This window comes from Bacillus sp. GW823-FHT06A11, from assembly GCF_058795355.1.
The window spans coordinates 1,181,257-1,238,502 of sequence record NZ_JBXAHS010000001.1 but is presented as its reverse complement, the minus strand read 5'-3'; the positions used below and the strand labels follow the sequence as shown (position 1 = coordinate 1,238,502).

Genomic DNA, 57,246 nt, shown 5'->3' with positions numbered 1-57,246 from the left:
ACTTGATTCCAGCCGGATTGCACATCCAAACTTTTGTTAACAAACTTCATTTTTTCTTTTCCACCAAAGAGCTTTTCGCCGATGCTATTTGTAATGACACCGATTAATGCTGTTATTCCGATGATGAGGGTAGCAACCGTAATAAAATCAATAAAAAACGCAATCATTTGAAAACTCCCCCTTTGCCTGTCTGTATGTTTATTGTATGAGATAAAAAATGAAAAAGAAAGAAATGTCAGAAAAATATTTAATTTACTTTAGAAATCGTGTAGACAGGAGAGAGAATGTTTGTTAGAATAAGAACAAATGTTCCTTTTTATTCTCATTTGTATAGTCTTACATTTCTTAATTGATTTATCAGGAAAAAGTAAGAAAACGTTCTCTTTTTCATAGGGAAGATTATAGATAAATAACTATATATTATATGAAGAATCTAGAGGAAGTGAGTACTAAAAGGGTTGAAAGTTATTGTTCAAGTACAGCTAAATTGAGCGTAATCATGTTACATAGCAGTGGAATACACGGAAGAGTTTTCTCAACTAGCAGGAAATTTACTGTATATTTCTTGCAAAATCTATTGTATAATGATTATAGAAGTTACTTATTAAAAGTAATTGTTGTTTATTATAAGTTGTTGCTTACATGAAATGCGATTTTTGTACTTTTCAATAAGACAAGTTATCGCGAAAAATTGCTTAAGTTAGAAATTAAAACTGTATGTAGTACAGAATTTGTACTCTTTAAGGAGAGTGAGCTTTGTATGGTAACATTATATAGTTCTCCAAGCTGTACGTCTTGTAGAAAGGCGAAATTATGGCTAGAGGAAAATCATATTCCCTATACAGAACGTAATATTTTCTCAGATCCATTAACGATTGAGGAAATTAAAGAGATTTTACGTATGACAGAAAGCGGAACGGATGAGATTATTTCTACTCGTTCGAAAGTTTTCCAAGAATTGAATGTAAACTTAGAATCTTTACCACTTCAAGATTTATATAAGATGATTCGTGACTATCCGGGGATTTTACGTCGTCCAATTATGATTGACGAGAAACGCCTTCAAGTTGGTTACAATGAAGACGAAATTCGCCGTTTCTTACCACGTACAGTAAGAACGTTCCAATTACGTGAAGCACAACGTCTTGTAAATTAATTATAATAATATGAAAACCTTCTACCTATTATATAGTAGAAGGTTTTTTTTAATGTTTCACATTGCGTAATCGAACTTGTTTTACGATAAAGCCGATGCATAAAATAGTGAAAATGAACAAATAAGGAATGCTTGCAGTGAAACTTGGGTTGTTATGAAAAAAGGTAGCAAGTCTGTCTTCATGTGTAACCATTTTCCCTGCAGTATAGGCAAGAATTGCTGCACCGCAATAAATGAGGAATGGAAATCGTTCCATAAGTATTAAAATAAGTTTACTTCCCCAAATAATAATAGGGATAGAAATGAGTAAGCCGATTATGACGAGTAAAAATCTCCCGTGAGCTGCACCTGCAATGGCAATAACATTATCAAACCCCATAACGAGATCCGCGAAAACAATTGTCCGCACTGCTTGAAATAAAGTTGTTTTTCCTTGAATGGCAGAAAGGTCGTTGCTATCATCAGTTAATAAATTGACTGCAATTAATGTAAGTAAAACCCCGCCAATCAATTGTAGGAATGGAATGTCGAGTAAATAGACAGCTAGTATAGTAAGGATAATTCTTAGTACGATTGCTAAAAGAGTACCGATCAAAATAGCTTTATTTCGTTTCGATTCAGGTAAATTTCGGCTAGCTAGTGCGATGACGATTGCATTGTCACCACCTAATACAACATCGATACCGACAATCATTAGTACGGATGTTAAAAACTCTAAGTCCATTCGTCTGCCTCCATTTATGATGTTTTAATAAGCGAACTGTATGTATGTGATGCAGAAAGTTGTTGTTAAATAATCTCTTTCAATAGAAGTTTCACTTTATTACAGTGTACGGGGGAATGTGGAAATGTATGTCCAAATTTTTTGTAAGTAAGAAATCGCTATAATAATATATTTATGTAGTTAATCGAGTAAAGATAGGCATATAACTATTTTTGTAAAATAAATCGATTTTATTTCCATTCTGGAGAATCTTATCATAAAATGAGAGTACAAGAATCTATTGATTTGTCATATGAGTGGGGAATCCCTTCATAACAATTCTAAGCAGGAAGGGAGAGTTGTATTTTGGATATTGAAAGAATTAATGATCATACGATGAAATTTTTTATTACGTACATTGATATAGAGGATAGAGGATTTAATCGTGAAGAAATTTGGTATGATCGCGAACGAAGTGAAGAGCTCTTTTGGGAGATGATGGACGAAGCTCGTGATCATGACGATTTCTTTATTGATGGGCCGTTATGGATTCAAGTGCAAGCAGTCGATAAAGGGATTGAAGTACTTGTCACGAAAGCAGAGCTTTCAAAGGACGGACAAAAGCTGGAACTACCGATAGGGGTAGACAAAATTATAGATATTCCTCTAGATGAAGGCATCGAATCATTATTCCAACAAGAGTTAGTCGAAGAGGTAGAAGAACAAACAGGAACAAACTTTAATGAAGATGGTACGTTTGGCTTTTTAATTAAATTTAATGATTTTGAAGATGTCATTTCATTAAGTCATCGTCTTATCTTTGAAGATATAAAAGATGAGCTGTATTCATTTGAGGACCGCTATTATGTATATGTGGAATTCGATGAAGTGCTACATGATGAAGAAGAAATCGATCGTATTTTAAGTATTGTTTTAGAATATGGGGAAGAATCAACTTTAACAATTCATCGTGTAAGTGAGTATGGAAAACAAATTGTGAAAGAGCATGCGCTTGAAACGATTCGCAATAATTTTCCTGCTAAAACGTAGGCCGATTTCTGTAGTATGAAATCGGCTTTTTATATGAAGAATAGGAAAGCTTTCTTAGTTAGGAGGTAAGAGATGAAAAATACGTTAAAGCTGATTTTCTTTATCCTGCTATTGTTCGCATTATTTGTTTCGTTACGTATGTTTATTGATGTAGCATTTTATTCAGATGTGATTGGGATAAAAGATGTTTCGATTTTAGGTATTATTAGTATTTTATTTACAGTATCTGCGTTTTTAATTGGTTGCGTTATTTTCTTAGAAAATCGCCATCCATCTAAAACACTTACATGGTTAATTGTGTTAGGGATTTTTCCAGTATTTGGCTTCTTTGCTTATTTATTATTTGGACAAAATTTTCGGAGAAAAAGAATGTTTCAAAAGAAAGCGTTACTTGATGAACAGGCGTTTTTACAATATAAAGGGCATGAAGATTACGAAGAACGAATTTTACGCAATCATAAGCATCAAGAATTGTTATTTCGTTTAGCGGATCGATTAGGTGCTTTAAATATTTCATTTCAAACTGAAACGAGGACATTAACAAATGGAGATGAAACGTTTCAGGCCATTTTAAATGGGTTAAAACGAGCGAAACATCACATTCATATGGAATATTACATTGTGCGTGATGATAAATTAGGAACAGAAATTAAAGATATTTTAATACAAAAATCAAAAGAGGGCGTTGTTGTTCGCTTTTTATATGATGCGGTTGGAAGTTTTAAGTTATCGAAATCGTATATTGAAGAATTAAACGATGCAGGTGTAGAAATGATTCCGTTCTTTCCTGTGCGCTTTCCGATTTTAAACGATAAGATTAATTATCGAAATCATAGGAAAATTGTTGTGATTGATGGGAACGAAGGGTTTGTAGGCGGATTAAATATCGGTGATGAGTATTTAGGAAAAAGTAAATATTTTGGCTTTTGGCGAGACACGCATTTGTATTTACGTGGTGAAGCGGTTCAAAGTTTACAGCTTATTTTCCTTCAAGATTGGTTTTATATGACTGGAGAGGCTGTGCTAGCTCCGGAATATTTACAAGCAAAAGCAGTTGAGGGTGATCATTGGGGAGGAGTACAGCTAGTCGCAGGCGGCCCCGATAATAAGTGGGAAACGATTAAGCATTTATATTTCGCAATGATCGCTTCTGCTCGGAAATCTATTTGGATTGCAACGCCGTATTTTATTCCGGATGATGATATTTTATCCGCATTAAAGGTTGCTGCACTTGCTGGTATTGATGTTCGTTTATTAATGCCGAGTAAACCTGATAAGCGTACTGTCTTTTACGCATCGAGATCGTACTTCCCGGAGCTTTTAGACGCAGGAGTAAAGATATATGAATACGAAAAAGGCTTTCTTCATAGTAAAATTGTCATCGTTGATTCTGATTTAGCTTCAATTGGGACAGCTAATATGGATATGAGAAGTTTTCATTTGAATTTTGAAGTAAATGCCTTTTTATATGATACAGATAGCATTAAAAGACTTGTTCAAGACTTTAAAGACGATTTAGAAGAATCCAGTGAAATTCACGTCGATCGTTTTCATAAAAGGCGTCTGCATAGACGAATTGTTGAATCAACGTACCGGTTATTATCGCCATTATTATAAAAAGAGATGTCCGAAATTGGGACATCTCTTTTTTAAAAGGAATTTGTAATAAATTGTAGAATATAAGGAGCTGAAAGGGTGTGATTCAGATATTTATAGCTAAAAGAGAAAACGGAGAAAAAATTCATTTACTCTATAATTGTAATGAAGAGCTTTTGCGCCGTATGCGCCAACAGGAACGATTCTTTTGTGTAGCTTGTGGAAAGGAAGTGCAAATGAAATTAGGGAAACAAAAAAGTTGGCATTTTGCTCATAAAAAAGTGGATTCATGTCTTGCCTTTTATGAAGCGGAATCAACGTATCATATGCACGGTAAAGAATTGTTATATAGATGGTTCAAACGTCAAAACTTTCAGGTGGATATTGAGTACTACCTTCCGGAAATTAAGCAACGACCAGATATTTTTGTAGAGAGGGCGGGCAAAAAAATTGCAATTGAATACCAATGTGCAAACCTTGCTATAGAGCAGCTGTACAAAAGAACCTATTCATATTGGCGAGCTGGTATACAGGTCATTTGGATCGTTGGTGGAAATCAATTGAAAAAGCAATCGGCATATTGGATGAAATTCTCCTCACTTATGGCTTTCTCCTTACAATCTTATCCTCAACCATTTCTTATTTTCTTCTGTTCGAAAGAAAAATCATTTATGAAATGTGCATTTATCACTTCATTTTCTACAAGCGTCTCTTTCTCACATATTATATATTTACCAATTGAAACGACTACTTTTGAAATGCTTTTTTCTCCTGTTCCTTTCAAAAAGGAAATATTAGAACGAGAATGGAAGAAGCGAAAGGATTATTTTCGGCAAAACGCTCTGCCTATTTGGAATTATAACTATAAGTCATTATTACGCCTCTTATATCAATTTAAATGTACCCCAGCGAGCTTTCCTTCTGAAATTGGTGTTCCACTCCCTTCTGGATTTGCTTTTCAAACAAACCCATTTATATGGCAAGCTTTTCTATATATGAAGTGTATAGGGGGGCTTGCAGTAGGAGAGTGTATTTCTCTTCAATATGTGTGTAGTTATGTAAAAAGGTATACGAAAAGGCGGATACTTCCGTACTTTTCACAGCACACATGGAAAGTGGCAGTTACTGAATATATGACATTTTTATGCTATATAGGTGTATTGCATAAAGTGGGAAGTTATACGTACCGAAAAATAAGGGATGCCGTGATGTTAAAAACAGAGGAGGAAATTATGAAACATGATGAGATTTGCTTAATACATGCGCTATCTTTATTTGAGGCAAATTTTAACATGAGAGGAGGAAAAGGGGATATAATAAAGAATGATTGTGAAGGAATTACATAAGAAAAAACGAATTGTACTTAAGTAGAGATATTTAAAGGAGGGCTTAAAGAATGTCTGAACAAAACAAAGCGAAAGCATTACCAGATCGCAACGAGATTGAAGAAGCAAGTACGTGGCGATTAGAAGATATTTTCCAAACGGATGCAGAATGGGAAAAAGAATTCCAGGCTATTAAAGAGCTATTACCGAAGTTAACTGAATTTAAAGGGAAACTTGGTGACTCTGCGGACAATTTACTTGAGGCATTGCAATATGAAGATGAAATTTCAATGCGATTAGGTAAGCTATATACATATGCTCATATGCGTTACGATCAAGATACAACAAACTCTGTATATCAAGCATTAAATGATCGCGCAACAAATTTATATTCACAAGTATCTAGTAGCACAGCGTATATTGTGCCTGAAATTTTATCGATTTCAGAAGATACACTGCAAACATTCTTGAAGGAAAATAGAGATTTAAGTGTATATGAACATGCATTAGAAGAAATTACACGTCAACGCCCGCACGTATTATCAGAAGCTGAGGAGGCTTTATTAGCGGAAGCATCTGAAGTAATGAGTTCATCAAGCAATACATTCGGTATGTTGAATAACGCAGATTTAAAATTCCCATCTATTAAAGGTGAAGACGGAGAAGAAATAGAAATTACACATGGTCGTTACATTCAGTTTTTAGAAAGTGATGATCCTCGTGTTCGCAAAGATGCATTTAAAGCTGTATATGAAACGTATGGGAAATTTAAAAATACATTCGCAAGTACGTTAAGTGGAGCAGTAAAACGTAATAATTTCAATGCGCGTGTTCGTAAATATGATTCTGCTCGCCAAGCTGCACTGAGCAATAATAATATTCCGGAAGCAGTATACGATCAACTCGTTGAAACGGTAAATGACAACTTACATTTATTACACCGTTACATCGATATTCGTAAGCGTGCATTAGGACTTGATGAGCTTCATATGTATGATTTATATACACCACTTGTACCAGAAGTGAAAATGAATGTGAAATACGAAGAAGCGCAAGACCTTTTATTAAAATCTTTAAACGTACTTGGTGATGAATATGTTGATATTTTGAAAGAGGCATATGAAAATCGCTGGGTAGATGTGTATGAGAATAAAGGAAAACGAAGCGGGGCATACTCATCTGGTGCATATGGAACAAATCCGTATATTTTAATGAACTGGCATGATAATGTAAATAATTTATTTACACTTGCTCATGAGTTTGGCCATTCGGTGCATAGTTACTATACAAGAAAAACACAACCGCACGTATATGGTGATTATTCCATCTTCGTAGCAGAAGTGGCATCAACTTGTAATGAAGCGCTTCTAAATGATTATTTATTAAAAACGACAGAAGATAAGAAAGAGCGTCTATATTTATTAAATCATTATTTAGAAGGATTCCGTGGTACTGTATTCCGTCAAACGATGTTTGCAGAGTTTGAACATATTATTCATAAGAAAGTACAAGAAGGACATGCTGTTACGCCAGATATGCTAACGGAAATCTACTATGATTTAAATAAGAAATATTTCGGTGACGCTTTAGTAATCGACGAAGAGATTGGTTTAGAATGGTCTCGTATTCCACACTTCTACTACAACTATTACGTATATCAATACGCAACAGGATTTAGTGCAGCGACAGCTCTATCTAAACAGATTTTAGAAGAAGGACAACCAGCAGTAGAACGTTATATTAACGAGTTCTTAAAAGCAGGAAGCTCTGATTACCCAATTGAAGTGCTGAAAAAAGCAGGAGTAGATATGGCATCTCCTGAACCAGTAAAAGAGGCACTACAAGTATTTGAAGAGAAATTAAATGAATTAGAAGCATTATTATTTGAAGAAAAGTAATGAAAAAAGACGAGGGATTGTATCCTCGTCTTTTTTTGAATAGATTAAATGTCGATATATGTCGAAAAAACAAGGTGAATTTCTTTGTTTTTCTAACTGAAAGGATAGTTTTATGGCTGATTTTTGAAATTAAAACCCTTTGAATCGTTTTTTATGATTGAAATAAGAGAGAGTGATAACGATGATTCCGAATAAAAGAGGTAAGGCAATAATTTTAGGAAAAGCTTGTAGTAGAGAGAGGATGTACAAGAAAAAAGAAATGATGACAGCTAGAAAGAGAAGAGCAATATAAGATTTTTTCATAAATAAACCCCCTAAATGACCTTTTTTATAGCTTATTCAAAAATGAAAACGTTTAGAATGTGACAAAAGTGTGAAATTCGACAAAAGGGGTTGTCATCTGACGTCGAATCTTGTAATATAATAAGCGTGAACGAATTCACATACAAACATATACCCCTTTGTTTGAACGTGAAAATTTCTCCCATCCCCTTTAATATTTTTATAAGCCGTAAAGAAGAAGACCTGGTGTTTACACCAGGTCTTCTTCTTTTGCTATCCATTTCCAATAACGTTCGCATTTTACTTCAATCATTTGTACTTTTCGTTTCAGTTGTAATTTTTTAAGCTCGCGCTCAATTTCTTGTTGCGGACAGTCATAAATAAATGCTACTTCTTTTGAAGATATAAATTGTGTTGCTTCTAGTAGCACTTCTAAAGGTGGTAATGGTTCTGGCTCAATTTCACATTTTACAAGTTCTTTCAATAATTGTACGTATACATCGTAGGAATAATTTCCAGCGATTTTAATACCTTCTTCATCTGAGTTCGCATGAAAAAAGACGAGGGAGGGTATTTCTGTAATATGCATTTCATTCGTGAATTTCAAGTCACATTGGAAAGCTTTTTTTGCACTAGCAGAATGTAGATCTTTTTTAAATTCTTCTACATCAATATTGCTATCTTTCGCACATGCAAGTAATAGTTCGCAGTCAGGGGTTGATACATTTTCAAGGAAAATGTATTCTTGGAGTTTTCGCAAAAACTTCGAACCTGCTTTTCGGCCCTGTAACTCCGCTGCCTTAATCGCCATCGAAACTAAATATGGTGTTGACGATGCTTCTTGCATATGTACCTTTCCATCACATGAAAAACCTTGTAAACTTGTTGTCTTTTCCCACACAAATCGAATATTAGCAGGTTTATTCCATTTGTGTGAGGAAGCGTTCGTTCCATCCACTTTTCCTGTTACGATATGACGAATAGAGAAGTATTTCCCGTATTCAAGCCATAGTTTAATAATAAAAGGCTCAATTTCCCAGCAATCTTTACAAAGTGGATCAATAAATAAATATGCTTCTACAGACTTATGCTCGCATGCGGAAGGAGATGGCATATTTATATGCTTTGCTTCCTGCTTATCCATTACACTTCACCTGTTTCGTTTGGAGTATTAACCATATGCTGAGCGGTTAATGCTAAACGTTCAAAAACAAACTCTCTTATATGACCATGCACTCCAGTATCATCCATTGCTTGCTCCATACATGATAGCCAAGCCTCTGCTCGTTTTGGAGTAATCTCAAACGGAAGATGGCGTGCTCTTAACATAGGATGACCATGTTCTTCAGTGTACAAATTAGGACCACCTAAATATTGTGTTAAAAATTGCTTCTGCTTCCTAGCGGTTTCTGTTAAATCTTCCGGGAAGATGGGAGATAAGTCAGGGTGTTTACTGACATAGGAATAAAATGTATCTACTAATATTGCAATGCATTGTTCACCGCCAATTGCTTCAAATGGTGTCATCGGTTGCTTGCTCATCCTTTATAAACTCCTTTTTCCATGAAATGTATATCTATTGTAGCAATGGAATGTTCGAGAGGGCAAATAAACAGCCTTCTCAAAGATTCTTTGCTTATTCTACGGATGTAAATTTTTTTAGTGAGGTATATCCACTAGCGAAACATATTCACTAGTGGAATTTTCACTTTAGCGTGCTTTGTTTTGTTTGGCAAGGAAAAAGCGTTTTACTTTGTTATTTGTATGACGAACAGGTATGTTATGTTGCGTTAATAAATGAATAAATGCAGCTTTTCCTGTTTCTTCATCTTGCACTTCAAATTCAATTTCATAATCATCGTGATTGTAATAGAAACTATGATCAAAGACAAGCGTTCCGCCTTTAAATAATGTTTCTGCTCTTTCTGTTGTTAAACTACCCATATATGTTAAAGCAGAAACAGGAATTTGTAATTTGTGTAATTGATCTACTACTGCTCCTTGAATGATTGTGTTTGTTTCCATCATTATTTTTGCTTCGTCTTCTGTTACGATTTGATGCGTTTCTAATAAACCGATTTCTGCAGGTTGTTTCAACGTTAACGTATAAGTTTCTCCTTTATGACGAATACGAAGTGCAGAGCCAGCTTCTTTTAACGAGAAGTCAGGTGTTTCAAAGTAGTGATTCACTTGTTTCGTAAATGCTTCAATAGAAAACGATTTGCATAATGTATCGAATTCTTCTTTTGTAACGATATTTTTGAATTCAATTTCAATTTCTTGTGTCATTGTATAATCTCCTTTTGAAAAATAATTCTTTACACATTATCGCTTTTTCATAAATTTGGTTCAATGTTTTATTTGTTTGCGTCCATGTTATGATACAATAATACTGTTAAGTAAGACAGGAAGTTGAGATGGAGGAGTTAGAGCATGCAAAATAAAATCCAAGTTAAGAGCGTAGAAAAGAGAGAGAATGCTCTTATTTTTTGTGCGGAAAATAGTGAAATAGAGGTAAAGGAGTTAAGTGCACGTAATCACGTACTTGTAGACTCAGACAATTTATCATTTTTATATATCTTAGAAAATGAATCATCTTTTATTTATGTAAGTATTCCGCACACATGCTGGGAAGCAATGCATGAAGCGATGAATAACGATGTGGTTATGTTCGTTAGCGTGAATGACATTGAAATGGAATTAGAAGGATTAAAAGAAGAAGTAGAATATTTAGTTGAAAATATTGAAGGTAATGCAAATTACGGAGAAGAATTAGTAACTGCTGTAGAAAAAGTATTTCTATAAGCAAATGGATTGATTTTGGTGGTGGTTGAAATGAATCGAAATTGGGAAGAATTTTTAGCACCTTACCACCAAGCGGTGGCAGAGCTGAAAGTGAAACTAAAAGGAATGCGTACTCAATTTGCAATGTTAACAGAGCATTCTCCAATTGAGTTTGTAACAGGAAGGGTAAAGTCGGTTGCAAGTATTATTGATAAAGCGGAGAAGAGAAATGTACCGCTAGACCGATTGAGAGAAGATATGCAGGATATTGCTGGGCTTAGAATGATGTGTCAATTTGTTGATGAGATTAAGCCTGTTGTAGAATATCTTCGAAAACGAAATGACTTTGAAATCGTGGAAGAACGTGATTATGTCACGCAAAAGAAAGATAGCGGTTATCGTTCTTATCATGTTGTCATTAGTTATCCTGTTCAAACGATTCAGGGTGAACAAAAAGTATTGGTAGAAATCCAAATACGCACGCTAGCAATGAACTTTTGGGCAACAATTGAGCATTCTTTAAATTATAAATATAGTGGACGTTTTCCTGAAGATATTAAAATACGCTTGCAACGTGCAGCTGAAGCGGCGTTTTTATTAGATGAAGAAATGTCTTCTATTCGTCTTGAGATTCAAGAAGCGCAAAAGGCTTTTTCAAGAAAGCAAGAAACGAAAGATTCCGAATCATAAACTAAAGGGTGTTGGGCGATGAAATTTACAATTATGTCAAAGGGAGATCAATCATCAGATACACTGGCAAGCACGATGAAAGAGTACTTGCTAGATTTTGGATTTATAATGGATGAAAAGGAACCCGATATTGTAATTTCTGTTGGGGGAGATGGAACGCTTTTGTATGCGTTTCATCGTTATTATAATCGATTGGATGAAACAGCATTTGTTGGTGTACATACAGGACATTTAGGTTTCTATGCAGATTGGTTACCGACAGAAGTAGAGAAATTAGTAATTGCGATTGCAAAAACACCATTCCAAGTGGTGGAATATCCGCTTTTAGAAGTTATTATTCGCTATGTGAATGGAAGTAAAGAGTCACAGTATTTAGCGATGAATGAGGCGACTGTAAAAAGTGCAGAAGGTACATTAGTAACAGAAGTAGAAATACGCGGAGAATATTTTGAAACATTCCGCGGGGACGGTCTTTGTATTTCTACTCCTTCAGGAAGTACTGCGTATAATAAAGCGCTTGGCGGAGCAATTATTCACCCATCTATTGAAGCGATTCAAATTGCAGAAATGGCGTCCATTAACAATCGTGTGTTTCGTACTGTAGGATCGCCACTCGTATTGCCGAAGCATCATACATGTGTGTTAAAGCCGGCTACAGGAATGAACTTACAAATTACAGTGGATCATTTAACAATGGTCCATCAAGATGTGAAATCAATCCAGTATCGCGTCGCAAACGAGAAAGTACGATTTGTTCGTTTCCGCCCGTTCCCGTTCTGGAAACGAGTTCGTGACTCGTTTGTTGCAGATAAATAGAAAGGGTTATATATTTGAACAGATTTACATTGAAATGGGATATAGAGCTGGCTGAAGAGGGAACTTTAGTTAGGGAATTTTTGAAAACGAAAGGTATTTCTAAAGCCGCTTTAACCGATATAAAGTTTCACGGCGGGGCAATTGAAGTAAATAGTCAACATGCGAGTGTTCGTCATCAGTTGCGCGCTGGTGAAGAATTAAGTGTCTTTTTTCCAGTCGAGGAAAGAAGTGAAGGGATGATGGCAGAAGATATCCCTTTATGCATTGTATATGAAGATGATGCGGTTCTTATCATTGATAAAGAGGCGAACATGTCAACGATTCCGTCTAGAGAACATCCGACAGGGAGTGTTGCCAATGCGATTTTATCTCATTATGATAAGCAGCATCTTGCAAGTACAGTGCACATTGTAACACGGTTAGATCGTGATACTTCAGGGCTTATGCTTATTGCAAAAAATCGTTTCGTGCATCATCTTTTATCGAAGCAGCATCAACAAAAAGCTGTGAAACGAACGTATGAAGCAATTGTTCACGGAAAGATTGTAGAACGAGAAGGAATGATTGATGCACCAATTGGTCGAAAATCTGATAGCATTATTGAGCGAACGGTTTGTGAAGATGGACAAAGGGCAGTTACTCATTTTAAAGTAATTGATAGTACATATGATAAGACACATGTAGGGCTTGAGCTTGAGACAGGAAGAACGCATCAAATTCGTGTGCATATGGCTCATATAGGACATCCATTACTTGGTGATAGCTTATATGGAGGGAGAAGGGATGAAATGAAACGGCAAGCACTTCATAGTAAATCTTTGACGTTTTATCATCCTATTTTAGAGAAAGAGATGTCTTTCACTATAAAGCTTCCAAGCGATATGCAAGAAGTGTTGCGGCATACTTAAAAAGGGAACAAAATTCTTATATTATAAAGAATTTTGTTCCCTTTTTTCTTAGCGGAATAATATTAAAATTTGGTTTTCACCCGTACGCTTTATAACGAAAAATCCACTTTCGGCTTTTGTAGCAATGCCATTGTCATTTGGACGACAATATCCATGTGCTTCGCAAGTGCCGTCATCACGTACTAACATTTGTCCAATTAATCCGACAGGAAGCCACTCGGCGCGATCTTTTCTTGCTACATATTTGCAAGCTGGATCCCATTCTGTATTTAAAAGAGGTTGTATTTCTTCTGTTTCCGTCCATACATATTGGCGTTTTCCAAAGTTATCTGTTTTATAGCGTTTTTGCCAACTTAAAGCCCCGCTATTTCCTATAAGTGCAGGGGTTGCACTAGATATTCCTAAAATGAAAGAATCGTGTGAAGTAGCTATCCGAATTTTTTCTTCGCTACTAAATGTAACGAAATAACCGACATCAATAGGTTTATGACCTTCTGTTTCAAACATTTGTGCAAAATCCGTTCCGCTTGCATTGTAAGACGCGCCCTCAATGTACATTTCTCCATTATGGGCAAGCCATTTAGCCCCGATATTATGGTCGGTGTCGTTTACACCATTTGCAATAAACCAAGAATAAGCTTCTTCTGCAGTGCCGAAGCGCCCCATAATATGGCTACCTGCAAAATGAGCTGTTGATGTATGATGACCTTCCGCATGAGAAGAGGATCCGTTAGCGATAGTTGCGGTTCCTTCTGCGTGTGCTGCTTCGCCTAAAGCAATCGTCTGTTTACCCTCCGCATGAGAATAAGCACCGCTTGCTGTCGTTTCACTTCCCTCACTATGCGAACTATGTCCGGTTGCTTTTGAGTTTGATCCTTCTGCATGAGAGAAAGAACCTTTTGCGTGTGTTAATAAGCCTTCCGCATGTGCTGCCATGCCCTCCGCATGAGAGTGAAGCCCCTCCGCATATGCATATCGGCCGCCCCTTTTAACTTTTGTATTTTCAGGTGTAGGTGTCTCAATTATGAGTGGTTTTTCAGTTTGTATATCATTCGATGAAGCCAATGCCTCTTTTATTTTTTTTACTTTGTTTATAATAGCAGCTGGAATTTCTGGTTCCACTTTTTTATTTATTGCTACAGAAATATTTTCTTCGGCCTTTTCTTCTGTTTGGTTAGAATGTAGTACCTGTTCATTTTGATTTGAGAGCTGTTTATTTTTTTGTTTCATCTTTATTTTTTTACGATCGATTATGCGGCTCATCACAGCATTTTCTAAAGAGACATATGTTGGTTTTACTTTGCTTTTTTTTGATGACTCTTGTTCTTCCAGTTCTTCTATCGCTGCAGCCCGAATACTACACCAGTTGTTAATTCCGTACATGGGCAGATATAAAGGGGGAAATTTTCTTTTTTGTTTAGAAGATTTTTTCTTCATTCTGTCACCTCCTGCGACATTATATGTAGGGTAATTAAAAAAAGATGCACTTTATTGCATCTTTTTTTAATTACTTTACCTAGTTTTATATGAAATCTGCCTAAATAATGCTAAGTAAGGTAGTTATGAAATTGGACGGAATTTCTCAGCGACAAAAGGTAACGAAGAAGGGACAGAGATAGTCTCCATTTCAGGATAACGTAATCCGGTTAATTTGCCACCAAATACAGCACCAGTATCAATATTGACTGTCTGATTGACGAATCGAGGTTCTGCTACTGGTGTATGTCCATATACAATCCAAGCTTGCCCCTTGTACTCTTGCGCCCAATCGCGACGGACAGGTGAGCCATCGGCATGCTTTTCTCCTGTAATATCGCCATATAATACAAAGGTTTGTACTTTTTTATCTCGTCTTCCTATGTAATCTTGCCGAATCCCAGCGTGACATACGATTACTCTTTTTTCATCTAGTATGTGGTAGAGCGGTGATTGTTCATAAAGAGTGATAAACTTTTCTTTTATAATGTTTTGCTTATGAGAAGGAAGTGCCTCATATTCAGCAACAGTTGTTTCAAGTCCGTGAGCGACTGTTACATTACGCCCAAGGAAAAATCGATATAGTTTATTACAGTGATTTCCAGGAGCGTAATAAGCTTCTTTTCTATGTATGACAAGTTCCCATACAATTTCAATCATACGTAATGAATGAGGACCACGGTCTGTAATATCGCCAACGAATGCAAGTTTACGTTGGTCAGGGTGAACCGGTAGACCGCTACTCCAGTTATATCCTAGCTTCTCTGTTAAATTTTGAAACTCTTGGAAGCATCCATGAATATCTCCTATAATGTCATATTTCATATTTAAACCTCCATCGTATTTTTCATTAGTATATCTAAAAAAGGATAGAGATAAAAATATAGCGTTTTTGTGTTGTTCATTTAAACATAAAGATTTTCGTTCTTGAGCGAACATTTAAAATGAATCCAATCGCAATCATGTATGTAAGCAGTGAACTTCCTCCGTAACTCATAAGAGGTAATGTTATCCCTGTAATGGGAAGTAATCCGATTGTCATCCCGATATTTTGGAATACTTGGAAAGTAAACATTCCGATTGTACCAGCGCAAATGTAACTACCGAAAGGGTCATTACTTTCTAAAGCAATATGAATCATTCGAAAAATGAGTAAGAAAAAAAGAGAAATAATGACACTTGCGCCTAGAAATCCAAATTGTTCAGCGACATTAGTGAAAATAAAATCTGTATGTGGTTCTGGAAAATATACTTGTCCATTTTCCCACCCTTTTCCTTGCATTTCTCCGGATCCAGTCGCTAAGAATGCTTGTCTTAATTGATAGCCTTGTGCATCATATTTGTAAGGTGCTAACCATCCGTAGAAGCGATTTAATTGATATTCTTTTAAAATGTGTGCTTTAAAGAAATCTGTGTGAGTAAAAAAAATATATATTAATGTAGATCCAGCAACGAAAGTACCTGAAACTAATCCGAAAATAAAACGCCATCGTATGCCAGAAACTAGTATCATTGCTGCAAGCATCGCTGAAATGACCATTGTGTTTCCTAAATCTGGTTCTTTTGCAATAAGTAGTAGTGGTGGCAAGCTTGTCGCAAATATTTTTCCAAGTAATAAAAAATCATCACGCATTGTTCGGGGAAAATATTTCTCATTATGATTTGCTATAATTCTTCCAATGACGATAATTAAAAACAATTTCATAATTTCAGAAGGCTGAAAATTCCCGATGCCTGGGAGCCTGTACCAAGCGGTAGCGCCTTTAATTGTAACGGCACCTGGTACTTGAAGTTCTAGTCCAATAAGTAGTACCATTGCAAAGCTATACAAATACCAAGCAATTTTTTGATAACGATCGAAATCGATAATCATAATAACACCAATGGCTATAAATCCAATGAAATACCATTGGATTTGCTTTAGTACAAAATTGACGTTTTGTAAAAATGGCGGTAAAGAGGTTTGCGCACTTGCAATAGCACAACAACTAACAATCCCAATGGCAAATAAAATAAATAGCAATACGTAGTCTATTTGATATTGAGAATTTGGATCTTTCAATGTAGGTATTCCTTTCTAATGCTCTTTATAGTAATGGATTTTATAGTATGAGAAAGAATGTATGAACTATACGAATGATTCGCATATAGCCCATACACTTTTAATTTTGCAGAGTAATTTAATTGTTTAACTCTTTAATAATTATATCCAAACAATGGGAAAGACGTACATGTGCGTCAGGAAAAATATCTAGTTGATGAAGATAGTATTTTAAGGAACTTTTACACCATTGGTAAGCACTAAGTAGAGCTGCTCTATAGTCCGTAGTATTTTGTAAAAAGCCATATTCTTTTGCTGTTATAACGAGGTGTGTGAAATCTTCACAACCTTGAAGGAGCTTATTGTGTATTTGTTGTCCAGCATGGTAGCGAAATTGACTTAAAGGCTCAGAAATGTATATTGCATTTCCTTTAGAAAGTAAAGAAATCCATGAGGCCATATCAACACTACAAGAATATTGTCGCTCTTTAAGAGTACCAAAAGGATCCGTGAGCAATTCTTTTCGAAACAAAGTAGTTGTAGGCTCACCGATAATGTTGTGCCCGCCCTTTAACATCCAATTACCTAAAAATATTCCGTTTAATGGAGTGTCTTCACTATATAACCTTTGGGTTGGATGGGAATCACCTATTAGATTTCCATGATCATCAATACGTACTCGATAAGAAGTAACAAGAGCAAGATTTTTATTGAGATCTTGCTCAAAATAGGCCATCATTTTTTGTATTTTATGCTTATAAAACACGTCATCGTCCATTAAAAAATTTATATACTCACCATTTGATTTTTCTATGAGCATAAGGTCATTGTGAAATTGTCCTAGAGTAGGGATATTTCGAATGTATGTTATATTTTTATAATTTGGTAAGTATTGTTCGCGTATTAAAGTTTCTGTTTCATCATTTGTGCTGTCATCTCCGATGATGATTTCAATATTTGAATAAGTTTGTGCCAATGCACTTTCTAGAGCGATTTTAAAATAATGAGGCCGATTATAAGTGGGAATAAGGATGGAAACGAGAGGTGGATTTTTTTCATTCATCATACATAACTTCCTTTCAGAAGCTTTTTTTTGTAAGAACAATATCTTGGTAACTTGTATATTCATTTCTGCCGCACCATAAACCGTAATGCGGCTTATTAATTATTTCTAGGCCGTACTTATTCAATAGATTGCAAATATCTGTCTCAGGATAAGCAACTGCAAAATTCGGAATATCTTTATTCACAACGTAGCAATTTTCAATTCGATGATAAAAACCTAATGTACTTTGTCCTGCATTTAAATAATAGGACGATTCAGGATTTATAAGAAAGAATGTAATGAAACATCTCCCGTCTTTTTTTAATACACGTACAATTTCAGATACGTAATGTTCTAATTCTTTTGGGAGAAGATGCGTAAATACAGAAGTTAAAAAGATAAAATCGAATGTCCCGTCTTCATAGGGAAAACGATATTGAGAGGCATCTTCTTTTCCTTCTGGATTATAGAATTGATTATATATGTCAACATGTTCAAAGTGAAAATTATTACGCATAGTTGAAATGTTATTTTGACACCAAGTAATTCCATCTTTAAACAAATCAAATCCATAATACGCTCCATCATCATTTAAGTAATTCAATAATGGTACAGCCATTCGGCCGACGCCGCAGCCTACATCTAATACTTTTTCATTTGATTTTAAAGCGCCAATTTGAATAAAATGCTTTAGGAATTCTTTTCCAACTTTTTTGAAGTCACCACCTACATATTGGACGAGTTCAGGAGGGGGGAGTAAAGTCATTTCTTTGTTAAGTTCGCTCATGAGTATACCCCTTTCTTGTATGAGAAGATGCAGTAAATCTATTAATAAAATTTTCAATTTTTAGTGAGAGAACACAGGAAAACAATTGTTATATGTAAGGAGATTCCGAAAAAGAATACTTAATTGGATTAGAAGTGAGAGAAGGATGAATGAAAATAGAATCCCCTATAGATTAAATCTTTTTTTATTCTTTTCTCCAATAAACGCCAAATACATCAATTTTAGTAATAGGGGCTTTTAAATTTCGTTGGTTTCTAAAGTCTGTCACAGCCTCAGCGCATGGCGGTAGCCCGTAGTCATCGATAATTATATAGCCACCTTTAGAAACTTTATCATATAAGTTCACGAGACCATCCATTGTAGATTCGTACATATCACCATCAAGCCGTGCAATTGCTATTTTTTCAATTGGTGCTGTTGGTAAAGTATCTTTAAACCAGCCTTTTAAAAATTTCACTTGATCATTTAGTAAATCATATTTTTTAAAATTCTCTTGTACTTGTTCCAAAGAGACGCGTAAGTAATCGAATGTGTGTAAATAATCACCGTAATCTTTTGGATATTGTTCTAGATTCGGTGCTGGCAAACCTTCAAATGAATCTGCGACCCACACATTACGATTCGTAATGTTGTTTGCTTGTAAAAAACCATTCATAAAAATGCATGATCCTCCGCGCCATACACCTGTTTCAATAAAATCTCCTTCTATATTTTCACGAACAACGGTTTCCATTGCCTCTTGTAATTGGTTCATACGTTCTCGACCAATCATGCTATGTGCTGCTCTTGGCCAATCCATTCCATCATGACGTTCACTTTTTGAAACATTTGGTTTTACAATTTTTAAGTTATGGTTTTCAGCATATTGCTTAATGAATAAAGGGAGGGGGACTGTAACTGGTTCGAATTCTAGTTCTTTCGAAATATGTAGAGATGCGGGTAAGTATGCCTCATATTCCAACCATATTTCAAATAAAATTGTCTTCTTTAGCAATTCGAGATAAAGCTGAACAGCAGATTTACTTTCCATATTTGTGCCTCCTGCAAAATGTCATACAACAATATGATTATGTAGATAGCGAATGTTTCATGATTGAATTTAAAATTGAAAAAGCAGTAAAACTGATAACAGTTTTACTGCTAAGTAAAAAATTAAGCAACTTTTTCAATAATAATAGATGCATTTGTACCAAGAGCTAATGATAGCCCAAGTCCTGTAACGATTACTTCAACTAATGATGGAGTTGTCGTAATTTGCGTAATTGCTTGAACAACGATAGGTGCTCCAACTGAGATTAAAGTAGCCCCAGTACCTGGTACAGATACCCCATTTACTTGGATTGTAAGCCCCCCTAATACACTTATTGCCGCAGTATATACGATAACAGTGATTTTATAGAATCCAGTTTCAGCAATAACGAAAGTATCAGCATCTAATTGAGAAATTGCTGTACCAAACTGAGATCCAACAGTATTAAATGGTACTGGAGCATTAAGTCCAAGATCTAAAGAAATTCCAGCGGAGTTAAATGCATACAATCCTGCTGGAAGTCCTAGTCCGGATGGGCCAGTAGGTCCAGTAGGTCCAGTAGCCCCAGTAGGCCCCGTAGGTCCAGTAGCTCCAGTGTCACCAGTAGGCCCCGTAGGTCCAGTAGCCCCAGTGTCACCAGTAGGCCCCGTAGGTCCAGTAGCCCCAGTGTCACCAGTAGGCCCCGTAGGTCCAGTAGTCCCAGTGACACCAGTAGGCCCCGTAGGTCCAGTAGTCCCAGTGACACCAGTCGGTCCAGTAGGTCCAGTAGGTCCAGTAGGCCCCGTAGGTCCAGTCGGTCCAGTAGGCCCGGTAGGTACAGTAGGCCCCGTAGGTCCAGTCGGTCCAGTAGGCCCGGTTGGCCCAGTCGGAAGGGTAAACGGTGGTATCGGTGGTAATGTAGGTCCTACAAGATTAGGGTCAAATGCACTAGCAGATAAAGATTCATCGGGATTTAATCCATTTGAATAATTATTATTTGACATAAATTCACCTCCATAAAGCGTTCATTATATAGTAGATGCAAAACCGAAAGAAAATGACACGGACATTTGAATTATTGAAAAGAAATCTTAAACTACTTGAACAATTTAAAAAAATGGAAAGTTTAGTATATGTATAACATATGATTGATTTGGAAGAGGGTGATTATGTTGAACAAGCAAGGAATTACAATTAGTTTATGTATGATTGTTCGAGATGAGGAGGAGACAATAGCCCGTTGTTTAGAAACAGTTGAAAAAATTGTGGATGAAATTATAGTAGTTGATACAGGTTCCGTCGATCGAACGAAAGAAATCGTAGAGAACTACACTTCTAACATATATGATTTCCAGTGGATTGATGATTTTGCAGCAGCAAGAAATTTTTCTTTTTCAAAAGCGACGCAAGAGTATATATTGTGGCTAGATGCAGATGACGTCTTATTAGAAGATGCTCAAGAAGCATTGAAATTTTTAAAAAGAGAATTAGATCCTAAAATTGATGCTGTTTCGATGCCTTATCATCTTGCAATGGATTCTAACGGGAAACCTTTATATTGTACAAAAAGAAATCGACTTGTAAAGCGTGAAAAACAATTTCAATGGTTTGGAAAGGTTCATGAGTATTTAGCTATTTCTGGTGAGGTTTTTAGTAGTAATGTTGCTATTACACATAAAAAAGAAAAAAAAGTAACAGATCGTAATTTGAAAATTTTTCAAAATACTGTAGCTGCAGGTGAAGAATTGAGTCCGAGAGATTTATTTTATTACGCAAATGAATCTACGGATAACCAAAAATATGATGATGCAGTTCTTCTATATGAAACATTTCTTAATCAAGACGAAGGATGGTATGAAGAAAAAATTTATGCATGTGGTAAGCTAGGAGATTGCTATGCGAAGCTCGGAATGTGGGAGAAGGCAATCGAATCTTGTGTGAAGTCGTTTCGGTATGACGTCCCTAGAGGAGAGAATTGTACAAGAATAGGATATATATATATGGAACAAGAAAAATATAATGAAGCGATATTTTGGTTTAAACTTGCTACGGAAGTACCAATGGCAACGGAAAGCCCTTTCCATAGTCCAGCTAGCTACACATGGCTACCTTATTTACAAATGTGTATTTGTTATAGCAGGTTAGGGGAGCAGGATAAAGCGTATTATTACAATGAATTAGCAGCTTCTTATGTTCCGAATAATGCTGCAATTGAATATAACCGTAAATATTTTCGGGGAGTTTTTGATAAACCATATAAAGTGTAATAGGTTTCGTTTTTTAGAAATGATTTATCGCTATTCTAACTCTAATAGATTGGTTATATATTAGAGTATCAGTAACGTAACCAATATAAATAAAAGATTTTATACTGCTATTTGCGGGCTAATAATCATTGGGGGATGAAAAAAATCTGCACTTTATAGAATTCATATGAGATTTATATTTCTAATTCAATTTGCATAAGGAGTGTGTGAAATGAATCGCGAAAAAAGTTCTTTATATGAAGAAAAATCCGAGCATTATTATAATGCAGCGAATCCGAATTTATTAAAGCATATAAAAAAGGAATGGAAAGAAGTTCTTGATATTGGTTGCTCGAGCGGTGCATTGGGAGCGGCTATTAAAGAAAATGGTACACGTGTATCAGGAATTGAGGCATTTCCAGAGGCGGCAGAAAAAGCGAAAGAAAGACTAGATCATGTTATTTTAGGGGATATAGAAAAAATAGATCTTCCTTATGAGGAGGGGCAATTTGATTGCGTCATATTTGGGGATGTATTAGAGCATTTATTTGATCCGTGGGCTGTAATAGAAAAAGTAAAGCCATATATAAAGCAAAATGGTGTGATTTTAGCAAGTATACCAAACGTTGCTCATATTTCAGTATTAGCTCCCTTACTTGCTGGAAATTGGACGTATACAGAATATGGTTTATTAGATAAAACACATATTCGTTTCTTTACATTCAATGAAATGCTAAGAATGTTTTTAAAAGCAGGATATTCAATTAGTAAAGTAGATCGTGTATATGTTGATCATAAAATGTATGAACCACTTATTGAGGAGTTATATGGAATTTGTAAAAAATATCGTCTTGGAAGTGGCTTCATGGCTGAGACAGTTGTATTTCAGTATATTATTGAAGCTGAAAAATCACAATTATGAGTGCTGCAGACAAAACAATATTATTTGTTACATGTATAAATGATCGGAAATTGTATGCAAACTGCGTGCGACATATATTGCAATTGTTAGTACCGCCAGGATATATTGTCCAATTTATGCCGATTCGAAATGCGAAAAGTATGACGAGTGGATACAATCAAGCCATTTCGCATCCTGCGAAGTATAAAGTTTATTTACATCAAGATGTTTTTATTATAAATAGGGCTTTTTTATACGGATTACTTCAATTATTTGAGGAACATGAACACCTTGGGATGATTGGGATGGTTGGAGCGCAATATGTTCCTCCGACTGGTGTATGGAACGAAGGGCGTGGAATTGTAGGGAAGGTCATTGGTTATATGAATGATTTGTTTTATATGGCAAGTTTAGAACAACCGTATCATGAATCAAAAACATTTATTCCTGTAGAATGTATTGACGGTTTATTAATGGCGACACAATATGATGTTCCGTGGCGAGAAGACGTATTTGACGGATTTGATTTTTATGATGTATCTCAATCGTTTGAATTTAAAAAAGCAGGATATACAGTCGGTGTGCCTGTACAGCGCGATGCTTGGTGTATCCATTATCATTTTGATGTGAATATGACGAACTATGAAAAGTATCGAAAAATATTTGTGGAACACTATATGTCAGATGTAAATAAGGAAGAATAAAAGGGGGGACAAAAATGAAAGATCATACAATATTAGTCGTTGTTTGTGTAAATAATGAGGAGCTTTTCAAACAATGTGAGAGCCAAATAAGAAACATTTTTGTTCCCCCTGGTTATGTCGTGCAAATTTTTCCGATACGAGATGCGCAAAGTATGGCAAGTGCATACAACCGAGCCCTTTCATATCCAGCGAAATACAAAGTGTATATACATCAAGATACATATCTTATTAATCGAGACATGTTTTCTACACTTATATCTCTTTTTAAAGAAAATGAAAAGCTTGGTTTAATAGGAGTCGCTGGGGCTCAGTTTTTACCGAATAACGGGATATGGTGGGAAGGAAAAAATTTAGTAGGGAAAGTGATTGAGTATAGAAGACAGAATTATCAATTATTAAATTTAGATCAGGTTTTTTATGGTAATCAACCATTTTTGTCAGTTCAGGCAATTGATGGTTTATTTATGGCAACGCAGTATGATATTCCGTGGCGAGAAGATTTGTTTCAAGGGTTTCACTTTTATGATATATCACAGTCTTTAGAGTTTCAAAGGGCTGGTTATTTAATCGGTATCCCAAATCAAGCAAATTTATGGTGTATTCATTACAACGGGGATGAGTTTGATGCGGATACATATGAGAAGTACCGGAAAGTGTTTGTAGAACATTACAAAGATATATTATCTCCATCATAAAGGAGAGATGCAAAGTGAAAGGAATTATTTTAGCAGGTGGTACTGGATCGAGATTATATCCAATAACGAAAGTAACGAATAAACATTTACTTCCTGTTGGTCGGTATCCGATGATTTATCATGCGGTATATAAGCTAAAACAATGCGATATTACAGATATTATGATTATTACAGGTAAAGAGCATATGGGGGATGTTGTTAGCTTTTTAGGGAGTGGTCATGAATTTGGAGTGTCCTTTACGTATCGTGTGCAAGATAAAGCGGGCGGGATCGCACAGGCGTTAGGGCTTTGTGAAGATTTCGTCGGGAATGATCGTATGGTAGTTATATTAGGGGATAATATTTTTTCAGATGATATTCTTCCGTATGTTGAAGAGTTTGCAAATCAAAAAGAAGGTGCGAAAGTGCTATTACAATCTGTAGAAGATCCCGAAAGATTTGGCGTAGCACATATTCAAAATCGAAAAATAGTTGAAATTGAAGAAAAGCCGAAAGAGCCGAAAAGTTCTTATGCGGTTACGGGAATTTATTTGTATGATTCGAAAGTCTTTTCTTATATTAAAGAATTAAAACCTTCTGCAAGGGGAGAACTTGAAATTACAGATATAAATAATTGGTATTTAAAACGAGGGGTACTTACTTATAATGAAATGAGCGGCTGGTGGACTGATGCGGGAACTCATGCTTCGCTTCAAAAGGCGAATACGTTAGCGCGGGATATTAACTTTGGGAAACAGTTTAACGGAGAATAGGTGAGAATATGAAAGTTATAGAAACAAATTTTACCGATGCAAAATTGTTAGAACCGAGGTTATTTGGAGACGAGCGTGGTTTTTTTTCAGAGAGTTATAATAAGCAGGTGCTAGAAACATTAGGGATTACGTATTCATTTGTACAGGATAACGTATCTTATTCGGCTAAGGCTGGAACGATTCGAGGACTACACTTTCAAAAAAAACCGAAAGCACAAACGAAACTCATTCAAGTTATGCAAGGGGCAATTTATGATGTTATCGTTGATTTACGAAAAAAATCACCAACATTTAAACAATGGAAAGGGTATATTTTAAGTGCAGATAACCATCGGCAATTACTAGTGCCAAGAGGGTTTGCACATGGATTTTGCACGCTTGTCCCGCATACTATCGTTATGTATAAAGTAGATGAATATTATAGCGCAGAGCATGACTCTGGATTACTTTGGGAAGATAAAGATTTAGCAATTCCTTGGCCAGTAACCGATCCTATATTGTCCGATAAGGATCAGATATTACCATTATTAGAGGAATATGAAGATAGTTTTTAAGTAGGAGCGTTGTTTATGAATATATTAGTAACAGGTGGGGCTGGATTTATTGGAAGTAATTTCGTTCATTACATGCTACAAAGTTATGAAACATATAAAATTATTAATTACGATGCATTAACATATAGCGGGAATTTAAATAATGTAAAATCTCTTCAGAATCACCCGAATTACTTTTTTGTAAAGGGAGAAATTCAAAATGGAGAGCTATTAGAACACGTTATAAAAGAGCGGGACGTACAAGTGATTGTAAATTTTGCAGCTGAATCACATGTGGACCGTAGTATTGAAAATCCGATTCCTTTTTATGATACAAATGTAATTGGGACGGTCACTTTATTAGAACTAGTTAAAAAATATTCGCATATAAAATTTGTGCAAGTATCAACGGATGAAGTGTATGGCTCTTTAGGAAAAACAGGGAAGTTCACAGAGAAAACGCCGTTAGCTCCAAATAGTCCATATTCTTCAAGTAAGGCGAGCGCGGACATGATAGCTCTATCTTACTATAAAACATATCAATTACCGGTTATAGTAACGCGTTGTTCTAACAATTATGGACCGTACCAGTATCCTGAAAAATTAATTCCATTAATGGTTACGAATGCACTAGAAGGAAAAAAACTACCGTTATATGGTGATGGTTTAAATGTAAGAGATTGGTTACATGTAACGGATCATTGCAGTGCGATTGACGTTGTTTTGCATAAGGGACGTGTAGGAGAAGTATATAATATAGGTGGAAATAATGAAAAAACAAATGTAGAAGTTGTGGAACAAATTATTACTCTTTTAGGAAAAACAAAAAAAGACATTGAATATGTTACAGATCGTTTAGGGCACGATCGTCGTTATGCGATTGATGCAGAGAAAATGAAGAATGAATTTGATTGGGAACCGAAATATACGTTTGAACAAGGATTACAAGAGACGGTGAAATGGTATGAAAAGAATAAGGAATGGTGGAAACCACTAAAAGACCAGTAAGGGGCATGTTACATGAAAGAGAGGGTTATCATAACAGGAGCAAACGGTCAATTAGGAAAGCAACTATTTGAAGAGTTAAACTCTGAAGAATATGATATATATCCATTTGATAAAAAGTTATTAGATGTGACAAATATATCCCGAATACAACAAGTGGTACAAGAAATAAAACCACATATAATTATTCATTGTGCTGCCTATACGAAAGTAGATCATGCGGAGAAAGAACAGGATCTTGCATATAGAATAAATGCAATCGGAGCTAGAAATGTAGCGGTTGCTTCACAATTAGTAGGGGCGAAGCTAGTTTATATTAGTACTGATTATGTATTTCAAGGTGCCAGACCAGATGGATACGACGAATTTCATAGTCCAGCGCCGATAAATATATATGGAGCCTCTAAGTATGCGGGGGAGCAGTTCGTCAAAGAGTTACATAATAAATATTTTATCGTTCGCACATCGTGGCTATATGGTAAATATGGAAATAATTTCGTGAAAACGATGATGCGATTAGGAAAAGAAAGAGATGAAATATCTGTTGTAGCGGATCAAGTTGGCTCGCCTACGTATGTGGCGGATTTAAATATGGTTATTAATAAGCTCATTCATACTTCTTTATACGGTACATACCACGTATCAAACAGAGGCTCATGCTCTTGGTTTGAATTTGCACAAAAGATATTTTCGTATGCAAATATGAAAGTGAATGTATTACCTGTTTCAACGGAAGAATTCGGGGCTGCAGCTGCGAGGCCCAAATATTCTATTTTTCAACACAACATGCTACGATTAAATGGTTTTTCACAAATGCCTTCTTGGGAAGAAGGATTAGAGCGGTTTTTTATAGAAACCAAAAGTCATTAACAAATTTCTGTTAATGACTTTTTTGTTTGCCTTTAAGCGGTTTTATGGTACTATAATTATAGTATCAGGTACTAATAACAAGTATAAGTATTTCTGGGAGGATATATCATGGAACTATTACAAGGGAAAACATTTGTTGTTATGGGCGTTGCGAACCAAAGAAGTATTGCATGGGGAATTGCTCGCTCTTTGCATAATGCAGGTGCAAAATTAATATTCACATATGCGGGAGAACGTTTAGAAAGAAACGTTCGTGAATTAGCGGACACATTAGAAGGACAAGAATCACTTGTATTACCTTGTGATGTAACGAATGATGAGGAACTTACAGCTTGCTTTGAAACAATTAAACAAGAAGTAGGTACTATTCACGGTGTAGCACATTGTATTGCTTTTGCAAATCGCGATGACTTAAAAGGTGAATTTGTAGATACTTCTCGCGATGGATTTTTACTTGCACAAAATATTAGTGCATTCTCTTTAACAGCTGTAGCAAGAGAAGCAAAAAAAGTAATGACAGAAGGCGGAAATATTTTAACGTTAACATACCTTGGCGGCGAGCGCGTTGTGAAAAATTATAACGTTATGGGTGTTGCGAAAGCTTCATTAGAAGCGAGCGTGAAATATTTAGCGAACGATTTAGGTCAACATGGTATTCGTGTCAACGCTATTTCTGCAGGACCAATTCGTACGTTGTCTGCAAAAGGTGTAGGCGATTTCAACTCAATCTTAAGAGAAATTGAGGAGCGCGCACCACTTCGTCGTACAACAACTCCAGAAGAAGTTGGCGATACAGCAGTATTCCTATTCAGTGATTTAGCACGTGGAGTAACAGGAGAAAACATTCACGTTGATTCAGGGTATCATATCCTAGGATAAATAGAATATTAATTTTTAAAGGACAATCTCTAAATGCTGAGATTGTCCTTTTTATTTGTTCTGAGAAAGAACGATTTTTAACGAAAGTTCTTGCCACGTGATGAATATAACTATAATAGTACACGATTTATTCAGCTACGTATGGAAGTGGGAGGGACGAGTGTGAAGAATAAAAATAAAAGTTCAACAGTTGGAAAACCGTTGTTATATATTGCGCAAGTAAGTTTAGAACTTGCTGCACCGAAAATAAAAAGGATTATCCTGACAAACTTTGAAAATGAAGATCAAAAAGAGCAAAGTAATAGACATGAAAATATTGTAAGCGGTGCTGTGGAAGAGGTAACAGAACAAGAACAACAAGAAGAGCAGCAAGGGGAAGAAAAAATAGAAGAAGAAAAAGAAGAACACGCAGAACAAGAAGAGCAAGAACAACAAGAAGAGCAAGAACAACAAGAACCAGTAAGAACTGTCCCGTATAATAAATCATTTAAGGATATGAATAATGATGAAAAAATTCATTTTTTATTAAACCGCCCTCATTATATTCCGAAAGTAAGGTGCAGAATAAAAACAGCTACAGTTTCTTATGTTGGATCGATCATATCGTATCGTAATGGCATTGTATCTATTATGCCGCAAAATAGTATGAGAGATATTAGGTTGTCTATAGATGATATCCAATCGATTAGTATGGCTGGCTTTTAAATATGTAAAGGTGGTAGAAAGCTTCTACCACCCCAATAGTTTTTTAGTTTACTTAACGATAGAAACGTCGCGTAAGCATTGAATCGCACAGAAACAGCTTAAATCAACAGTAATACAAGTAGTTGTAGATATTAATCTTGCATTTGGTACAGCTAAAAACGTACAAATTGGATCGTCACCAGGTGGTACCGGAGAACTGTCACCTAAAACTACAGTTAATACACGTAGTACAGCACAGCTATCGTCATCTACACTTTCCACACGGAAAATTGGAGATCGGCAGCTAGTAAGGCTTGCAGATGGTGCGAATGCTTCAAAAGGTTCTCCAGTTTTTGTGTATAAAATAAAAGGGCGTGTATTAGCTACTGATGCAGTATTGTGTGCACCTAAGAATGGGATTTCACAACCAGATCCACATGTTGTTGTAGAACAATCTTGTAATTCATTGATGAATTTTACAACGTCAACTACACAATGAGAAGAGCCATGGTGTTTATTTTCGTTACAACTCATTAATGTCACTCCTTATCTTCTTGTTTGTATTTACATTAATAAGATATTGGAGTCGAGGAGATTTGGTCACAATCTCAAGACCTTTTTTTTTAAATAGGCGAAAGAGGATAAGGGAAGGTGGAATTATGCTGTTTACAAGCTGGCTTTTATTTTTTATTTTTGCGTTAGCTGCTTTTAGGCTCACTCGTTTAATTGTATATGATAAAATAACAGCCTTTTTGCGAAGACCATTTATTGATGAATTAGAGATTACGGAGCCGGATGGAAGTGTATCAACATTTACAAAAGTAAAAGGTAAAGGATTAAGAAAGTGGATTGGTGAATTGTTAAGCTGTTATTGGTGTACAGGTGTATGGGTTAGTGCTTTTTTATTAGTTTTATATAATTGGATTCCTATCATTGCGGAGCCGTTACTTGCATTATTAGCCATTGCAGGTGCAGCAGCAATCATTGAAACGGTTACAGGATATTTTATGGGAGAATAATATTTTTTCATAATAAGAGAAAAAGCGGAGTTTAAAAGAATCAGGGAACGGAAATAAAGAGTTGTTCATATAGTAAATAGACAGAATTGACAGTAGAGGAGATGTTTGCTGTGAGCAATAATCCAAGGCAAAATTCATATGACCTGCAGCAGTGGTATCATATACAGCAACAACACCAAGCACAACAACAGGCATATCAAGAACAATTACAACAACAAGGATTTGTGAAGAAAAAGGGATGCAATTGTGGGAAAAAGAAGAACGCAATAAAACAATATGAAGAATGAAACACTCATGCTACTGTGAGTGTTTTTTATTATATAAAAAGCGGTATTTCTGTATTAGAAATACCGCTTTTTACTAACTAATTTGTGCAACTGTTAATGCTGCTGCGCGGATGTCTACAGTTCCAATTAACTGAACTGGCACAATTTGAATTAAGTCACCAGGATTTAAGTTAATAAGAATAACACCACTGGATACATCTACTTCACCAGTACCAATAACGTTAGAACGAACTGCTGTACCTGATCCAGGAATAATGTTAGCTGGCGTATTTAATGATAAGAAGAAACGACCAGCTTCTGGTGCAACAGGTGAGTTATCAAGACTAATTGTTAATGTATAACTGATTTGATAAATACCAGCTCGTAGAATTCGAATGCCATCTCCGACACTTACTGTATCGTTGATTACAGGAACAGTAATATTTGGATTTGGACTTACGCTAGGTAATAATAGTGGTGTAAATAGTGAAGCAAACTGAGGTGCAGAAGCATTGAAAGCAAAACCAAAGGCAGGTAGTGTACTAGCTGGCTTCGCCTCACAATCGATTTTAGTAAATTCGCAATCAGAAGAGAACATGTTTTTCACTCCTTTATCTGTTTCTACTTTCAGTTAATGAAAAGGACAGGTTCTATGTTCTAGACAAGTTCCCAATTTTAAGAAATTTACATAAGAATACTCTTTAAGCATGGATTGGGTGGCAGAATTATCTGCCACCCAATCCATGCTTAACTCATTATTTAGTTTTAAATAGAAACATCGCGTAAGCATTGAATAGCGCAGAAGCAACTTAAATCAACAGTAATGCAAGTGGAGGTTGATATTAGTCTTGCATTTGGTACAGCTAAAAACGTACAGATTGGGTCGTCACCAGGTGGTACAGCGGTACCATCACCTAAAACTACAGTTAATACACGCAATACAGCACAGTCATCATCATCTATACTTTCTACGCGGAAAATAGGAGATCGGCAACTAGTAAGGCTTGAAGATGGTGCGAATGCTTCAAAAGGTTCTCCAGTTTTTGTGTATAAAATAAAAGGACGTGTATTAGCTACTGATGCATTGTTATGTGCACCTAAAAATGGAACTTCGCAACCAGATCCACATGTTGTCGTTGCACATTCTTGTAGTTCATGTATAAAACGAACAACATTCGATACACAGTTGAAATCACACTCATGTTGATGATCTTCATTACAATTGCAGCTCATTATGTTCACTCCTTCTCGTGAGTTCTGACATACACTATTACAATATGAGTGGGATATGGTTGATATTACGTTAATTCTTATGATAAAAACAAGGAATTTATATAGGAGGGATGTACATAACGCATTATAAAAAAAGACATCCTTATTTAGTGGATGTCTTTTCAGGTAAATCTTTTCGCACAGTATATAAAAAACGAGATATATCTAATTTCTTTCCTCTGAAAAATTGCGGAGAAGAAATGTAAAGTTCTTCTTTCGCACGTGTAATGGCGACATAAAGTAATCGGCGTTCTTCTTCTAATGCTTCAGAAGTTTCCGTAACACGATCATTTGCATCTTTTAAAGAAGAAGTATGCGGCAGGATCCCATCACTCGCTCCAAGTAAAAAGACACATGGAAATTCAAGGCCTTTTGCGTTATGAATTGACATAAGTGAAACGGCATCTTTTTGCGGCATTGTTTTTAATGCTTCCATTTCTTTTTGACCTTGAATTGCTTCGTCAATAAATTGTAAATAAGCTGGAATATCGGTGAAACGAGTTGCAGACTCCATTAATTCTTCCAACATTTCTTCTTGTATGTCTTTATGCATCGTAAAGGAAGAACGATCGTTACTTTGTAAGTACTCTAAATATTTTCCTTTACCATGAATGATTTCTTTTAATGCTTTTTTCGGTTCTAATTCTTTAATAAATTTAATAAAATCAATACGCTCATTTACTTTTTTCACTTGAAAAGGTTTTAAGCTCGGATTTAATAATAAGAAATGAAGAAGAGAAGGAAAACGGCCTTCACCATATTTCCATTGTTCACGCTCAATAAATGAAATACAATCATCACGTCCGATATACATCGTCGGCAATATGTTTGAAAGTGATTCTAGTCGAAACGGCTCAATCACGAGTCTTAAATGATCTAATACAGGCTTAATTAAAGAATGTTCATAAAATGATTGGCTCGCCCCGTGTTTAATAAACGGGATTTTATGAATGGTAAGCTGATCAAGTAACGAACGGCTTACAGAATGTGTGCGATACAGTAAACAAAAATCTTTATAGTTTCGTTCACCGCTATCCACTTTTTCTTGAATGAGCTGTAAAATTTGATTTGCTTCATCAAGAGTCGTAGCAGGTCTTGAATAAAAAGGTTGTACACCTTCCTCACGAACGGAGTATAGCTCTTTATCAAAACGTTCTTGATTTAATTTTATAACTTCATTTCCAAGCCCGACGATAAAGGGATTGGATCGATAATTCGTATTTAGTGCAATGATTGTTGTGTTATCAAATTCTTTTGGAAAAGATAAAATTATTTGGTGACTTGCCCCTCGCCAGCCATAGATAGCTTGATCATCATCACCTGCGATGAACAAATTATTTCTTGGTGTGGCTAACAATTTTACAATTTCATATTGTGCATACGATGTATCTTGAAACTCATCTACTTCAATGTAGTGAAAACGTTGTTGTAATTGAGTTAGTAAAGGAGCATTATTTTCTAACATATAATATGTTTCCAATAAGATGTCATCGAAATCAATATAATTGTATCGTTGTTTTACTTCTTCAAAACGTTCATATACTTCTTTAAATTCTTGTTCCACTGGTGTTTTCGCTTTTACATCTTTCGGACGATTTAATTTGTTTTTCTCAAGTGAAATCATCGCGAGTATCGTTTCCGCATCATAATCGTCTTTTAAACGCAATTCTTTTAAGATTTTCTTTATCATAATTTGTTTATGTTTTTCATTTGCTAAAATTTGCTGATTATACCCTTGACTACGAAGCAATTTTAAGAAAACAGAGTGGAATGTACCAGCAACAACATAGCTACTTGCTGCACGATTCATACCTGGTAACTTCGCAACACGACTTCGGATTTCTTCAGCTGCTTTTTGTGTAAATGTAAGTAATAAAATATTTCGTGGATGAACTTGTTTTACATTTACTAAATAACCAACGCGAGTTGTTAAAACAGATGTTTTCCCGCTTCCAGCACCAGCTAGTGTGAGAACAGGACCTTCTGTTGTGCGCACGGCTTCTAATTGTTTTTCGTTTAAAAAAACATTTTGTTGTTCGAGAGCGCGGAAATAAGCCGCATCTACATCTTCTTCCATAATTAAATGGGTAGATGTTTTCGGAATATGATATGTCGCACGCGGAATATCGGCGTGTGTTAACGATTTTTGTGAAAATTTTTCTTGTGTCATATGTTCACCTTCAAAACTATAGCATCAACATTTAACTTTAGCGGAAGAAAAAGAAAATAGCAATGTAAAAAACAGGAGGGGTCACCTCCTGCTTTCAAATTATAATTCTTTTATCATTACGACGTGCGGGATATTTGCTTCCATAAATACATCAGAACTCGTTACATAGCCAAGTTTTTTATAGAAATCTTCAGCATGTGTTTGAGCATGAAGTTTCAATTTTGGTAGCGAATTTTCTTTTGCATACGCTTCAAGCGCATCCATAACAATTTTTCCGATACCTTTTTTACGATGGGAACCTAGCACGCAAATGCGTTCCATTTTCCCTATACCATCAAGGGTGCGAAAACGTCCAGCACCAACTGGAACATCATTGTCATATATAACAACGTGTGTTGAAGTTTCTTCAAACTCATCGTACTCTTCTTCAGCAGAGACACGTTGTTCATTTACAAACACTTGTTTACGTACAGAGAATGCATCTCTTAGTTGTTCGTCCGTTTGTACAATCTGTGCGTGCAAATTAGTTGTTCCCCTTTCCAAGGTGGAATGTTTCGTGTACAGTCCATGTTCCATTTTCTAATTGATATAGAAGATGGAAACGATCAATTGGTTGTTCATAATAGAAATCTTTCATACGTAATCGACCCAATACATCAGCATGCTCTGCATCTGATAAGCCTTGTCCGATTGTTAAGTGAGGTACGAAAGCATATTCGCGTTCTTGTGTGAATAACCCGCCATGCATTTCTTCATTTAAGAAAGTAAGTTCAGGTGTTTTTTCTACTTTAAAATAAAGGACGTTATTAACAGGTGCGAATGAACCAACTTTCCCAACATGAAGGGTGAAAGGATTCGTTTTACCTGCGATTGTATGTAGCTCGTTTACAATCGATTCTAATTGTTCATCTTGCGTCTCAAAGGGTGTTTTCAATGTAATATGTGGCGGAACTAATGCGTAGTGCGGGTCATAACGCTTACGCAATCCGTTCGCTTTATCTTGAATCATTTTAGATGGAAAAATTACAATGCCTAATTTCATGTTCCAATTCCTCCCTTTGTAAGTCTAGTTAGATTTTGAGATAAATAAATCTCTTTATCTATTATATCAAATTATTCTGAATACTGCTCTCTATTATTTCATTGATAGAATATGAGAGAAGGCTTTCGGTAAATCAGTTTGCCAATATTTCCAAGTATGATTACCTTCAAACTCCTCGTAATGCGTAATGAAATTTCTATCTGTGAGAAGTGTATTTAACTCACGGTTTGGTTCTACGAAATCAGATACTTGTCCATCAGTACGCTTTACAGCCGTTTCTTCTGTACCAATGACGTGATACAGTTCTAATGCTTGTGGATCTTTGAAGTCTTTTGCTAAGTTCATCACTGTCTCATCCACAAATGGTGATTGCATAACGACTTTACCGAATGTATGCGGATACATAAGTGCAGTCATAAAGGAAACTGTTCCGCCAAGAGAATCACCAATTAAAACACGACCTTTTCCCATTTGGTACGTTGGATAATTTTCATCAATATATGGTGCAAGTTCATGAGCAAGGAAACGAATATATGCAGCATTTTTCACTTCACTTGGGAAATATTTTTCTTTACGATCCTGTACATTTTTATATGGAATACCGACAATAATTGTACGGTCAATTTCTTCAGTTTCACGAAGGCGCTCAATTACACGGTGCGCTTTACCAAGCTGAAAATAATCTCTACCATCTTGTGCAATTACGACTGTATGTTTGTGCAGTGGTGTGTAATTTACTGGCAAATAAACGAGAAGCGTAACGTCTTCTTGAAGTGATGCGCTATAAAATGAAATTTCTTCAATTCTCCCTATTGTTTGACTCATGTAGATCCCCCTAAATAAAAATTTACTGTAACGATTGTAAGAGCGACGCTTGTAGTGAAAAAGGAAATAAATATTCACTAATTGGTGCCTTAATTTCTATTTTACCATAATGGTACGAAGAATCTAAAAAATTAGTATTTAAGTTACGAAAGAAAACGGATATAATGAAGTGGGATTTTTGACAGGTGAGAGGGGAGACAGGATTTGAAACAAGAAAAATCTATCGCACTACCATTGGCTATTTCTATAATTGCTATTTCCTTTGCAGCAGTTTTTGTAAAGATGTCCTCAGCACCATCTTCAATATTAAGTATGTACCGCTTATGGATTATCGTACTTATTATGCTGCCTATCGTATGGAAAAAAAGAGAGGAATTTAATAGGATTCAAATGAAAGATTGGGGCTTTTTAATTGGATCTGGTTTCTTTTTAGCACTTCATTTTCTTTTATGGTTTGAATCTTTAAAGCATACAACAGTTGCTAGTTCAACAATTATTTTGGCACTTCAACCGATCGTATCTTTAGTTGGAGGTTTTTTTCTGTTTAAAGAAAGAACAACATATTCAGCCATTGCAACGATGGGAATCGCTATTCTAGGCGTAATGTGCATTGGTTGGGGAGATTTAGGTTTAAGTAAGCAAGCAATTTATGGAGACATATTATCCTTTCTAAGTGTAATAGCAGTTGTCGGTTATTTATTTATCGGGCAAACGACAGTAAAGAAAGTATCACACTGGATTTATAGCTTTACAGTCTTTGCATTCGCAGGTCTTTTTATGGGGATTTATAATGTCATATTGCAAGTACCCTTTACAGGTTATACGAAGTGGGATTGGACCGTTTTTCTTTTACTTGCGGTTGTGCCGACAGTGTCACATGTAATTAATAACTGGCTATTAAATTATGTAAATGCAACGACAATTTCAATGAGTATTTTAGGAGAACCTGTTGGAGCATCTATACTTGCGTTCTTCTTACTTGGAGAAAAATTAAATGCAATGCAAATTATCGGTAGCATGCTCGTATTGTTTGGTGTATCTGTTTTCTTACTGCAGCAACAAAAGCGAACAGCAAAAAATGTCGTAAACGAGCCGATGTACACACAGGAATTATAGTGTTAGGGGAGAAAAGAGAAGTTGTGATACTTCTCTTTTTGTTTTATAGAAATACGGGCGTAGAAGGGGAAGGGAAATGGAGTTTCCATCAAAAAAAGATACATGGTTATATCCAATTTTTTTTATTGTTTTGGGTGCTTGTTTTGCACCAATTTTTGTAGGGAGAGAATATTTTCTTTTGCTTTTTACAATTCCATTAGCAATGTTGTTTAGCTGGAGTTGTTTTTTTGCAAAATATATTGCCCGGGAAGAAATAATTACGATTAGATCGGGTCTCGTTACAAAACGTATTTTTATACGAGATATAAAACAAATTTCAAATACGAAAAATCCAATAGCAGCCCATGCATTATCATTTGACCGACTTGAAATTGTTTACGATACACATAAAACAAAAAGTATTTCTCCAAGAAATAAAGAACAATTTATTAATCTTGTAAAAAGTAAAAACTCAAATATTGAAATCAAGTAAAAGAGTGGCTACGAAGCCACTCTTTTACTTTGGATTTGTCATATAAGGTTGTACATGAATGACACATAGGTCACGGAATTTGCCTTCAGCAGTTGTGACAATTACGACTGCTCTACCTGCGCTTTTTCCAGTAATTGTCACGGTGTCACCTTTTGGATATATGGTGATGATATCAGAATTCATATTTGACCAAATAAGCTCTTTATTCGTTGCTTGTATTGGCAAAATGGAAGCTGATAACACAATGTTTTGTCCCGTTTTTATTTTTAATTTATGTTTTTCCATATGAACACCGATGACTGAAATAACAGAAGGAGCAATTGAAATTTTAGGCGGGTTAGGTTGCATGTTTAAACAAGACGCAGAAGTATTTGTGATAGGTGAAAATTTTCGTGTTTGTTGTTGCTGGAAAGCTGCTAACATGTTGGAGTCCCCTTTCTGTATAAGTGCTGATACTCATACTATAAAGGAGTAGTGTTATGTTAAATTTAACGAAACATAAAGAATTTGTTAAATTTGATAAGAAGATTGTCGAACTGTAAAAATCTCTGCTGTTACGATAACAGCAGAGATTTTTTTATAAATTATGACGATGTTGTTTTTCGAAATCCTCAAATTGCTCTTCAACTTCTTTTGAAGGTTGTGTTAGTACACTAACAATTACGATGGCTAGTAAACTAATAGCGAAACCTGGAATCATTTCATATAAGAAATCTTTTAAGAATTTGAATTGAGTCCATATAATAACAGTAGCGGCACCAGAAATCATACCAGCAAGCGCGCCCCATTTCGTCATACGTTTCCAATATAAGCTTAATAAAATAGCAGGTCCGAATGAAGAACCGAACCCAGCCCAAGCGTATCCAACAAGAGCTAAAATCGTATCATTTTGTTTAAGCGCTAATGCACATCCAATTAAAGCGATAACAAGAACAGCCATACGACCGACAAATACAAGTTCTTTATCAGAAGCATCACGCTTAAAGAATGTTCTATATAAGTCTTCTGTTACTGCACTCGAAGTAACGAGAAGTTGAGAAGAAATTGTACTCATAATAGCTGCTAAAATAGCTGCTAATAAAAATCCAGTAATAAGTGGATGGAATAAAATAGTGCCAAGTTCAACGAAAATCGTTTCTGGATCAGAAAGTTTTAAACCTGCTTTTGAATAGTATGCAATACCGATAAGGCCAGTAAACATAGCTCCAGCAACAGAGAAAATCATCCAGCTCATACCAATACGTCGTGCACTTTTAATTTCTTTTACAGAAGAAATCGCCATAAAGCGTACAATAATATGTGGTTGTCCAACATAACCAAGGCCCCATGCGAATAATGAAATAATTCCTAAGACAGAAGTACCTTTAAAAATATCTAATAATGCCGGATCGATAGATTTAATTGTTTCAAATGCTGGACCAAGTCCATTTACGTGCATAATTGTTACGACTGGAACAAGAATAAGAGCGACTACCATAATGATTCCTTGCACGAAGTCTGTCCAACTTACAGCTAAAAATCCACCAAATAATGTGTAAGCTACGACAACTCCACCAACGATAAGAAGACCAACATGGTAATTGAGTCCAAATGAATTTTCGAACAATACAGCACCAGAGACAAATCCTGAAGCTACATAAAACGTGAAAAATATCATAATAACAAGTCCAGATACTAAACGTAGCATATGGGATTTGTCGTGGAAACGGTGTTCCAAAAATTCTGGGATAGTAATAGAGTTATTTGCAATTTCAGAGTAGGTACGTAAGCGAGGAGCGACATAAAGCCAGTTTGCATATGCGCCTAATGTTAGGCCAATCGCAATCCAGCTACTACTTAATCCAACGCTAAACATTGCACCGGGTAAGCCCATTAAAAGCCAACCACTCATATCAGCTGCTCCAGCACTTAATGCTGTTACTGCGGGGCCTAGTGTACGCCCGCCAAGCATATAATCTGTTAAGTTGGATGTTTGCTTATAAGCGAAATAGCCGATAATTAGCATCCCAAGCATGTAAATAGAGATAGAAGTTAAAATTAACATCTGCGTACTCATGTAGTTCCCCTTTCTTTTGTCATGTCTTTTGATGCGTTATGCATATTTATCCCGCATGAACGGGCAGTAAAACTCCCACCTTAAAATTGGATGGGCAAGGAAGTTAGGTGGGAGATCAACTGCCCGTAAATGCCCGATTAGTTCAACTAATAATAAGTGGGGGATGAACAAAACCCCTACTGATTAAAGTTTCACTTTATAATCTATCATGATTATTCTGAAAAATCCATATAGAAATACGAATTTTCAGAAATGTAAGCGTTTTTTGATGTTATTTTACTTTTTTAATATATAATATTCATACAAAAAACCTTATTTTTAATAGAGTATTTATTATATTTACATAAAAAGAGGTTGTTTTGTCAATATAATATTGAAAGGAAAGAAAAATAAATTTTTTAAAAAAGTATTGACTTGTGAAAAAAGTCAGGTCTATAATGAGTGCAACTTAAAAAAATGCAAGCGTTGATGAAGAAGAGTACACATGATGAACATGTCAGAGAGCTGATGGTTGGTGCGAATCAGTATGGAATTGATGTGGAATGGGCTTCGGAGCTTCCAAACCGAAACGAAAGAAGTAGGCTTTGGCGACATGATCTCATCGATACAAGAGACACGTATTGTTTTTGATACGGTAAAGTGCGTTACATTTGTAACGAATTAAGGTGGCACCACGGGAGTACCCGTCCTTTCTATAGGATGAGTACTCCCTTTTTGTGTATAAAAAATTAAATAAATGAAATCGTTTAAGTAAGAAGAGTACGTATATTGGAGACGTTACAGAGAGCCGGGAATAGGTGGGAGCCCGGTACGGTGCCATATACGGAATGGGCTTACGAGAGGTATGCTGAACAATTATTTTTAGTAGGCAACCCGGGTTCCGCCGTTACAAGGATAAGGTATAAAATTTGTACCTGAACAAAGCGGGATGCTTTTGCATCCAACACGAGGTGGTACCGCGGTATATTTATCGTCCTCTACATATTTTCGATATGTAGGGGACTTTTTTATTTTTCAGAGTGAGGTGAAGGACATGATGACGAAAGAAGAATTTATAAAACGAAAAAGAGAGAGAAAGACATTTTTAGTAATTACTGAAGAAGAAGGAGATAGCATTACGCCAATTTCTTTATATAGACGTATGAAAGGAAAGAAGAAATTTTTATTAGAAAGTTCACAGCTTCATCAAGATAAAGGGCGTTATTCTTACTTAGGATGTAATCCTTATGAAGAAGTAAAAAGCGTTGGTACGGAAGTAGAACGAACGATTTTCGGCCGGGCAGAAAAGTTACAAGGTAACGTACTACAAGTGTTAGAAGAAATAATCGCACCATCACAAGTAGACAGCCCATTTCCATTTTGCGGAGGAGCAGTTGGTTATATTGGATATGATGTCATTCGGCAGTATGAAAACATTGGAGCGGATTTACACGACCCATTAAATATTCCGGAAGTACACCTCTTACTATATCGTGAGTTTATCGTTTACGATCATTTACGCCAAAGGTTGTCGTTTGTATATGTATGCAGGGAAGATGATTCAGCAGATTATGAGGAAGTATACGAAAGGCTACGAGTATACAAAGAGGAAGTGCTACAAGGAGAAGAAACTGAAGTAAATGCAATACAATCCACATTATCATTCACTTCTTCTATAACGGAAAAAGAGTTTTGTGGGATGGTAGAAATGGCGAAAGAACATATAAGAGCTGGAGACATATTCCAAGTCGTACTGTCACAGCGTTTACAAAGTGAATGTATTGGTGATCCATTCGCGTTATACCGAAAACTTCGAATTGCAAATCCATCACCATATATGTTCTATATCGATTTTCAAGATTATGTTGTACTCGGTTCTTCACCGGAAAGTTTGCTATCAGTAAGAGAGAATAAAGTGATGACGAATCCAATTGCTGGTACAAGACCGAGGGGGAAAACGAAAAGGGAAGATGAGGAAATCGAAAAAGAACTTTTAGGCAATGAGAAAGAGCGAGCAGAGCATATGATGCTTGTAGATCTTGGGCGAAACGATATTGGTAGAGTGAGCGAAATCGGCTCGGTTACGATAGATAAATATATGAAAGTAGAAAAATACTCTCACGTTATGCACATTGTATCTGAAGTTTACGGAATATTGCGGAAACAAATGAGCGGATTTGATGCATTAGCGTATTGCCTACCAGCAGGAACAGTGTCGGGAGCTCCGAAAATTAGAGCGATGGAAATTATAAATGAGCTAGAGAATGAAAAAAGAAATGTATACGCCGGAGCAGTTGGATACGTTAGTTTTTCAGGAAATCTTGATATGGCGCTCGCCATTCGAACGATGGTCGTAAAGGATGAAAAAGCATACGTTCAAGCAGGAGCAGGAGTCGTTTACGATTCAGATCCAGTAGCTGAATATGAAGAAACATTAAATAAAGCGAGAGCGCTTTTGGAGGTTATGAAATGATTGTACTTATCGATAATTACGATTCGTTCACATATAACTTGTACCAACTGTTAGGCGAACATGAAGAAGAAATTGTAGTTGTAAGAAATGATGAAATAACGATAGAACAGTTAGAAGAGATGAATCCAAGAGGAATTGTACTTTCACCAGGACCAGGAAAACCAGAGGATGCCGGCATTTGTATCGACGTCATCCGCCATTTTTATAAGAACGTTCCCATATTAGGGATTTGTCTAGGCCACCAAGCGATCATAGCTGCATTTGGAGGAGACATTGTTAGAGCAGAACGTATTAAACACGGAAAAACATCGCGTGTGAAACATAACGGAACGTCAATCTTTTCATACGCTACACAGCCGCTAACGGCGATGCGCTATCATTCCCTTGTTGCAGAGCACACGAGCTTGCCAAAGTGTTTTGACATATTAGCGACAGCGATGGACGATGGAGAAATAATGGCAGTCCGTCACAATTATTATCCGCTCTTCGGATTACAGTTTCATCCGGAATCAATCGCAACAGAAGAAGGCGGAAAGTTAATACGTGCCTTTTTAACAGAAGTAAAAGAGGAGGAAAGAGTATGAATAACTATCTTCGTAAATTAGTGGAGGGTCAACATTTAACAGAAGAGGAAATGTATAAAGCAGGACTACTTTTATTAAGTGAAAACATATTAGAAAGTGAAATTGCAGCTTTCTTAGTCTTACTGAAAGCGAAAGGTGAAACTGCAGAAGAAATATACGGCCTTGTTCGAGCTCTTCGCGAAAAGGCACTACCATTTTCGAACCATATACAAGGAGCAATGGACAATTGCGGGACGGGTGGTGACGGTGCTCAAACGTTTAATATTAGCACAACATCAGCATTCGTACTGGCAGGAGCAGGTGTAAAGGTTGCAAAACATGGTAATCGTGCTGTTTCTAGTAAAACAGGAAGTGCAGACTTATTAGAAGAACTAGGTGTAAATATTAGTAGTACGCCAAGCGAAATTGATTATTTACTAGAGCATGTAGGTATTGCATTTTTATTTGCACCAGCGATGCATCCAGCACTAAGGCGCATTATGAAAATAAGAAAAGAATTAAACGTACCGACGATCTTTAACTTAATTGGCCCTTTAACAAATCCAGTGAATTTAGAAACACAATTTGTCGGTATTTATAAACGAGATATGTTATTACCAGTTGCACAAGTATTACAAAAGTTAGGCCGGAAACAAGCGCTTGTCGTAAATGGAAGTGGTTTTTTAGATGAAGCATCATTACAAGGGGAAAATCATGTAGTCCTTTTAAAAGATAATGAAATAGTGGAAATGAGTATTGATCCAGAAAAGTATGGTTTTTCAAGAGTGAAAAATGAAGAAATTAGAGGGGGGAATTCAAAAGAAAATGCAAAGATTACAGTCGGCGTATTGAGCGGAGAAAAGAGTGTTTATCGCGATACAGTTTTATTAAATGCAGGTCTAGCTCTTTTCGCAAATGGAAAAACGGAAACGATTGAAGAAGGAATTAAACTCGCGGCACATAGCATTGACTCTGGAAAAGCATTAGCCAAATTAAACTTATTAATTGTAGCAAGCAACGAAAAATTAGAAAGGGTGAACTAAAGTGGGGACGATTTTAGATAAAATTGTAGAACAGAAGAAAAAGGAAGTTGCGGAGTTATATGAAATATATACACCAGTAAAAACAAAAAGAAAGACACATTCACTTGTAGAAGCGTTACAGCAGTTTACTGTCATTGCAGAAGTAAAGCGAGCATCACCATCAAAAGGAGATATCAATTTACACGTTGACGTACGAAAACAAGTGGGAACATATGAGAAATGTGGTGCAGGAGCAGTATCTGTTTTAACAGATGGTCAATTTTTTAAAGGATCGTTTCAAGATTTACAAACAGCAAGAGAAGAAAGTAACATTCCGCTTTTATGTAAAGATTTCATAATCGATAAGATTCAAATCGATAGAGCGTATGAAGCGGGAGCAGATATTATTTTACTAATCGTAGCAGCGTTAACGAAAGAGAAGTTAAAAGAGTTGTATAGCTACGTGTTAGAAAAAGGATTGGAAGCGATTGTTGAAGTTCATGATGAACAGGAATTAGAAACTGCGATTGTATTAAATCCGCACGTTATTGGCATTAATAATCGTAATTTAAAAACGTTCGAAGTAGATTTAAGCCAAACTGAAAAGCTTGGAAAAAGATTGAATGAGGAGAAACTACTTTGGATTAGTGAAAGTGGCATTCATTCAAAAGAAGATATTATTCGTGTTAAAAGAGCTGGAGCCAAAGGTGTATTAGTTGGAGAGGCGCTTATGACATCATCTTCTATTAGTAGTTTTTTTGAAGATTGTAAGGTGAATATATGAAAGTGAAAATTTGCGGCATCACTGATGTGGAAACAGCGAAAAGTGCGTGCGAATATGGCGCAGATGCACTCGGATTTGTTTTTGCAGAAAGTAAACGGAAAATCACTCCAAAGAGAGCGAAAGAAATCATTCAGGAGCTTCCAGCCAACGTGTTAAAAATCGGTGTTTTCGTAAATGAATCAGTAGAAGTGATCCAGAAAATTGCAGATGAGTGTGGGTTAACACATGTACAACTACATGGGGATGAAGACAATCATCAAATTAGAAGATTGAATATTCCGTCTGTAAAATCGCTAGGAGTAACTTCAGAGAGTGATATGAAAAACGCCCAAGGGTATGAAGCGGATTATATATTATTTGATAGCCCGAAAGAAAAGTTTCATGGAGGAAATGGAAAGACATTTTCATGGGAACTACTTGGGCATATACCAAAAGAATTGCGAAAGAAAACGATATTAGCTGGTGGATTAAACGCTCTTAATATAGAAGAAGCAATTCGAATTGTTCGGCCTTATATGGTTGATGTGAGCAGCGGAGTAGAGACAGAAGGAAAGAAAGATGTAGAGAAAATAAAACAATTTATTATAAAAGCGAAGGAGTGTTCCAAATGAACTACGCATATCCAGATGAAAAAGGACATTACGGTATATACGGAGGACGATACGTTCCAGAAACGTTAATGCAATCTGTACTAGAACTAGAAGAAGCATATAAAGAAGCGATGCAAGATGAGGCATTTCAAAAGGAATTAAATCATTATTTAAAAACGTACGTCGGAAGAGAAACACCGCTTTATTTCGCTGAAAATCTGACGAAGTATTGCGGAGGTGCAAAGATTTATTTAAAACGTGAAGATTTGAATCATACAGGAGCTCATAAAATTAACAATACAATTGGTCAGGCACTACTTGCGGTGCGAATGGGTAAGAAAAAAGTTGTCGCTGAAACAGGAGCTGGACAACACGGAGTTGCAACAGCTACTGTATGTGCTCTTCTCGGGTTAGAATGCGTCATTTTTATGGGAGAAGAAGATGTAAGACGTCAAAAATTAAATGTGTTCCGAATGGAATTACTCGGAGCGAAAGTAGAAAGTGTAGCGGCAGGTAGCGGTACATTAAAAGATGCGGTAAACGAGGCGCTTCGTTACTGGGTTTCACATGTGCATGATACGCACTACATTATGGGATCTGTTCTCGGACCACATCCATTCCCGCAAATTGTCCGTGATTTCCAAAGTGTAATTGGAAATGAAACGAAAAAACAATATGAGGCGTTAGAAGGAAAGTTACCAGAAGCAGTCGTTGCTTGTATTGGCGGTGGTAGTAATGCGATGGGGATGTTTTATCCGTTCGTACACGATGAAGAAGTTGCTCTTTACGGCGTAGAAGCAGCTGGAAAAGGCGTTCATACAGAAAAGCATGCAGCAACTTTAACGAAAGGAAGCGTCGGTGTTTTACACGGATCAATGATGTATCTTCTGCAAAATGAAGAAGGGCAAATTCAAGAAGCACACTCTATTTCAGCAGGACTTGATTATCCAGGTGTTGGTCCAGAACATAGCTTGCTAAAAGATATTGGCCGCGTTTCTTATCATTCGATAACAGACGAAGAAGCATTAGAAGCATTTCAATTATTAACGAAAAAAGAAGGCATTATCCCGGCGTTAGAAAGTTCACATGCTGTCGCATACGCATTAAAATTAGCTCCGAAAATGAAGGAAGATGAAGGACTTGTTATTTGTTTATCTGGCCGTGGTGATAAAGATGTAGAGAGTATAAAACGTTATATGGAAGAGGTGTAAAAAATGGGAGTAGAAAAAATTAAAGCAGCGTTTGAAAATGGCAAGAAAGTATTTATTCCGTACGTAATGGGCGGAGATGGCGGCCTTGAAAAATTAAAAGAAAGAATTCGTTTTCTAGATGAGGCTGGAGCAAGCATCGTTGAAATTGGTATACCGTTTTCAGATCCAGTTGCAGATGGCCCAACGATTCAAAGAGCAGGAAAGCGAGCGCTGGATAGCGGCGTAACATTAAAAGGCATTTTTCAAGCGTTAGCAGAGGTAAGGAAAGAAGTACAAATGCCATTTGTTCTTATGACATATTTAAATCCGGTACTTGCATTCGGAAAAGAGAGATTCATCGAAAACTGTATAGAAGCAGGTGTAGACGGCATCATCGTTCCAGACTTACCGTATGAAGAACAAAATATTATTGCGCCGTTACTTCGAGAGGCAAACATTGCGCTTATTCCACTCGTTACCGTAACGAGCCCTATTGAAAGAATTGAAAAAATTACGAGTGAATCAGAAGGGTTCGTTTATGCTGTTACAGTAGCGGGCGTAACGGGAGTACGTCAAAACTTTAAAGAGGAGATTCATAGTTACTTAGAAAAAGTAAAATCACACGTCAACTTACCAGTAGTCGCTGGATTCGGCATTTCAACAAAAGAACATGTAGAAGAAATGGTTACAATATGCGACGGAGTTGTCGTTGGAAGTAAGATCATTGAGCTTTTAGAAAATGAAAAACGAGAAGAAATATGTGAATTAATATATGCAACAAAACAAAAAGAAGAGGCGTAGTCTCTTCTTTTTGTTTTGCGTAATAAATGTTAAAATATACAGAAAATACATATAATTTAGAGGGTGAGAAGGCATGCTAAGACGTAAACTACTATATCTTCTTTTAACTGTACCGCTATACGCTTGGCTCATTAGCATGACGAAAATAGAGTTGATGGCTCTATTTTTAGGATATGTATTTATCTTTTCCAACTTAAATCGCATTCAAGAACAGTCTATTTTAGAAATATGTCTATTTTCGATTAGTATAGAATTATTTAGTATCGTTTCGATTGTATTATTAAACGAATTATTTCTACGGATTCATTCATTTACATTAATGAAATTTTGGAATATTGCATTGCAAGCAATATGTACTTACATTGTGTTTGTTGTGTTGAAAAAAATAATCGGACAGCAGACAGTTTTTCAGGATAATAGAAAATGGGAGTGAATGAAAAGGGGCCGTTTGGCTCCTTTTTTAAATCTGTTTTAAAAACAATTGAAAATTACAACATCTGTTATATAATAGTTAAAAATTGTATTTTAAACGAAATGAGATGATAATATGGCCATATTGTTGGCACTTATCCCAATTATGATGATTTTCATTTGTTTATTTTTATTTAAACAAACGTCATTAAGGTCTTCGTTAATTTCTTATGCTGTGTCTGTTGGAATCGTTTTACTCTCGCCAACGTTTCAATTAGGGATAAGTGAAACTGTACACGCAACGATTAAAGGATGGTTAATTTGTTTTATTGTCGGGTACGTTTTATTTTTCGGTATTTTTTTATTTCACCTCATGAACAAAATGGGGTACATCGATCAAGTAGCACGTTTTCTAGAAGAAGTTACTCAGGATCGCTTATTACAAATGCTGCTTATGTGTTTTGGCATTTGCCCGCTTATTGAATCAGTAAGTGGATTCGGTATCGGCTTCATGGTTGCAGCACCTATTTTTCTTTCACTAGGATATAAACCATTTCAAGCTGTACTGCTCTCATTCATCGGCTTACTAGCTAGTTCATGGGGCGCAATGGCAACTGGTACGATTATCGGTTCGCAGCTAATAAATATGCCTCTTACAACACTTGGTACAAATACAGCGCTATTAAGTATTCCGATGTTTGCTTACTTTGTTATTCTTTCTTTACACGTTGTTGGCGGCTGGCAAGCGGTTATAGAAAAGTGGAAAGAAGGGGTAGGATTCTTTCTATTATTTTCTCTCGGAATCTATCTTTCTAATGCGTACGTAAGTGTTGAACTAGCAGGGATATTAAGTTCTATCGTTACGATTACATTTGGCTTTCTTATCATTAAATTAAAAGGAAAAAGTGGGCAAAATCTTATAACAGAACATGCCGCTGCAACGGAGAGAGAAGTATCCATTATAAAAATTATTAGCCCTTATATATTTCTAACAGTTTGTATTTTACTTTCTCGCCTCGTTCCAGCATTACATGATTTGTTCAGATTATATGCGGTTCTTGATTTGAAATCATACTCTTACAAACTAGAGTTACTATATTCACCAGGATTTTGGCTCGGTATGACTTGCTTATTTACTATTATTTTCTTCCGCATCCCGTCTAATATTATTAAACAATCACTCTCGCAAACAATCAAACAATGGATTCCTTTTGCTATTACTACGACAATGTTTATCGCCATTTCAGAATTAATGGGTGCATCAGGCATGCATTTATTACTCGCAAAGACAGCTGGTGAAACATTTGGAACCTTTTTCGTTTTCGTTGCTCCGTTTATTGGTGCTATTGGTGGATTTTTAACAGGTAGTAACGCAGGATCAAATGCAATGTTTATAAAACTACAAATGCAAACCGCACAAAACGTAGCACTCCCGTGGCAATACGTCACAACACTGCAAAACACCGCATCATCAGTAGCGACAATCGCTTGCCCGTCACGGATTACACTAGGTGCTTACTTATGTAATATCCCTTACCGTGAAAATGAACTGTTAAAGAAGACGACGTTAATGATCTTTGGTGCGGTTTTGCTTGTAATGGTAGAAGTTATCGTTTGGTATATGTTGAGAAATTAAAAATCCTCCTAACATAGGAGGATTTTTTTTATGAGTGGATAATGATTTAAATATGAATAGCTTCTACTAAATGAATAGGAGATGAAATGTATGCCCCTAAAAAACTACGGTGTGTTAAAAGGTACAGTTATACAATCAAAGATTGGAAAAGGGAAAACACCTCATTATCAAGTTCATTTACAGGGCGAGACTGGAGTAGATTATCGTATTGCTATTAACGTAAAGTCGCAAAGTTATCCGTCAGAAGTTTTATATTTTGCGAGTAACAATATTAGGTCAGAGGCGATTCATATTTTACCGACATTACCATTTGGTTTTACGGAAGTAAAAAATAATGAGCCGAAAGTAGCTTTAGATTATGTAAGAGGAAATCTATTTGACTCAAAACAAATGATTCCTTTGCCTCCCGAAAAAGCAGGTGCAGATAATGATTTAAACGAAAAAATAGAACGTTATATAAAGCGAGCGATGGAAGAAAAAGCAATTATTTACGCGTTTGGCGAAAGATGGGGACCAGAAGAAAATACACCAGATTCCTATTTTCATTTCAAACCAGGAAACGGTATACATGATATTCACATGAATCAAGGGAATGTAGAGAAATGGAAAGCTGATAATGGTATATGGCAAGACGGAGGAATACTCATTCACTTTGAAAAGGAAGAAGAATGGATTGGTATCTTTCTTGCCTTCCAATCACAGTCATGGTGTACCGATGAAGAGGGGCATGCTCGTGTTCCGGTTGAGCATTGTGATTATAAGGGGAATAATTAATAAGAAGAGGGCGTTCAAAAAGAACGCCCTCTTCTTATTTTATAAAACGAAAAACTAACGAGTGTAGAAAGACAAGAGAACAGCAGTGCCACACTAGAAAACGCAATGAGATACATATTATATTTCATAACCTGTCCAATTAGCTGATTACTGTTGTATTGAAACAGTCCTGCTATTATGTTGAATAAAAATAACACGATAAACATGACGACAACACCGTCTATTGATCCTTTAATGTCTGGTTTACTTAAAGCGATATGTGCGGAAATGCAAATGGCGATAAATAAAAATAACCAAAAGGAAGGATTCAATAAATTGCCGATTGTAAATAAGCTTTTCAATAATACAAACGTCGACAAGAGCATGTTTTGAATCATTTCTACATTAATAGAAGTAGAAGCAATCGTTTTTTCGAGAGTTGTATTAAATAAAAAATATGATTCTGGTACGAAATAGCGCATTAAAAGGATTAATGCAGTAATACCAGAAATAATAGGCCCAATACCGATAAAGAAATTCCCAATTCGTTGATACACACTTTTTTGATTGTATTGATGTTGTATATAACCTAAAGCCCCTTGACTTGTATCTGTTGGGAAGAACTGAGTCGCCACAATTTTATGACGGAACAGTACGCACATAATGGCATGTCCAAGTTCGTGAATCGGAACACCGATCCAAGCCGTTAATAGGAATCCTTTTCTTCCAAAAGCTCTCGACCAATACATGCGTGTGAGAGATTCTAAATAGCCTAATAGAAATCCAATTACAATGATAACGCCAATTAAAGATAATAATTGGATTACGCTTGTAAGGAGTATTTGAAAAATTGAGTTTACCAATTCCATTTTCTTTCATCCAATCTGTTAAAAATATTATTTATTCTGTTTCATAATAGCATTTTTTTTCAAGATTGCTAGCACATATATTTTCTTTCGGAAGAAGGATTTCAGAATCTTTTTCTTGTAGTCATGTTTTATGTACAAATTCATATATTGAACTTGTAACACCCTATAAGGTATATGCTTAAGGAGGGATAAGAGAATGAAATGTCCGTCATGTCATACAGAACATGCAGTAGAGGCAAAGTTTTGCGGGAATTGTGGACATTCGTTAACGGAAGAAGTAGTGGCAAGTAGTGGCAAAGAAGAAGGGCAGGAACAAGCGCGCGCGGCACAAGAAAAGGAAACGCGTCCAAATGAAACGGTAGAACAAGCGAAGCGGTTTGCGAGCGGCTATTTTCAATTTTTTAAACATGCATTACAAGCACCGACAGCGATTATGAAAAGCGGCACTATTGAAGTGCGAAATGGAATTGTAAGTCTTGTTCTTATTTGTTTTTTAGGAGCATGTATTTTTTATAGAATGATGAGTGCAGCATCAGCAGTTACGAGAACATTTGCACCAGATATATCTACTCCCACGTTTTTTGGAGAATCTATAACGGTCTTTTTCTTTTTATTAATTTTAACTTTATTTGTCGGATTTATTATTTTTGTAAGTGGTAAGATGATGAAATCATCTTTTTCGTTTCTTGAAGTATTTGGTATATGGGGAACGATAGCGACGCCGGCTATTGTCATATTAGTTCTTTCTTTTCTTTTTAGTTTTTTATTAATCTTTTTCTTACCGATATTATTATCGGTAGTTGCAACTTATATAGGGATTAGTATAACTGTAGCCGTATTAAAACTAGACAATGGCGGATTAGATCTCGTTTACACACTTATTATTGCAAATGTTTTAATTGGAATTGCAACGTTCATTGTACTTTGGTCTTACATTAGCACGATAATTCAAGCCTTAACACAGGGAATAACTGGCTTCTAATGAAAAGGTGGTTGACTGAATGAATGTATGTACAAAGTGCGGAGTTCAGTTTGAAGATGGTGTACAATTTTGTCAAAACTGCGGGATGAAGAGGGGAAGTCCTGTAGTAAAGAAGAACATGAGCAGTGGTACAAAAGTTGGCATTACACTGTTAGCACTATTTGTTATAGCGATTATTGGATTGTATTTGTACGGATCATCGTATTATACGCAGGTGGCACAAGTAGACCGGATGATGACGATTTTACAAGAGCGGGACGGAGAGAAATTAGCTGAGATCGTTACGGCAGATGATCCATCGGTTATGATAACGAGAGAGAGTGTAACGCCTCTATTTTCATATATAAAAGAAAATCCATCTTACGTAAATGAATTAAAAGAATATTTGAGACAAGGTGAAAAACAACGGTACGGAATAGAAAGAGCTGATTTTTCATTAACGAAAGACGGAAAGTATTTCTTTATATTTGATCGGTATAAATTGAAAGCGAAGACGTACTATACAACTTTGCTTACAAATGAAAAAGGCGTAGCGTTAAAAATGAACGGAAAAGAAATTGATAAGACAGATGACAAAAAGTTTGAGAAGCAATATGGGCCGTTTCTTCCAGGCAATCAAGTGTTTCAATCAGAATATAAAAATGATTATGTAAAACTATCGCGTGAGGAAAAGGTTGTACTTATGAAACAAAGCCAAAATAACGTAACGATAGATTTAACGTTGCAAGGTCAATATATTACAGTTCAAACGAACGCGCCTGGTGCAACATTGTACGTAAATCAAAAACCGGTTACAGCGCTGATAGGAGAAGAAATTACATGGGGGCCAGTAGCGACTGATGGAAGTGCGACGATTTATTTAGAACGAAATGGAGAAAGCGGACGAGAAACGACACAAGTAGAGACGGTAACGGCACTTTCGTCTTATAATCTTCCATTCCAAAAGAAAAGTACAGAAAAAACAGTTGTTTATAATGTTATCCCGCCACCTACGACTGGGTATGTATATAATGGTTTCATCTTTCCTGATAGTGATATTCGAAAATTAACGAGCGCAGATTTAACATATTTATCGAAAGAGCAGTTAAAAATTGCTAGAAATGAAATATATGCAAGGCATGGACATATTTTTCAAACGAAAGATATGCAAGCGTATTTTGCAAAACAGTCTTGGTATAGAGAAAACCCTTATTTTACAGGAACGTTAACAGATATCGAAACTTATAATATTGAACTGATTAAATCAAGAGAATAGAACACATGGAAAAAGGTACAGTGCATAACTGTACCTTTTTTATGGTTTTTTATCTGAACCAGGATCCCTTGAGAAAAAGATATGAAAGAGGAATGTGACTTTACTTGCTCCTCCTGATGTACTTGCTTGCACGTCAGATAATGCGTTAGATGTTAAAACACCTTCAGAATGAGGGGGTACGACTATTTTGAGAGTATCATCTGATTCTGATGATGCAGTAACTGTTATTGTATCATCAGATAAGTTCAAAATTTTTACAGTACCGATTGGTAAGATGGACTTGCCAGCGTGTGATGCTGAAGCAAAGTGAGAGCCTTTCCAAATCGTTTGTGGAAAAGTTTCATCATTAGATAACCAAGCACGAGCACTATAAATGGTTGCGTTAATAGAAAATTCTTGATCAAGCGACAAGGCGGGTTTTGGTTCTTTCGGTTCCTCTGGAAACTGAGCGAGAAGACCAGCGCACATGTATATTTCACCTACTTTCAATTGGTTATTGTTATAGCATATTAAACATGTTGTTTATAAGACACGACAGTTACCTATTCATACATAAGTTTGTGCACCAAATTTGAAGATGAAATTCTCTTTCTTTACAATGGAAGTAGGTGTTATTTCTATAAAATATGGAAAACGTAAAGAGTATGTAAAAAAGAAGGAGTGGTAAAGTGAACTATGTCATTATTGGCGGAGATGCAGCTGGTATGAGTGCAGCTATGCAAATTGTTAGAAACGATGAAAATGCAAATGTTGTAACTTTAGAAAAAGGTGAAATTTATTCATACGCTCAGTGTGGATTACCGTATGTCATTAGTGGTGCTATCGCTTCAACTGAAAAGTTAATCGCGCGCAACGTAAAGACGTTTCGTGAGAAATATGGAATTGATGCGAAAGTGCGTCATGAAGTAACGAAAGTAGATACGGAAAAGAAAATGGTGTACGCAGAGCATACGAAGGCGAAGGATGTCTTTGAATTTCCATATGATCGATTATTAATTGCGACTGGAGTACGTCCTGTTATGCCAGAATGGGAAGGAAGGGAATTACAAGGCGTTCATCTTTTAAAAACAATTCCGGATGCTGAGCGCATATTAAAAACGTTAGAAACGAATAAAGTTGAAGATGTAACGATTATTGGCGGCGGTGCGATTGGACTGGAGATGGCAGAAACATTCGTCGAACTTGGTAAGAAAGTAAGAATGATTGAGCGAAATGATCATATCGGTACGATTTATGATGCAGATATGGCTGAATATATACATAAAGAAGCAGATAAACACAATATTGAAATTTTAACGAATGAAAATGTAAAAGCATTTAAAGGAAATGAACGAGTAGAAGCAATCGAAACGGATAAAGGTACGTATAAAGCAGATCTTGTTTTAGTGTCGGTTGGAGTGAAGCCAAATACTGATTTTCTTGAAGGGACAAATATACGTAAGAATCATAAAGGAGCAATCGAAATAAATGCATATATGCAAACAAATGTGCAAGACGTATATGCAGCCGGTGATTGCGCAACACATTACCACGTTATAAAGGAAATTCATGATCATATCCCGCTCGGAACGACTGCCAATAAGCAAGGGCGACTTGCTGGACTGAATATGCTTGATAAACGAAGAGCTTTTAAAGGTACGTTAGGCACAGGCATTATTAAATTTATGGATTTGACACTCGCAAGAACAGGGTTAAATGAAAAAGAAGCAAAAGGGCTACACATTCCGTATAAAACGGTCAAAGTAGATTCTACAAATATGGCGGGCTATTATCCAAATGCAAAACCACTTTACTTGAAATTACTATATCGCTCCGATACGAAACAATTATTGGGCGGGCAAGTAATTGGAGAAGAAGGCGTAGATAAACGTATTGATGTGATCGCGATGGCACTTTTCAATAAAATGAGCATTCATGATTTAGAAGATGTCGATTTAAGTTATGCACCACCATATAACAGCGTGTGGGACCCAATTCAGCAAGCGGCAAGGAGAGCAGAATAGCACTTTTTAAAGTGCTATTTTTTTGTTAAAGGGGAATTATCATTTTTGTCGAATGAAGAGGATCGGGAAATAGTTACATATGAGGAAGGGGAGTTTTTTTATGATTGTAGCACTTCAAAAGGTTCAAGAATCAGAAAAAGAAATATTACGTAATTTGTACGCTTTATATCTTCATGACCTTTCTAAGTTCACTATGAATATAACTATCGGAGCGAACGGATTTTTTGAATACGAAGATTTGCATATGTTTTGGAAAAATGACGGAATCACGCCGTATTTTATAAAAGTTGATCATAGTATTGTAGGATTCTTATTACTACTGGAACGTCCGTTTTTGAAGAAGGAAAATGATTTTGGTATTAATGATATTTTCATATTGAATCAATATAAAGGAAAAGGAATCGGTAAACAAGCTGTTGAGAATTTACTAGAAGAGAAAAGAGGACAATATTTCGTTATCGAACTTCTAAAAAATGTACCAGCAGTGTCGTTTTGGAAGAAAGTATATAAAAAACTGAACATTGAATTTGATGAGAGAGAGCAGTTAATTGATGATGAAGAATGTCTCGTTCAAACGTTTAAAATTTAATGAAATTGGTTTTCCTTTTATATTACTTTGAAATTTAACTTTATCCCGCTATTTGCGGACAGTAAGACCCCCACCTCAAAATCCAGCGAAAGCAAAGAAGTTAGGTGGGGGGATCAACTGCCCATAAAAGCCCGATTGGTTCAACTAATAATCAGTGGGGATGAAGACCCCTATTGATTAAAGTTTCACTTTATTTTGAATATACCGTTCCCCCTTGAAAACATATTACTAATCGCTTATATTTTCATATAGTATTTATTTTTTAAACGAAGCAATGAACGAACCAGGGGGCGCAGTATGGCAATTAATATGAAAACAATCGAAGAATGGATTGTTGAATCAAATACAAGACATGAAGAAGACTTTGGACACGTTGTGGAAGAAATGAAAGAAGTATGTGTCGGACTTGATAACGCGACATTAATTTATACGAAAAATGTATTTTGTTTCGGTAAAAAAGTAGAAGTATTTTTCTTCTTCCAAGACCATGTCGTGATCGGACAAGAAAAAGACGAATATATTGAGATTGAAAAATTAAAGTATGATGATATTACAAATAGTAATTTAAAAACAAATGACAAAAATACAACGTTAGAATTAAAGTTTGCTAACGGACAATCTATTAATTTAGATAGTTTAAATGATAACTACGGTACGAAAAATTGGTTATTTGCTAGACAAATTAAGAGTATTTTTAAGTTAATCTAGTAAAAAAGCACGCCGTTCATCGGCGTGCTTTTAACTATGCAAAGCCCCTTTTAACCAATCCCGCGCCCGATACGCCCCAACAGGAATTTGAATGAGAGACGTTTCATTTCCAGCATCAATTCCGTACAATTGATCACATGAATTTGTATCAAAACTTAGTAAAGGATGCCCGCCCATCCCCATAGCAGTTGCAGCAAAAACGAGTTTATGAACGAGGATACCAGCTTCCATTTGGTGAATACGGTATCCTCTATAGCCTAATGCATTTGTATAGTAATCTTTCTTTCCGACTACATGTAAGCAAAGTGGTAATTGAAAAAGGTTTACGTTATCCATCGTCATACTAGATTGAAGGAGATAACGAAGATCCCCATACCGAATTGGTTGTATGGAATGTGTTTTCCTGTTATAAGTGTAAGCACCGTTTTCTATATCTTTTACGTTATAGAAACATCCATATAATGAGACGCGTGCATTTTCATTTACATACTTACCATCAAGGTCGCTGTAATAGGGGAAGGAGAGGCTCGCTTCTTGTAGTAAAGTAGCGAGCTCAGCTGCATCCCATTTCGTTAAAATAAAGTCCGCATCAGGAGAATATCGTTTTTTACAAAGTTGTAGGAAATCATACGATAACCGTTCTACTTTCGGTAGCTGTACAGCGTACGTATTATGTTGATAGTGCTCTTCATGATGTAGTGTTTGGAAGTGTTCTGTCGATTCAATCATAGAAGCTTCATTTATTTTTGTTATCATCGGATGTTCATTTACATGTTTTGAGCGAACGAAATGTTCATGTGCTAACGGCGGAATTTGTTGCAACAACTCATGAGAAGTAACTGTTTTATTTTCACGGTAATCATTGTGAAACCAATTAGTTTCTGGCTCTGTACTTAAAGGAATAACGGCATACACACTTTCTTCACCTTCTGACAATCCGAGTAAATGGTTCAGTGCACGATCTAGAAATTGAAAGTATACGCCGTTCGTATAACCGAACTGTTTTGCACATTCTAGTAATTGCCCAATGAGAACCCCGCTATCTAATCCTTGAAGGCGATATGAAAAGTTATTGTATTTAAAGAAGTTTTTCCAAAACATAGTGGATACGAATGCGGCACCGAAACAATCATGTATATTACAGCGATTACCGAGTGCGTCTGCTAAATAAGAATCGAAATTTCCTTCGCGAAGTAAAATAAGTCGATGATGCGCGGCGTCATAATGGTAAATGCCGTCTGGATAATCGTCAATCTTTAAATAGATATACAATTCATTCGGATATAAAGCACCGCCTGAAGGAATGGATCTACGTAATACATTTCTCTCGCTATTTAGCTGACATAATTGTGTTACACCAAATGAATACCAAAGGTAGTGACCAATCTCATTTAGAGTAGGTGTAGTAGAAGAGTTCGATAAAGATAATGGGATTTCTAAGGAGAGCGGGATGGTAGGTACATTTCGATATAATTTATAAGGAAGCGGTGCGTCTTTCCAGTCCACCTCATGATTCGGCATAATTTCATCAATAGAGAAATGGAGATGATGTAAAAAAGTATCTA

63 protein-coding genes and 2 other annotated features (2 of these 65 cut by a window edge) are annotated in these 57,246 nt (G+C 36.0%); of the genes, 38 read left to right on the top strand and 25 right to left on the bottom strand.

Features of this window, described 5'->3' with window-relative positions; translation table 11 throughout:
- Positions 1-167 carry the 5' portion of a hypothetical protein gene (locus tag AC1Q8L_RS06215; protein WP_000559974.1) on the bottom strand. It extends 37 nt beyond the left edge of the window, so only the first 167 of its 204 coding nucleotides appear in the window; it begins with the start codon at positions 165-167; its stop codon lies off the left edge, out of view.
- Between the two features lie 593 nt (positions 168-760).
- Between AC1Q8L_RS06215 and spx the strand changes: the two genes are divergently transcribed.
- Complete coding sequence (gene spx / locus AC1Q8L_RS06210) at positions 761-1,156, top strand: transcriptional regulator Spx (RefSeq protein ID WP_000258267.1); 396 nt, start codon at positions 761-763, stop codon at positions 1,154-1,156.
- 49 nt (positions 1,157-1,205) lie between these two features.
- Here spx and AC1Q8L_RS06205 read toward each other — a convergent pair whose 3' ends face one another.
- On the bottom strand, positions 1,206-1,880 hold the full coding sequence (locus AC1Q8L_RS06205) for a TerC family protein (RefSeq protein ID WP_000362604.1): 675 nt from the start codon (positions 1,878-1,880) through the stop codon (positions 1,206-1,208).
- Between the two features lie 345 nt (positions 1,881-2,225).
- Here AC1Q8L_RS06205 and mecA point away from each other — a divergent pair, with 345 nt between their 5' ends.
- The 4 genes from mecA (at position 2,226) to pepF (ending at position 7,728) form a co-directional block, all read left to right on the top strand.
- Positions 2,226-2,909, top strand: a complete 684-nt coding sequence (mecA, locus tag AC1Q8L_RS06200; protein ID WP_000350715.1) for an adaptor protein MecA — start codon at positions 2,226-2,228, stop codon at positions 2,907-2,909.
- 72 nt (positions 2,910-2,981) lie between these two features.
- Entirely contained in the window at positions 2,982-4,526 is a 1,545-nt protein-coding gene (locus AC1Q8L_RS06195) for a cardiolipin synthase (RefSeq protein WP_000799191.1), read from the top strand.
- Between the two features lie 80 nt (positions 4,527-4,606).
- Positions 4,607-5,851 (top strand): competence protein CoiA, encoded by a 1,245-nt coding sequence (locus tag AC1Q8L_RS06190; RefSeq protein WP_098311740.1) that lies wholly within the window; start codon positions 4,607-4,609, stop codon positions 5,849-5,851.
- Between the two features lie 50 nt (positions 5,852-5,901).
- A complete protein-coding gene (gene pepF / locus AC1Q8L_RS06185) occupies positions 5,902-7,728 on the top strand; it encodes an oligoendopeptidase F (RefSeq protein WP_000003348.1) in 1,827 nt (608 codons plus the stop codon).
- A gap of 129 nt (positions 7,729-7,857) precedes the next feature.
- Here pepF and AC1Q8L_RS06180 read toward each other — a convergent pair whose 3' ends face one another.
- The 4 genes from AC1Q8L_RS06180 to AC1Q8L_RS06165 all read right to left on the bottom strand — a co-directional run bounded on the left by AC1Q8L_RS06180 (position 7,858) and on the right by AC1Q8L_RS06165 (position 10,299).
- Positions 7,858-8,031 carry a hypothetical protein gene (locus AC1Q8L_RS06180; RefSeq protein WP_000750352.1) on the bottom strand — a complete coding sequence of 58 codons (174 nt, stop codon included), beginning with the start codon at positions 8,029-8,031 and terminating at the stop codon, positions 7,858-7,860.
- 229 nt (positions 8,032-8,260) lie between these two features.
- On the bottom strand, positions 8,261-9,154 hold the full coding sequence (locus tag AC1Q8L_RS06175; protein WP_025118083.1) for a ClpXP adapter SpxH family protein: 894 nt from the start codon (positions 9,152-9,154) through the stop codon (positions 8,261-8,263).
- On the bottom strand, positions 9,154-9,552 hold the full coding sequence (locus tag AC1Q8L_RS06170) for a globin domain-containing protein (protein ID WP_000043386.1): 399 nt from the start codon (positions 9,550-9,552) through the stop codon (positions 9,154-9,156). The genes AC1Q8L_RS06175 and AC1Q8L_RS06170 overlap by 1 nt, the downstream gene beginning before the upstream one ends.
- 168 nt (positions 9,553-9,720) lie before the next feature.
- Entirely contained in the window at positions 9,721-10,299 is a 579-nt protein-coding gene (locus tag AC1Q8L_RS06165) for a CYTH domain-containing protein (RefSeq protein WP_000191117.1), read from the bottom strand.
- A gap of 144 nt (positions 10,300-10,443) precedes the next feature.
- Here AC1Q8L_RS06165 and AC1Q8L_RS06160 point away from each other — a divergent pair, with 144 nt between their 5' ends.
- The 4 genes from AC1Q8L_RS06160 to AC1Q8L_RS06145 are packed head-to-tail and all read left to right on the top strand — an operon-like array spanning position 10,444 to position 13,208.
- Complete coding sequence (locus AC1Q8L_RS06160) at positions 10,444-10,815, top strand: UPF0738 family protein (RefSeq protein WP_001180005.1); 372 nt, start codon at positions 10,444-10,446, stop codon at positions 10,813-10,815.
- 30 nt (positions 10,816-10,845) lie between these two features.
- Entirely contained in the window at positions 10,846-11,484 is a 639-nt protein-coding gene (gene yjbM / locus AC1Q8L_RS06155) for a GTP diphosphokinase (protein WP_001081482.1), read from the top strand.
- 18 nt (positions 11,485-11,502) lie between these two features.
- Positions 11,503-12,300 (top strand): NAD kinase, encoded by a 798-nt coding sequence (locus tag AC1Q8L_RS06150; protein ID WP_000673192.1) that lies wholly within the window; start codon positions 11,503-11,505, stop codon positions 12,298-12,300.
- Positions 12,301-12,314: 14 nt separating this feature from the next.
- Positions 12,315-13,208, top strand: coding sequence for an RluA family pseudouridine synthase (locus AC1Q8L_RS06145; RefSeq protein ID WP_001079097.1), 894 nt, complete (start codon positions 12,315-12,317; stop codon positions 13,206-13,208).
- 48 nt (positions 13,209-13,256) lie between these two features.
- Here AC1Q8L_RS06145 and AC1Q8L_RS06140 read toward each other — a convergent pair whose 3' ends face one another.
- The 7 genes from AC1Q8L_RS06140 to AC1Q8L_RS06110 all read right to left on the bottom strand — a co-directional run bounded on the left by AC1Q8L_RS06140 (position 13,257) and on the right by AC1Q8L_RS06110 (position 20,570).
- Positions 13,257-14,645, bottom strand: a complete 1,389-nt coding sequence (locus AC1Q8L_RS06140) for a peptidase G2 autoproteolytic cleavage domain-containing protein (protein WP_000730510.1) — start codon at positions 14,643-14,645, stop codon at positions 13,257-13,259.
- 123 nt (positions 14,646-14,768) lie between these two features.
- On the bottom strand, positions 14,769-15,509 hold the full coding sequence (prpE, locus tag AC1Q8L_RS06135) for a bis(5'-nucleosyl)-tetraphosphatase PrpE (RefSeq protein WP_000872702.1): 741 nt from the start codon (positions 15,507-15,509) through the stop codon (positions 14,769-14,771).
- A 76-nt stretch (positions 15,510-15,585) separates the two neighbouring features.
- Complete coding sequence (locus AC1Q8L_RS06130) at positions 15,586-16,746, bottom strand: FtsW/RodA/SpoVE family cell cycle protein (protein WP_000654706.1); 1,161 nt, start codon at positions 16,744-16,746, stop codon at positions 15,586-15,588.
- Positions 16,747-16,864: 118 nt separating this feature from the next.
- Complete coding sequence (locus AC1Q8L_RS06125; protein ID WP_002093907.1) at positions 16,865-17,791, bottom strand: glycosyltransferase family 2 protein; 927 nt, start codon at positions 17,789-17,791, stop codon at positions 16,865-16,867.
- A gap of 13 nt (positions 17,792-17,804) precedes the next feature.
- Positions 17,805-18,557 carry a class I SAM-dependent methyltransferase gene (locus tag AC1Q8L_RS06120; RefSeq protein ID WP_001292839.1) on the bottom strand — a complete coding sequence of 251 codons (753 nt, stop codon included), beginning with the start codon at positions 18,555-18,557 and terminating at the stop codon, positions 17,805-17,807.
- 184 nt (positions 18,558-18,741) lie between these two features.
- Entirely contained in the window at positions 18,742-19,587 is an 846-nt protein-coding gene (locus AC1Q8L_RS06115; RefSeq protein ID WP_000444386.1) for a TylF/MycF family methyltransferase, read from the bottom strand.
- Between the two features lie 122 nt (positions 19,588-19,709).
- Complete coding sequence (locus tag AC1Q8L_RS06110) at positions 19,710-20,570, bottom strand: BclA C-terminal domain-containing protein (protein ID WP_492339413.1); 861 nt, start codon at positions 20,568-20,570, stop codon at positions 19,710-19,712.
- A 165-nt stretch (positions 20,571-20,735) separates the two neighbouring features.
- Here AC1Q8L_RS06110 and AC1Q8L_RS06105 point away from each other — a divergent pair, with 165 nt between their 5' ends.
- The 10 genes from AC1Q8L_RS06105 (at position 20,736) to AC1Q8L_RS06060 (ending at position 28,856) form a co-directional block, all read left to right on the top strand.
- Complete coding sequence (locus AC1Q8L_RS06105; protein WP_000932916.1) at positions 20,736-21,833, top strand: glycosyltransferase; 1,098 nt, start codon at positions 20,736-20,738, stop codon at positions 21,831-21,833.
- Between the two features lie 211 nt (positions 21,834-22,044).
- Positions 22,045-22,734 (top strand): class I SAM-dependent methyltransferase, encoded by a 690-nt coding sequence (locus tag AC1Q8L_RS06100; protein WP_001078430.1) that lies wholly within the window; start codon positions 22,045-22,047, stop codon positions 22,732-22,734.
- Positions 22,731-23,417 (top strand): glycosyltransferase family protein, encoded by a 687-nt coding sequence (locus AC1Q8L_RS06095; protein WP_001271186.1) that lies wholly within the window; start codon positions 22,731-22,733, stop codon positions 23,415-23,417. Before AC1Q8L_RS06100 ends, AC1Q8L_RS06095 begins: the two co-directional genes overlap by 4 nt.
- Positions 23,418-23,431: 14 nt before the next feature.
- Entirely contained in the window at positions 23,432-24,112 is a 681-nt protein-coding gene (locus AC1Q8L_RS06090) for a glycosyltransferase family protein (protein ID WP_000651522.1), read from the top strand.
- A gap of 14 nt (positions 24,113-24,126) precedes the next feature.
- Positions 24,127-24,864, top strand: a complete 738-nt coding sequence (locus AC1Q8L_RS06085; protein ID WP_000676160.1) for a sugar phosphate nucleotidyltransferase — start codon at positions 24,127-24,129, stop codon at positions 24,862-24,864.
- Positions 24,865-24,872: 8 nt separating this feature from the next.
- The gene (gene rfbC, locus AC1Q8L_RS06080) at positions 24,873-25,418 is read left to right on the top strand and encodes a dTDP-4-dehydrorhamnose 3,5-epimerase (protein WP_000864165.1); all 546 of its coding nucleotides are present in this window, start codon (positions 24,873-24,875) and stop codon (positions 25,416-25,418) included.
- 15 nt (positions 25,419-25,433) lie between these two features.
- Positions 25,434-26,405 carry a dTDP-glucose 4,6-dehydratase gene (gene rfbB / locus AC1Q8L_RS06075; RefSeq protein ID WP_001024177.1) on the top strand — a complete coding sequence of 324 codons (972 nt, stop codon included), beginning with the start codon at positions 25,434-25,436 and terminating at the stop codon, positions 26,403-26,405.
- A 12-nt stretch (positions 26,406-26,417) separates the two neighbouring features.
- Positions 26,418-27,272 carry a dTDP-4-dehydrorhamnose reductase gene (rfbD, locus tag AC1Q8L_RS06070; RefSeq protein ID WP_000664659.1) on the top strand — a complete coding sequence of 285 codons (855 nt, stop codon included), beginning with the start codon at positions 26,418-26,420 and terminating at the stop codon, positions 27,270-27,272.
- Between the two features lie 108 nt (positions 27,273-27,380).
- Positions 27,381-28,151, top strand: coding sequence for an enoyl-ACP reductase FabI (gene fabI, locus AC1Q8L_RS06065; protein WP_000421885.1), 771 nt, complete (start codon positions 27,381-27,383; stop codon positions 28,149-28,151).
- A gap of 141 nt (positions 28,152-28,292) precedes the next feature.
- On the top strand, positions 28,293-28,856 hold the full coding sequence (locus AC1Q8L_RS06060; protein ID WP_081810443.1) for a spore coat CotO family protein: 564 nt from the start codon (positions 28,293-28,295) through the stop codon (positions 28,854-28,856).
- 48 nt (positions 28,857-28,904) lie between these two features.
- On the opposite strand, the gene exsY is transcribed toward AC1Q8L_RS06060, so the two are convergent.
- Positions 28,905-29,369, bottom strand: coding sequence for an exosporium assembly protein ExsY (gene exsY, locus AC1Q8L_RS06055; RefSeq protein WP_001277740.1), 465 nt, complete (start codon positions 29,367-29,369; stop codon positions 28,905-28,907).
- A gap of 125 nt (positions 29,370-29,494) precedes the next feature.
- Between exsY and AC1Q8L_RS06050 the strand changes: the two genes are divergently transcribed.
- Both AC1Q8L_RS06050 and AC1Q8L_RS06045 read left to right on the top strand, forming a co-directional pair.
- The gene (locus tag AC1Q8L_RS06050) at positions 29,495-29,854 is read left to right on the top strand and encodes a DUF1360 domain-containing protein (RefSeq protein ID WP_000899660.1); all 360 of its coding nucleotides are present in this window, start codon (positions 29,495-29,497) and stop codon (positions 29,852-29,854) included.
- 101 nt (positions 29,855-29,955) lie between these two features.
- Positions 29,956-30,141: a hypothetical protein gene (locus tag AC1Q8L_RS06045; RefSeq protein ID WP_023521433.1), complete on the top strand. Its 186-nt coding sequence runs from the start codon at positions 29,956-29,958 to the stop codon at positions 30,139-30,141.
- Positions 30,142-30,214: 73 nt separating this feature from the next.
- Here the strand turns inward: AC1Q8L_RS06045 and exsF are convergent, their stop codons facing one another.
- The 6 genes from exsF to AC1Q8L_RS06015 form a co-directional block, all read right to left on the bottom strand.
- Positions 30,215-30,718 carry an exosporium protein ExsF gene (gene exsF, locus AC1Q8L_RS06040; protein WP_000492939.1) on the bottom strand — a complete coding sequence of 168 codons (504 nt, stop codon included), beginning with the start codon at positions 30,716-30,718 and terminating at the stop codon, positions 30,215-30,217.
- A gap of 167 nt (positions 30,719-30,885) precedes the next feature.
- The gene (cotY, locus tag AC1Q8L_RS06035) at positions 30,886-31,353 is read right to left on the bottom strand and encodes a spore coat protein CotY (RefSeq protein ID WP_001277719.1); all 468 of its coding nucleotides are present in this window, start codon (positions 31,351-31,353) and stop codon (positions 30,886-30,888) included.
- Between the two features lie 142 nt (positions 31,354-31,495).
- A complete protein-coding gene (locus tag AC1Q8L_RS06030; RefSeq protein WP_000191206.1) occupies positions 31,496-33,562 on the bottom strand; it encodes an ATP-dependent helicase in 2,067 nt (688 codons plus the stop codon).
- A 99-nt stretch (positions 33,563-33,661) separates the two neighbouring features.
- The gene (locus AC1Q8L_RS06025; protein WP_000543305.1) at positions 33,662-34,084 is read right to left on the bottom strand and encodes a GNAT family N-acetyltransferase; all 423 of its coding nucleotides are present in this window, start codon (positions 34,082-34,084) and stop codon (positions 33,662-33,664) included.
- A 1-nt stretch (position 34,085) separates the two neighbouring features.
- A complete protein-coding gene (locus AC1Q8L_RS06020; RefSeq protein WP_000765871.1) occupies positions 34,086-34,604 on the bottom strand; it encodes a YjcG family protein in 519 nt (172 codons plus the stop codon).
- A gap of 93 nt (positions 34,605-34,697) precedes the next feature.
- Complete coding sequence (locus AC1Q8L_RS06015; RefSeq protein ID WP_000084015.1) at positions 34,698-35,429, bottom strand: alpha/beta hydrolase; 732 nt, start codon at positions 35,427-35,429, stop codon at positions 34,698-34,700.
- A 204-nt stretch (positions 35,430-35,633) separates the two neighbouring features.
- Between AC1Q8L_RS06015 and AC1Q8L_RS06010 the strand changes: the two genes are divergently transcribed.
- Both AC1Q8L_RS06010 and AC1Q8L_RS06005 read left to right on the top strand, forming a co-directional pair.
- A complete protein-coding gene (locus AC1Q8L_RS06010) occupies positions 35,634-36,545 on the top strand; it encodes a DMT family transporter (protein WP_000806938.1) in 912 nt (303 codons plus the stop codon).
- A gap of 76 nt (positions 36,546-36,621) precedes the next feature.
- A complete protein-coding gene (locus AC1Q8L_RS06005; RefSeq protein ID WP_000395646.1) occupies positions 36,622-37,017 on the top strand; it encodes a PH domain-containing protein in 396 nt (131 codons plus the stop codon).
- Between the two features lie 24 nt (positions 37,018-37,041).
- Here the strand turns inward: AC1Q8L_RS06005 and AC1Q8L_RS06000 are convergent, their stop codons facing one another.
- Both AC1Q8L_RS06000 and putP read right to left on the bottom strand, forming a co-directional pair.
- Positions 37,042-37,440, bottom strand: a complete 399-nt coding sequence (locus tag AC1Q8L_RS06000) for an Ig-like domain-containing protein (protein WP_000878735.1) — start codon at positions 37,438-37,440, stop codon at positions 37,042-37,044.
- Between the two features lie 154 nt (positions 37,441-37,594).
- The gene (putP, locus tag AC1Q8L_RS05995) at positions 37,595-39,073 is read right to left on the bottom strand and encodes a sodium/proline symporter PutP (protein WP_098311738.1); all 1,479 of its coding nucleotides are present in this window, start codon (positions 39,071-39,073) and stop codon (positions 37,595-37,597) included.
- A gap of 456 nt (positions 39,074-39,529) precedes the next feature.
- Positions 39,530-39,767, top strand: a binding site (T-box leader).
- A 42-nt stretch (positions 39,768-39,809) separates the two neighbouring features.
- Positions 39,810-40,054 (top strand) — a binding site (T-box leader).
- A 52-nt stretch (positions 40,055-40,106) separates the two neighbouring features.
- Here putP and trpE point away from each other — a divergent pair.
- The 10 genes from trpE to AC1Q8L_RS05945 all read left to right on the top strand — a co-directional run bounded on the left by trpE (position 40,107) and on the right by AC1Q8L_RS05945 (position 49,296).
- Positions 40,107-41,525 carry an anthranilate synthase component I gene (gene trpE / locus AC1Q8L_RS05990; protein ID WP_002153282.1) on the top strand — a complete coding sequence of 473 codons (1,419 nt, stop codon included), beginning with the start codon at positions 40,107-40,109 and terminating at the stop codon, positions 41,523-41,525.
- A complete protein-coding gene (locus AC1Q8L_RS05985) occupies positions 41,522-42,109 on the top strand; it encodes an aminodeoxychorismate/anthranilate synthase component II (RefSeq protein WP_000636319.1) in 588 nt (195 codons plus the stop codon). The genes trpE and AC1Q8L_RS05985 overlap by 4 nt, the downstream gene beginning before the upstream one ends.
- The gene (trpD, locus tag AC1Q8L_RS05980; protein WP_001067370.1) at positions 42,106-43,131 is read left to right on the top strand and encodes an anthranilate phosphoribosyltransferase; all 1,026 of its coding nucleotides are present in this window, start codon (positions 42,106-42,108) and stop codon (positions 43,129-43,131) included. Before AC1Q8L_RS05985 ends, trpD begins: the two co-directional genes overlap by 4 nt.
- A 1-nt stretch (position 43,132) precedes the next feature.
- A complete protein-coding gene (gene trpC, locus AC1Q8L_RS05975; RefSeq protein WP_000536702.1) occupies positions 43,133-43,894 on the top strand; it encodes an indole-3-glycerol phosphate synthase TrpC in 762 nt (253 codons plus the stop codon).
- A complete protein-coding gene (locus AC1Q8L_RS05970; protein WP_000865144.1) occupies positions 43,891-44,505 on the top strand; it encodes a phosphoribosylanthranilate isomerase in 615 nt (204 codons plus the stop codon). The genes trpC and AC1Q8L_RS05970 overlap by 4 nt, the downstream gene beginning before the upstream one ends.
- Positions 44,502-45,695 carry a tryptophan synthase subunit beta gene (trpB, locus tag AC1Q8L_RS05965; protein ID WP_001105015.1) on the top strand — a complete coding sequence of 398 codons (1,194 nt, stop codon included), beginning with the start codon at positions 44,502-44,504 and terminating at the stop codon, positions 45,693-45,695. Before AC1Q8L_RS05970 ends, trpB begins: the two co-directional genes overlap by 4 nt.
- 3 nt (positions 45,696-45,698) lie before the next feature.
- On the top strand, positions 45,699-46,475 hold the full coding sequence (trpA, locus tag AC1Q8L_RS05960; RefSeq protein WP_000537838.1) for a tryptophan synthase subunit alpha: 777 nt from the start codon (positions 45,699-45,701) through the stop codon (positions 46,473-46,475).
- Positions 46,476-46,548: 73 nt separating this feature from the next.
- The gene (locus AC1Q8L_RS05955) at positions 46,549-46,908 is read left to right on the top strand and encodes a DUF4029 domain-containing protein (protein ID WP_000946150.1); all 360 of its coding nucleotides are present in this window, start codon (positions 46,549-46,551) and stop codon (positions 46,906-46,908) included.
- 114 nt (positions 46,909-47,022) lie between these two features.
- On the top strand, positions 47,023-48,522 hold the full coding sequence (locus tag AC1Q8L_RS05950) for an L-lactate permease (RefSeq protein ID WP_098311737.1): 1,500 nt from the start codon (positions 47,023-47,025) through the stop codon (positions 48,520-48,522).
- A gap of 90 nt (positions 48,523-48,612) precedes the next feature.
- Positions 48,613-49,296, top strand: a complete 684-nt coding sequence (locus AC1Q8L_RS05945; RefSeq protein ID WP_001128610.1) for a DUF2278 family protein — start codon at positions 48,613-48,615, stop codon at positions 49,294-49,296.
- A 14-nt stretch (positions 49,297-49,310) separates the two neighbouring features.
- Here the strand turns inward: AC1Q8L_RS05945 and AC1Q8L_RS05940 are convergent, their stop codons facing one another.
- Entirely contained in the window at positions 49,311-50,144 is an 834-nt protein-coding gene (locus AC1Q8L_RS05940) for a hypothetical protein (protein WP_000424523.1), read from the bottom strand.
- A 196-nt stretch (positions 50,145-50,340) separates the two neighbouring features.
- Between AC1Q8L_RS05940 and AC1Q8L_RS05935 the strand changes: the two genes are divergently transcribed.
- Both AC1Q8L_RS05935 and AC1Q8L_RS05930 read left to right on the top strand, forming a co-directional pair.
- Positions 50,341-51,126, top strand: coding sequence for a zinc ribbon domain-containing protein (locus tag AC1Q8L_RS05935; protein WP_000650084.1), 786 nt, complete (start codon positions 50,341-50,343; stop codon positions 51,124-51,126).
- A 19-nt stretch (positions 51,127-51,145) separates the two neighbouring features.
- Positions 51,146-52,381: a TcaA 3rd/4th domain-containing protein gene (locus tag AC1Q8L_RS05930; RefSeq protein ID WP_098311736.1), complete on the top strand. Its 1,236-nt coding sequence runs from the start codon at positions 51,146-51,148 to the stop codon at positions 52,379-52,381.
- 39 nt (positions 52,382-52,420) lie between these two features.
- On the opposite strand, the gene AC1Q8L_RS05925 is transcribed toward AC1Q8L_RS05930, so the two are convergent.
- Positions 52,421-52,849 (bottom strand): hypothetical protein, encoded by a 429-nt coding sequence (locus tag AC1Q8L_RS05925; RefSeq protein ID WP_000332398.1) that lies wholly within the window; start codon positions 52,847-52,849, stop codon positions 52,421-52,423.
- A 200-nt stretch (positions 52,850-53,049) separates the two neighbouring features.
- On the opposite strand from AC1Q8L_RS05925, the gene AC1Q8L_RS05920 reads away from it, so the two are divergent.
- The 3 genes from AC1Q8L_RS05920 (at position 53,050) to AC1Q8L_RS05910 (ending at position 55,681) form a co-directional block, all read left to right on the top strand.
- Entirely contained in the window at positions 53,050-54,384 is a 1,335-nt protein-coding gene (locus AC1Q8L_RS05920) for an FAD-dependent oxidoreductase (RefSeq protein WP_098311735.1), read from the top strand.
- Between the two features lie 100 nt (positions 54,385-54,484).
- Positions 54,485-54,973 carry a GNAT family N-acetyltransferase gene (locus AC1Q8L_RS05915; RefSeq protein WP_000634324.1) on the top strand — a complete coding sequence of 163 codons (489 nt, stop codon included), beginning with the start codon at positions 54,485-54,487 and terminating at the stop codon, positions 54,971-54,973.
- Between the two features lie 297 nt (positions 54,974-55,270).
- Entirely contained in the window at positions 55,271-55,681 is a 411-nt protein-coding gene (locus tag AC1Q8L_RS05910; protein WP_000996808.1) for a DUF3908 family protein, read from the top strand.
- Between the two features lie 30 nt (positions 55,682-55,711).
- Here the strand turns inward: AC1Q8L_RS05910 and AC1Q8L_RS05905 are convergent, their stop codons facing one another.
- On the bottom strand, positions 55,712-57,246 hold the 3' portion of the coding sequence (locus AC1Q8L_RS05905) for a SagB family peptide dehydrogenase (protein WP_098311734.1). It continues 7 nt past the right edge of the window; only the last 1,535 of its 1,542 coding nucleotides appear in the window; its start codon lies off the right edge, out of view — the gene reads right to left on this strand; its stop codon occupies positions 55,712-55,714.

Bases quoted from the DNA above. Each gene is read 5' to 3' on its own strand.
- spx (WP_000258267.1), top strand. From the start codon at position 761: ATGGTAACATTATATAGTTCTCCAAGCTGTACGTCTTGTAGAAAGGCG.
- AC1Q8L_RS06205 (WP_000362604.1), bottom strand. From the start codon at position 1,880: ATGGACTTAGAGTTTTTAACATCCGTACTAATGATTGTCGGTATCGAT.
- AC1Q8L_RS06195 (WP_000799191.1), top strand. From the start codon at position 2,982: ATGAAAAATACGTTAAAGCTGATTTTCTTTATCCTGCTATTGTTCGCA.
- pepF (WP_000003348.1), top strand. From the start codon at position 5,902: ATGTCTGAACAAAACAAAGCGAAAGCATTACCAGATCGCAACGAGATT.
- AC1Q8L_RS06180 (WP_000750352.1), bottom strand. From the start codon at position 8,031: ATGAAAAAATCTTATATTGCTCTTCTCTTTCTAGCTGTCATCATTTCT.
- AC1Q8L_RS06175 (WP_025118083.1), bottom strand. From the start codon at position 9,154: ATGGATAAGCAGGAAGCAAAGCATATAAATATGCCATCTCCTTCCGCA.
- AC1Q8L_RS06170 (WP_000043386.1), bottom strand. From the start codon at position 9,552: ATGAGCAAGCAACCGATGACACCATTTGAAGCAATTGGCGGTGAACAA.
- AC1Q8L_RS06165 (WP_000191117.1), bottom strand. From the start codon at position 10,299: ATGACACAAGAAATTGAAATTGAATTCAAAAATATCGTTACAAAAGAA.
- AC1Q8L_RS06160 (WP_001180005.1), top strand. From the start codon at position 10,444: ATGCAAAATAAAATCCAAGTTAAGAGCGTAGAAAAGAGAGAGAATGCT.
- yjbM (WP_001081482.1), top strand. From the start codon at position 10,846: ATGAATCGAAATTGGGAAGAATTTTTAGCACCTTACCACCAAGCGGTG.
- AC1Q8L_RS06150 (WP_000673192.1), top strand. From the start codon at position 11,503: ATGAAATTTACAATTATGTCAAAGGGAGATCAATCATCAGATACACTG.
- AC1Q8L_RS06140 (WP_000730510.1), bottom strand. From the start codon at position 14,645: ATGAAGAAAAAATCTTCTAAACAAAAAAGAAAATTTCCCCCTTTATAT.
- prpE (WP_000872702.1), bottom strand. From the start codon at position 15,509: ATGAAATATGACATTATAGGAGATATTCATGGATGCTTCCAAGAGTTT.
- AC1Q8L_RS06125 (WP_002093907.1), bottom strand. From the start codon at position 17,791: ATGATGAATGAAAAAAATCCACCTCTCGTTTCCATCCTTATTCCCACT.
- AC1Q8L_RS06120 (WP_001292839.1), bottom strand. From the start codon at position 18,557: ATGAGCGAACTTAACAAAGAAATGACTTTACTCCCCCCTCCTGAACTC.
- AC1Q8L_RS06115 (WP_000444386.1), bottom strand. From the start codon at position 19,587: ATGGAAAGTAAATCTGCTGTTCAGCTTTATCTCGAATTGCTAAAGAAG.
- AC1Q8L_RS06110 (WP_492339413.1), bottom strand. From the start codon at position 20,570: ATGTCAAATAATAATTATTCAAATGGATTAAATCCCGATGAATCTTTA.
- AC1Q8L_RS06105 (WP_000932916.1), top strand. From the start codon at position 20,736: ATGTTGAACAAGCAAGGAATTACAATTAGTTTATGTATGATTGTTCGA.
- AC1Q8L_RS06100 (WP_001078430.1), top strand. From the start codon at position 22,045: ATGAATCGCGAAAAAAGTTCTTTATATGAAGAAAAATCCGAGCATTAT.
- AC1Q8L_RS06095 (WP_001271186.1), top strand. From the start codon at position 22,731: ATGAGTGCTGCAGACAAAACAATATTATTTGTTACATGTATAAATGAT.
- AC1Q8L_RS06090 (WP_000651522.1), top strand. From the start codon at position 23,432: ATGAAAGATCATACAATATTAGTCGTTGTTTGTGTAAATAATGAGGAG.
- rfbC (WP_000864165.1), top strand. From the start codon at position 24,873: ATGAAAGTTATAGAAACAAATTTTACCGATGCAAAATTGTTAGAACCG.
- rfbB (WP_001024177.1), top strand. From the start codon at position 25,434: ATGAATATATTAGTAACAGGTGGGGCTGGATTTATTGGAAGTAATTTC.
- rfbD (WP_000664659.1), top strand. From the start codon at position 26,418: ATGAAAGAGAGGGTTATCATAACAGGAGCAAACGGTCAATTAGGAAAG.
- fabI (WP_000421885.1), top strand. From the start codon at position 27,381: ATGGAACTATTACAAGGGAAAACATTTGTTGTTATGGGCGTTGCGAAC.
- AC1Q8L_RS06060 (WP_081810443.1), top strand. From the start codon at position 28,293: ATGGAAGTGGGAGGGACGAGTGTGAAGAATAAAAATAAAAGTTCAACA.
- exsY (WP_001277740.1), bottom strand. From the start codon at position 29,369: ATGAGTTGTAACGAAAATAAACACCATGGCTCTTCTCATTGTGTAGTT.
- AC1Q8L_RS06050 (WP_000899660.1), top strand. From the start codon at position 29,495: ATGCTGTTTACAAGCTGGCTTTTATTTTTTATTTTTGCGTTAGCTGCT.
- AC1Q8L_RS06045 (WP_023521433.1), top strand. From the start codon at position 29,956: ATGTTTGCTGTGAGCAATAATCCAAGGCAAAATTCATATGACCTGCAG.
- exsF (WP_000492939.1), bottom strand. From the start codon at position 30,718: ATGTTCTCTTCTGATTGCGAATTTACTAAAATCGATTGTGAGGCGAAG.
- cotY (WP_001277719.1), bottom strand. From the start codon at position 31,353: ATGAGCTGCAATTGTAATGAAGATCATCAACATGAGTGTGATTTCAAC.
- AC1Q8L_RS06030 (WP_000191206.1), bottom strand. From the start codon at position 33,562: ATGACACAAGAAAAATTTTCACAAAAATCGTTAACACACGCCGATATT.
- AC1Q8L_RS06020 (WP_000765871.1), bottom strand. From the start codon at position 34,604: ATGAAATTAGGCATTGTAATTTTTCCATCTAAAATGATTCAAGATAAA.
- AC1Q8L_RS06015 (WP_000084015.1), bottom strand. From the start codon at position 35,429: ATGAGTCAAACAATAGGGAGAATTGAAGAAATTTCATTTTATAGCGCA.
- AC1Q8L_RS06005 (WP_000395646.1), top strand. From the start codon at position 36,622: ATGGAGTTTCCATCAAAAAAAGATACATGGTTATATCCAATTTTTTTT.
- AC1Q8L_RS06000 (WP_000878735.1), bottom strand. From the start codon at position 37,440: ATGTTAGCAGCTTTCCAGCAACAACAAACACGAAAATTTTCACCTATC.
- putP (WP_098311738.1), bottom strand. From the start codon at position 39,073: ATGAGTACGCAGATGTTAATTTTAACTTCTATCTCTATTTACATGCTT.
- trpE (WP_002153282.1), top strand. From the start codon at position 40,107: ATGATGACGAAAGAAGAATTTATAAAACGAAAAAGAGAGAGAAAGACA.
- AC1Q8L_RS05985 (WP_000636319.1), top strand. From the start codon at position 41,522: ATGATTGTACTTATCGATAATTACGATTCGTTCACATATAACTTGTAC.
- trpD (WP_001067370.1), top strand. From the start codon at position 42,106: ATGAATAACTATCTTCGTAAATTAGTGGAGGGTCAACATTTAACAGAA.
- AC1Q8L_RS05970 (WP_000865144.1), top strand. From the start codon at position 43,891: ATGAAAGTGAAAATTTGCGGCATCACTGATGTGGAAACAGCGAAAAGT.
- trpB (WP_001105015.1), top strand. From the start codon at position 44,502: ATGAACTACGCATATCCAGATGAAAAAGGACATTACGGTATATACGGA.
- trpA (WP_000537838.1), top strand. From the start codon at position 45,699: ATGGGAGTAGAAAAAATTAAAGCAGCGTTTGAAAATGGCAAGAAAGTA.
- AC1Q8L_RS05955 (WP_000946150.1), top strand. From the start codon at position 46,549: ATGCTAAGACGTAAACTACTATATCTTCTTTTAACTGTACCGCTATAC.
- AC1Q8L_RS05950 (WP_098311737.1), top strand. From the start codon at position 47,023: ATGGCCATATTGTTGGCACTTATCCCAATTATGATGATTTTCATTTGT.
- AC1Q8L_RS05945 (WP_001128610.1), top strand. From the start codon at position 48,613: ATGCCCCTAAAAAACTACGGTGTGTTAAAAGGTACAGTTATACAATCA.
- AC1Q8L_RS05940 (WP_000424523.1), bottom strand. From the start codon at position 50,144: ATGGAATTGGTAAACTCAATTTTTCAAATACTCCTTACAAGCGTAATC.
- AC1Q8L_RS05935 (WP_000650084.1), top strand. From the start codon at position 50,341: ATGAAATGTCCGTCATGTCATACAGAACATGCAGTAGAGGCAAAGTTT.
- AC1Q8L_RS05930 (WP_098311736.1), top strand. From the start codon at position 51,146: ATGAATGTATGTACAAAGTGCGGAGTTCAGTTTGAAGATGGTGTACAA.
- AC1Q8L_RS05925 (WP_000332398.1), bottom strand. From the start codon at position 52,849: ATGTGCGCTGGTCTTCTCGCTCAGTTTCCAGAGGAACCGAAAGAACCA.
- AC1Q8L_RS05915 (WP_000634324.1), top strand. From the start codon at position 54,485: ATGATTGTAGCACTTCAAAAGGTTCAAGAATCAGAAAAAGAAATATTA.
- AC1Q8L_RS05910 (WP_000996808.1), top strand. From the start codon at position 55,271: ATGGCAATTAATATGAAAACAATCGAAGAATGGATTGTTGAATCAAAT.